Here is a 55825-nt window from a genome sequence, read left to right as displayed (position 1 = left end):
CCTGAAGTCGCTGAAACAGGCCCTCCCTGAGGTCGGGAAAAACCCTGAGGAGGTCCTGACGGTCACCGGGATCGGTTGTTCCGGCAAGCTGAACAGCTATCTGGACACGTACGGTTTCCACACGATCCACGGTCGTTCGCTGCCCGTGGCCCGTGCCGCCAAACTCGCCAACCCCGAACTCGAGGTCATCGCCGCTGGCGGAGACGGTGACGGCTACGGGATCGGTGGCAACCACTTCATCCACACGGCCCGGGAGAACCACGACATGACCTACATCGTGTTCAACAACGAGATCTTCGGGCTGACGAAGGGTCAGACCTCCCCGACGAGCCCGAAGGGTCACAAGTCCAAGACCCAGCCATCCGGCAGCGCGAAGACGCCGCTGCGACCGCTGTCGACGTCGCTGAACGCCGGTGCGAGCTACATCGCCCGTACCGCTGCGGTCAACCCCAACCAGGCCAAGGAGATCATCAAGGAAGCCATCGAACACGACGGCTTCGCCCACGTCGACTTCCTGACCCAGTGTCCGACCTGGAACAAGGACGCACGCCAGTACGTCCCCTACATCGACGTCCAGGAGTCCGACGATTACGACTTCGACCACACGGACCGGGGCGAGGCCGCCGAGATGATGCGCGAGACCGAGGACGTCCTCAACGAGGGCACCGTCCTGACGGGACGGTACTACGTCGACGAGGACCGACCGTCTTACACCGAAGAGAAGGCAGCCGTCGGCGAGATGCCCGACGAACCGCTCGCCGAGCGGTACTTCGACGACGACGCCGAGTGGGAGCGTAGCTACGACCTGCTCGACCGACACAAGTAACCGAACCGACAGTCCAACCACCGTTTTTTCGACCAGTCCAGGTCACCTCCCTCGAGTGGTGCGTAGACGTTTCGAGTCCAGATACGTGAGCCCCTCGAGTCCGGACACGCGAGTGCCAGCGCCTGGTGATTCGAGATCGGTAGTCGAAGCGGTTACTCCATGAATCAGTCGTCCGCCCCGCTGTACCCCCACCCCTGTGCGAACCGTTTCGTCAGTTGGCTCAGCACGACCAGTGCGACGATGAGGCCACCAAACGCCGTCGGGGAGAAGCCGTACAACAGCTGGTGGACACCGTAACCGACGACCAAGATGCCCATGAGGAGTGCCGTCGCGCCGGCCCGGCGCGAGACGTACTCGGGATCTACGTCGTCGTCGTAGTGGACGTGGAGATCCGCTCGGCCGCGAAACGCGATCAGGACAGCCGGGGCAAGGATGATGAGCCCACAGAAGATCCAGAACAGACCCAGAAACACGTTGGCGTCGACCATCGGCGGGTGTCGGCGGGGCGCATGAATAAATCCGACGATCATTTGCGGGAACGGTCTCGGGCGTTTCCGCAAATATTGCTTTCACGTAGTCGAACAATGATTCAGGTAATCCGACGTTTTCGTATACAAAAGATATTTTCCTGTCGGAGCAAAACCTACTACTATGAGTACACAGGCGACGGAAGATCGCATCCTCGAGGTGCTCGAAGAGGATGCCCAGGCGTCCTACGCCGAAATCGCCGACAGGGCGAACGTCTCGAAACCGACCGTGCGAAAGTATATCAACCAACTCGAGGACGAGGGGGTCATCGTCGGCTACTCGGCCGACATCGATCCGAAGAAGCTCTCGAGTCAGACCATCGCGATGGTTGGGATCGACGTGGCCAGCGAACGCTACGTCGAGGCGACGAAGGCATTGAAAGATCTCGCGGAGATCGAGGCGCTGTATAGCTCGAGTGGAGACCACATGCTGATGGCCGAGGTCCGCGCCGAGGACGGCGACGCGCTGGGTGATATCATCTCCGAGAAACTACTCGAGATCGAGGGTGTCACTGCTGCCCACCCGTCGTTTCTGCAGGAACGCCTGAAGTAATCCGTCGCGCAGTTTTGGTGTCGTTTGGCCGTCTCGTTTTCACGGTCGACGGTGTATGACCGTTCGATGTCCGTCTACGAGCGTCGGACGACGATCGACGCACCGCTTGCCGACGTCTGGCAGTTCTATTCGCAAATCGAGGGACTGGAAGCCGTTACCCCCGGCTGGATGGGGTTGCGCGTCGAGTCGGTGATCGGACCCGCCGGCGAGACGGATCCGGACCGGCTCGTGGCCGGTAGTGAGGTCGCGCTGTCGATCCGCCCGTTCGGGATCGGCCCGCCACAGTACACGACGTCGCGGATCACCGCACGAGAACGAACCGATGGAGCCGCGTTCTTTCGCGACGAGATGCTCCACGGGCCGTTCGAGCGGTGGGTCCACACCCACGCGTTCTACGCCAACGGCGACCGGACGGTCCTCCGAGATCACGTCGACTATGACCTCCCCGGCAGCGACGTCGCCGGCATCGGGCGGCTCGTCGGCGCGGCGACACCGCTTTCGACGGTCGGCCTCGAGGCGATGTTTCGGGCCCGCCACCGGCGGACGAAGGCCAGACTCGAGTGACTGTGTCGTCGATCGCCGACTCGCGAACGCTTCGTACGGACCACCGTCCGTATCAACGATCGAACCAGGGTCGTTTTGCCGGTTGGATCGGTACTAGCGCGTATGTGTGGACACGACGTCCGAGCGCTCGACCGCCGGGAGCTGTTGGGGCTGCTCGGGACGGGTGCGGTGGTCGCCGTCGCCGGCTGCGCCAGTGACGACGACGGTGGCGATAACGGGGCACAGGCGTACGACCCGAACGTCGAGGACCACCCCGGCGACGAACCGATCGAGTTTACGGACGACCAGAGCTGTCCGGTCTGTGCGATGACGCCGTCTAACTACTCGCAGTGGTACGCACAGCTCGCCCACGAGAACGGGGAGGGTGCTGTCTTCGATACCACGGGCTGTCTGTTCGCCTACCTCGTCGCGAACACGGCCGACTCGGACGTCGCCGGCGCCTGGGCGGTCGACTCCGGAACGGGGGATCTCGTCGACGCCACCGACGCACACTTCGTCCTCATCACTGACTCGACGACGATCGACGACCCGATGACGATCAACCCGCGGACGTTCGCCGACGAGGACGACGCCCTCGAGTTCGTCGAGGGGTGGGAGCCAGAAGAACTGACCGAGGACGATATCATCGAGTTCGACGAGATCGATTACGATGCCGCGTCGATCTATCGGGAGAACCGTATCTGACTGATTCTCGTCTCTGATCGGCGCTACGAGTCGGTCGGCGACTCACCGACCGTGTTCCGGAAGCCGTTTGGAACCGGCCACGGATGGGCGACGTTGCTCGCGCTCGTGTTGCTCGCGGAGGTCCCCGACGCCATCACGGTGATCGGCGGACTGGTCGTTCTCGTCGGAATCTACGTCACGACGGTCGAGCGGGAGCGACGCCGCGGGCCGTCGTCCGACTCGTCGTAACTCTCCGTCACTCCGAGAGCGTTCGAAGGTACTCCTCGCCCTCGTCGGTGATGTTGTAGACGCCGCCCGAGATCTGGCGAATGTGGCCGTCGGACTGGAGGTCGTAACACTCCTTGGTCACCGTCACCGGGTGGACCTCGAGGCACTCCGCGAGCGCCGTCACCTCCGCTGGCCCCCGCTCGTCGAGAACGCACAGTAGTCCCCGGGTCGAGCAGTTTGTCATCGTGTGTGTGACATCCACGGCAAAACCTGCCATAGTTGTTCCCCCAGCTATCGACTCGAAAGACAGTCGCCGGCGTTGACGGAAGAGACTATCAGACAGCAGTCGCTGAAGCGAATTCGTCGGATGGAAACGGCGACTCCACACACTCGTTCTGTCCGACAGTATTTCGGCGAGCGACCGAGCGGTTCGACAGCGGAGACCGTTTCGAGACGCCCACTTCGCGCCGTCACCTGCTCATACTGTTGGACAGCACGAGTCGACGATCGGTCGCGCGACTGCGGCCGTCCTGACGGTGACGGCCGCGCGTTCGCGATCGACGGCTCACTGACTGCTGTCCGACAGTATCAGTTTCGGATACGACTGGGTGCCGCCACTCGAGTTGCGGGCCACGAGCGTCGCGACCGCGGCGGTGCCGCCGGCGACCGGTCGCCGTCGCTCCTCGTAAGCGAGGATCGTCAGGTCGAGACACGCCCGCAAGAGATCGTTCGACCGGTATCGGTAGCGTTCGCTCGAGGGGCCGACCTCGACGGGATCGCTCGAGCGCAGGTGGTGTTCGTAGACGAGGACGCCATCTGGCGCCAGAGCCTCCTTGATCGCCGGGAGATGCTCGAGTGCCGCGAAAAAACCGACGGTGATCACGTCGTACTCGCCGGCTGCGAGGTCGACGTCGGCCAGATCCGCCCGGTGCCAGTTCACGTCGACGCCGCGTTCCGCGGCCCGCTCTCGCGCCGTCTCGATCGCGACGTCTGAGACGTCGATCGCGTCGACGTCGTACCCGTTCGCGGCGAGGAAGAGTGCGTTCCGCCCGGTGCCGGTTGCGATGTCCAACGCCTTGCCATCCGGCAGCGTCGAGAGCCGCCGCTCGAGTTCGGGGATCGGATCGTCTGGAACGTCGAAGTCGACGCCGCTGTACCGCTCGTTCCATCGCTCGCGCTCCTCGGCCATGGCCGGGTAGACGGAGACGATGTACTTGGAGGTGGTGTTCACCGTTTCCGACTGATCCCTGAATCCTTCCCGGATGAGACCGTACGATCTCGTATGCGAGGGGCCTCGAGGCGACGGAACCGCCACCGATACGGGACCGAAACCGGATCGAGCGCTCCGGGAGGGAAAGCGTCGTGAACCGGCGCGAGATCGTCGCGGGCGTCGGTAGTGTCGGTGTTCCCGCCGGTGCCGGTGGGCTCTTCCGGTACGGACCGCCGTCGGTTGGCACCGACGAGCCGAGTCCGGACGACGGAACCGAAGACGACGAGAGCGGTCCGATCACCGTCGAGACGATCAACGCGCGGGGAAGCGAAGCCGGCTCGGTCACCGTCCCGGACGGCGAGACGGTCACGGTGGCCACGTTCTTCGTCACCGGCTGTGGCAACTGCCAGGCCCAGATTCCGCGGCTCGCGACCGCCCGCGAGCAACTCCGCGACGAGTGCGGCGACGCGGTCCGCTTTCTCGCGGTCACCTACCAGGAGCGCCACCAGCTTCCCGAGTCCGACCTTCGAGACTGGTGGGCGACCCACGACGGGAACGGCCTCGTCGGCTACGACTCGGGACTCGCCGGGGCCTACGGCGTCGTCGGTTATCCGGTCACGGTCGCTCTCTTCCCTGACGGCGAGAAGCGATGGCGCGACCTCGGCGTCCTCGAGGCCGAGACGATCGTCGACGAAGTGGGTGCCGTTCTCGAGGCCGACACCGACTGCAACGACGACCGCAGATCGTAGCGATGGGCGAACCGACGGTTTCGTGCTCGAACCGTCGCCCGACTCGCCGGGCACCTACGGGTCTCCGCCGAGTCGCGAGACCAGACCCGAAAGCGACGCCGACAGCGAGAGGCCACCGGCGCCAAAGGCCGCGAGCCGGCCCGCTTCGTCGACGGTACAGAGGCCGACGTCGGTGATGGTCAGCGCTGTCTGGGTCGACTCCCGGCGCAGTTTCCAGCGCTGCAGGCCGTCTCTCGTTCCCAGCGAGAGCAGCCCGCCGTCGGCGGTCCCCAGATAGCACGCCCTGTTGACGAGGGCGAGCCCCGTCGTCGGCGACCCGACGTCGGCGCGCCAGCGCTCGGTCAACGTCCCCGTCTCGAGGGCGTAGACGCTGCCGTCGTCACTGCCGACGTAGACCGAGTCGTCTCCGATCGCGGGCGCCGTTTCGATTGGGCCGCCCGTATCGAACCGCAACCGGCTCGAGCCGTCGCTCGAGGCCGCAAGCAACGTCGCACCGTCTGGGACGTACACCGTGTCGTCGGCGACTGCCGGCGGCACACCCGTCGGCGCCTCGAGATCGTGACGCCAGCGCTGGCTCCCGTCTGCCGCCGACAGCGCGAGCAGTCGCTCGTCGGTGACGACGTAGATCGTACCGTCCGCGGCCGCCAGCTCGAGGGGATCGGTCTCGAGGGCGGCCGTCCAGTCGCAGTCGCCGGTTTCGGCGTCGATCGCGTAGAGCGCGTCGGCCCCGACGTAGACGGTCCCGTCGGCGACGACCGGCGCGGTCTCGACGTGGGCGCTGGTCCGGTAGCGCCACGCCCGGTCGCCGGTTTCGGCGTCGATCGCGTAGAGCGCGTCACCGCCGACGTAGACGGTTCCGTCGACGACCGCCGGCGTTGTCGGGTCGACGTTGCCGGTCTCGAACTGCCATCGTTCGTGGCCGTCAGGGGTCGTCAGTGCGACGACGGTGCCGTCGTCGCGACCGGCGTAGACGACCCCGTCGACGACCGCCGGCTCGTCCGCGAACGCGTCCTCGGTGCGCCAGCGCTCGGTTGGCCGGCGGCCGAGGGCCTCGCCTGCGACGAGATGGCCCGTCCGTGCCGGGCCGACCCGTGTCATCGACCAGTCGTTGGCTTCGGAGTCGCTATCGTCTCGGTCGCGCTCTCTGGCGGCTTCGAGTCGCGTCGTCGCGTCGTCGGCTGCCTCCGAGACGGCCGAAACGGGATCGTCGGTGAGCGTTTCGACGGTCGGCAACGCGTCGGTCGCCTCGAGTGCCGCCAGGATTCGGACCGCTCGCGCACGGACGCGGCCGTCTGGGTCGGCGAGTCGGTCACGGAGCATCGAGACGCGATCAGGGTCGGCGTCCGTAAGCGACGGCCCATGCCTGGAGTCCACACAGGACACCAGCGCAGCCGCAGCTGCCGCCCGAATGTCGGCATCCGGATCCTCGAGCGCCGCGAACAGTTCCGGGACGGCCTTTTCGAACCCGTCCGGATCGGCGTCGGCCATCCGCTCGAGGACGTGGCTGGCGAGGAGCCGAACGACCGGCTGCTCGGCGGTGAGTCCGGGAGAGAGTTTCGCGATCCCCGTCGGCCGGAGAGCGTCCGATTCGTCGGCCAGGGCCGAAAGCGCGAGGACGGCGAGCCCGGCCGCCCACGGATCGTCCTCGAGACGGTTCCCCATCGCCGTGAGCTGGCCGTTGATCTCGTCGACGTGAGACGGCGTCTCGACGCCGGCCGCCAGCGACGCCGCGTCGAACAGCCGATCGTCGATCCGCTCGAGTTCGTCGCCAAGTGTCGAGACCGTGTCGTGGTCCGTAACCGAGAGCGTCCCCAGTGCGAGCGCAGCGTACCCTCGAACGCCCGCGTCGGCGCCGTCGTCGTCGAGGAGTCCTCGCAGGCGTTCGCGCTCGGCTGCGACGTCGGCCGGGGACGTCACTGCTACCCGCACGAGGTCGGCGGCGACGGCGCGTCGATCGCTCGCCCCGTCGAGTCGCTCGAGCAGCGTGGCCGTGACGGGATCGCGATCGGTCGCCGCAACGACCGTCGTCAGCGTCCGGAGGAGGGCGCGTCGCTCGGCCCCAGTCGCCGCCGACAGGCGCTCGCACAACACGTCGGTGACGGCGTCGACGAGTTCCGGCTCGTCACGGGCGACGTCGGAGAGTGCCATCACGAGGGCGACGGCGCCGTCATCACCCGCAGCGAGGCTCTCGGCGATCGCTTCGGCCGGCGACGGTTCGGTATCGGCGTTCTCGAGGAACGTTTCGAGCGCGTTCAGTGCGGCGTTTCGTTCTCTCGGAGTGGGATCGACCAACCGATCGCGGATAGCTGTGATACCGGCGTCGACCTCGGCGTCGGTCTCCAGGCCGAGCGTCTCGAGGGCCGAACAGGCGGCGACCCGGAGTCGTCGCTCGTCCGCCGTCGTCTCGTCGACGGCCACCGCGAACGGCGGCCGGCAGTCGCCGCCGGATGCGGGTGCGATTGCCGCGAGGCCGTCCCGGACGTTCGATCGAACCGTTTCGTCGGGGTCGCCGACCGACTCGAGCACTGCGACCAGCACGTCGACGGTCCGGATCTCGTCCGGGGCTGCAGTCGCGACTCGCTCGAGGGCGATCGCCGCGTTGTTTCGGACCGTCTCGTCCTCGTCGTCGAGTCGGTCGGCGAGTGCTGGGACGGCCTCGCGAGCCGAAAGCGGTCGCTCGGCTGCGACGGTCACGAGGTCCCGCGTCGCTGCCCGGCGGACGGTGGTCTCGTCGTCGTCCAGCCGTCGATAGAGCGATCGGACCGCTGGATGAGCGCCGGCGACTTCCGAGCGTGCGACCTCGGCGAGTTCGCGAGCGGCGTATCCCCGGTGCCACTCGTCGCTGCTATCGTCGCCCGCTCGATCGCTTGCCGAGCGTTGCTCCGGGCCGGTCTCGAGTCGCTCGACGAGCGCGTCGACGTCCGTTCCGACGGCGGGTGCCTCGAGAGCAACTGCAGCCAGGGCGTCGACGGCGCAGTACCGGACCGGCTCGTGGGGATCCTCGAGGCGATCGGTCAGGGTCGGGACGACCGAACGCACCGCGGTCGGTGACTCCGCGGCGACGGCGGCGATCGCTCGAACGGCGTCGAAACGGTCCGACTCGTCGTCGACGTCGGCGACCGCGGCGAGATCGGCGACGACGGGTTCGACGGCCGCCGGACGCGAATCGGCGACGGCAGCGATTGCCGTGACGGCGTGACTTCGAACGCTCGTCTCGTCGCCGGCCAGCCGCCGGGCCATCGGCCGGACACCGTCGGTTACTGTGGGCGGGCGTTCCATCGCGATGGCGGCGAGCGTCGCAGCCGCGTCCACGCGGACGGCCTCGAGTTCGTCCTCGAGGCGCTCGACTAACGCCGACACTGCTGGAACGACGGCGGCCGGGACGACGTCTGCGACGGCGCGCAACGCGTCGACACATTCGCGGCGAACGTCGGCGACATCGTCGAGACCATTGGCGAGCGCCTCGACGGCGCCGCTTGCCGACTCCGGGTGTGTCCTCGCGACCGTCGCGAGAGCATTGGCCACGTCGGTTCTGATCTCCTGGCGTTCGTCGGCGAGTCCAGCCGTGATCGATTCGACGTCGTCGGTGAGTCGAGACGGTGTATCGCGGGCGATTTCCCGGAGCGCTCGTGCGGCGTGACTCCGGATCGTATCGTCGTCTCCGAGACGATCGACCAGCGGCGTGACGACGTCGAGGACGTCGCTCGGCGACGTCGTCGCGATCGCCGCGAGAATCGCCGTCGCGTTCTCTCTGACGGCCACGGACTCGTCGGCGGTCGCCACGGCTACCTCGTCGACGACCGCGGTCGCCCGCACGGGGTCGGCTTCGGCGACGGCCGCGAGCGCATCCGTCGTCCGGGTCCGGACGCGGTCGCTCTCGTCGGTCACGTACCGTCCGAGCACGACGGTCGAATCGGCGACGGCGTCGGGATCGGCTGCCGCGATCGCGGCGAGCGCATCGGCTGCATCCGCCCGAACCGACGCGTCTTCGGCGTTCTCGAGACGATCGGTCAGTGCAGGTACCGACTCGCGTACCGCCATCGGAGCGGCGGCAGCGACGGCCGACAGCGCCGCGGTCGCGTGAGCGCTGATCCGTGGCTCGTCCTCGAGGCGGACGGTCAGTTCGCCGACCGCCGAGCGGACGTCGTCCGGCCGTTTTGCCGCCTCGATCGCGAGCGTTCGGGCCGCGTACTCCCTGACGTCCGGATCGTCGGCCGAGAGGAACGCCTCGAGGCGGTCGATTCCGACGGTGACTTCGATCCCGTTGCCCTGTTCGTCGAACGCCGAGTCGGTCGAGAGCGCGTTTCGTTCGTTCATAGCGAGCCGTTCACGACGCGCATGCGTCCCCGCACGTCGTATCAGTGCTCGCACGGACGACGCCCACGGTTAATTCTATCCTCGGCTTACAGCGTCGTAACGCGTGCCTACACCGGCCGCTCTCGTCTCGAGTCGTCCACCGGCCGGTCGGTGGCCGTGGTGAATCGTGGCTCGGACGTCGAGAGAAACGCCGACGCGATCAGGCCTTGGCCTGCCAGGTTCGGATCCGGTCGGCACTGACCCCGTCGACGTCCTCGGCGACGGCGTCGGGATCGGCCTCGGTCAGGTCGTCGATGCTCTCGATACCGGCGTCGGCGAGCTTCTCGACTGTCTTGGCACCGACTCCGTCGAGTGCCTCGAGGTCGGAGCCACTGTCCGACTCGCGGGCCTGAAACTCCTGATAGTTACAGATCGGACAGCCCAGTTCCCAGGGCTCGTCGCCGCTGTGGATCACGAGTTCCGGCAGGTCGTGTTCCTCGCAGTACTCGTCGGTGACTTCGATCTCGCCGCGGCGGGGAAGCGGCAGCGAGTACTCACAGTCTGGGTAGCGCGTACAGCCGACCAGTCGCGAGCCGCTCTGGAGGGTCTTGACTGCCAGTTCGCCGCCGTGTTCCGCACTACATTCGGGACAGTCGCCCAGAATCGGCCCCTCGCCGGCGTCTTCGGCCTTACAGAGCGGACAGCCGTGGACGAACGTCTGCCGCCCGGCGAGCATCTTGACCTCGTTCAAGCCGTGTTCCTCACACTCGCGTTCCATGATCAGCGGTTTGCCAGTCGAGGGCAACGGGAGCGTAAACTCACAGTCGGGGTAGCCATCACAGCCGACGAAGTAGGAGCCGTGGCGGCTGCGCCGGACGAGCAGATCTTCGCCACACTCCGGACAGGGACCGAGGCGTTTGTCCTCTTTGAGCGACTTCCGGAGGTGCTCGCCGATCTCCTCGCGCGAGTCGGCGAGGTTGGCGAAGATCTCCTCGAGCATCTCCCGGGATTCGTCGGTGACGTCCTCGAGGCCGGCCTCGCCGCTGGCGATGGCGTCCATGTCCTGTTCCAGTTGGGCGGTCATCTCCTCGCTGACGACGCGGTCGGCGTAGTCTTCGGCGGCGTCGACGACGGCCATCGCGAGCTTCGTCGGGCGTGGCGGATCACCCTCGATGTAGCCCCGGTCGTATAATTTTTCGAGTGTATTATGTCTCGTACTTTTCGTTCCGAGCCCCTGATCCTCCATGGTCTCGATGAGCCGCGACTGGCCGTATCTGCGCGGCGGCTGGGTCTCTTTCTCTTCGAGGTCGACGTCCGTGAGCGCGAGTTCCTCGCCCTCGTCGACGTCGGGAACGTAGTTCTCGCTGGTGCTGAAATAGGGATAGACGTCGTGGTAGCCGGGTTCGACGAGCCGCTTGCCGTTTGCCTTCAGGCGGTAGTCGTCGACTTCGGCGACGACCTTGAGGTGTTCCCAGACGGCTGCTTCGGCGACCGTCGCGTAGAATCGGCGAACGACGAGTTCGAAGACCTCCCACTCGTCGTCGCTGACGTCGCCCCGCGAAGGGATCTCGCCCGTCGGGTGGATCGGCGGGTGGTCGGTCGTCTCCTCGTCGCCTTCCGTCGGGGTGATCTCGTCGGCCTCGAGCAGGCTCTCGGCGTCGTCGCCGAGCGTCGAGTGACTGACGAACTCGTCGAGTAACTCCTCTGGATCGAGGTCGTCGGGGTAGACGGTGTTGTCGGTCCGCGGATAGGTGATGTAGCCGGCGGTGTAGAGGTCCTCGGCGATCGACATCGCCCGTTTGGCGGAGTAGCCGATAGCGCCGGCCGCACGGATAAACTGGGTCGTGTTGAACGGCGTCGGCGGTGTGTCAGTTCGCGTCCGGCGGTTGACGTCGACCACGGTGGCCGTGTCACGGTTGGCGAGCGTCTCGTAGACCTCGTCGGCGACGGGCTCCTCCCAGACGCGCTCGGCCTCGTTGTCGTCCTCGTCGCGGTAGAAGTACTGGGCTTCGAAGCTTGTGCCGTCGTCTTGCGGTTCGGCATCGCTTGCCCCGTCGCTTTTCTGGAGATCCGCAAAGAGCTCCCAGTAGGTCTCGGGATCGAACGCCTGGATCTCCCGTTCGCGATCCACGATCAGCTTCAGCGTCGGCGACTGCACGCGGCCGACGGAGATGAAATCGTCGCCGAGCTGGCCAGCCGACAGCGAGAGAAACCGGGTGAGCGCGGCACCCCAAATGAGGTCGATGATCTGGCGAGCCTCACCCGCGGCGGCGAGATCGAAATCGAGGTCGTCCGGGTTCTCGAACGCCTCCTGGACCTCGTTTTCCGTGATCGAGGAGAACCGAACGCGGCGGATGGGAACGTCCTCGTTGACATCTCGGACGATCTCGTAGGCCTCCTTTCCGATGAGTTCGCCCTCGCGGTCGTAGTCGGTCGCGATCGTCACGCGTTCGGCCTTGCGTGCGAGGATCCGCAGCGTCGCGACGATGTTTTCCTTCGTCGCCGTCTTCTCGACGTCTGCGTCGATGAGTTCGACGGGTTCGACGTCCCGCCAGTCGGAGTACTCCGAGGGGAAGTCGACGCCGACGACGTGTCCCGACAGCCCCACACAACGCTTCCCTCCCCACTCGTAGACGTTGACGCCGTTCTCACGACTCGAGTCGTACGTGCCGCCGCTCAGGATGTCGGCGATCCGGCGCGCGGCGTTGTCCTTTTCGGTGATTATCAGTTCCACGCCGGATCACCTCCGTGAGCGGTCGATCCCGGAATCCGGGAGCGAGTTGTCTGCATCGTCGCTCGCTACGACTGAGGATTTGATAACGCTTTCGCCAAAAACCGGAAGACAGCGCGGGTATGCGTGCGTTCGCGGGCGATTGCGCTTGCGCGTGCGAGAGGTGTGAGTTGAGGAAGGGCAGCGAGACGGTCCTCGAGATGTAAAACGTAGGCGGATTCGATCGTGTTACCAGACAACAGTCAACACGTCCGATCGCGTCTCGACGCCTGTCGCGCAACACGACAGCGTCTCGAGTGCGCTCGGTGTGTGCATCGTGTTGCCCGGCAGTATCAGTCGTCTGCTCGGACTGAACACGTACCGTGGAGAGTTCGACGGAGAACCAGGGGAGGACGTTCCGACGAAACGAGCGAACTGATCGGTTCGGTTTTTCGTCTTGGGACTGTAATAGACGTTAACATATCACATAGGAGCAGAAAACATCATTATTATTCGTGTTGTACAGTGCACGATTAGTGCATGCAAGTACCAAAAACGCGGGAAGTTACGTGTCCGAGATGTGGAGAAGCCAGTAGTATATCGGTTCCAGGCGCGGACGTGGAACTGAAAGTTAGCCCGTACAGAGCTGCGTTCGGTGAGCACACGAAAGTCGAATGTTCGGCCGGACACAGCTTCTGGGTCTACTACTGTTAACAGTAGATAGTAGTACGGTTTCTTTATGTAGACACTGCGAGCGAAGCGAGCAGTTTGCTGTCAGTCGTTCCTGTCGGTTCGGTCTTGTACTCCCGACTCCTCGAGTTCCGACCCGTCCATAAACTCCTGATACGCCTCGAACCCGTCCGGCGTCGGAACGAGGACGTCGTCGCGGATCCCGCCCTCGAGTGCGTCGTAGAGGTCCTGCATGTCCTTGAAGTGGACCGCGACGACCGGAAAGTCGGCCGTCATCTGACCGCGTCGTTCCGCCTTCTCGACCGCCGCTTCCTTCGCCGCTTTCCGGGTGAGGTAGGTCCCGACGATCCGGTTGTCATCAACGGCGTCGATGAGACACCAGAGGATCTCCGGAACGGGATCGTCCCGTTTCACTCGTCGATGTGGCGTGTCGTCGGTCATCGTCGCGTGTCGCCTCTCTCCTCGGGACGAAGTCGTTCGAAACCGTCGGTTCCGGTCATTCGTTCGTACCCGTGACGACATCGTCCGGCGACAAAGTCCTGTCCCTCGGATCGTACAGATACGACTGATACGGATTGCTGTACCGATTTACCGGTGCAACCGCGACCCGGGCTGCGGTTGCGCCGGCAACGACGTACAGCAGTCCGTATGAGGTCGAGGTTGAGACATCGTCGGTCGCTGCTCACGTAGTGGGTTACACGACGATGCTGCCACCGACAGTATAACGGAGCGCAAAAAGTAGCGATCTACCGGTGCATTCGCGACCGGGTTGCGGTGTGGCGAAACTGCGGACGGCAGTCCGTACTAGTCGTCCGCCGGCGCCGCTCGAGAGGTGATGTCGACGGGTTCGGCGTCGACCTCGAGTTCGTCGAGCGCTTCCTGGGCGGCGCGCTTGCCGGAGACGAGCATGGCGCCGAAGGTCGGACCCATGCGCGGCAGACCGTAGGTCGTCGCGGTAGCCATCCCCGTCGCGATCAGGCCGTCGTGGACGAGCCCGGTGTGTTCGACGACGGCGTCCTCGGACTTGCCGACCCACATCGAGTCGTGACCGGGCGAGTCGTGGCCGGGCGCGCCGTAGCTGTCGTCGTCGGTCTGGTCCATCCCCGTCGCGGAGGCCTCGGCGTCGCCGATCCCGGGGGCGTCGAGGACGCCACGCTCGTCGAGTTTCTTGACGGCCATTGCGTCGTGGCCCGTCGCGTCGATGACGAGGTCGGCCTCGACGGCGATCGGGTCGACACACGTGATCTCCCGGGGCAGTGCGTGGACCGGCGTCCAGTTCATGACGATACCGGACACCTTGTGATCTTCACGGATGACGATGTCCGTGAACTCGGTCATGTTCTGCATCTTCGCGCCCGCGTCACAGGCGGCCTTGATGAGCCCCGAACAGGCCTCGGGACCGTTTGCGACGTACAGTCCCTCGCTGTTTTCGGACTGCTTGTAAGAGACCTCGAGTTCCTCGAGGATGTTCTGGGCGGGGTCGCGGACCGTTACCTTGTTCATCAGGAAGCCGCCGAGCCAGAAGCCGCCGCCGAGGTAGTTGTTCTTCTCGACGACCATCGTCTTGACGCCGCGCTCGGAGAGTTCCTTGGCGGCGGTCAGGCCGGAGGGCCCACCGCCGACGATGATCACGTCCGAGTCCGAGAAGTCCATGAACTCCTCGGTCCATTCCTGTCCGATTGCGCGTGTGACGTCGGCTTCACCGACCTGACTGAACTGCTCGAATTCGCTCATACAACTAGGTGGTAGGAGTTAGTGGTGAAAAGTCTGTCGTGACGGACGTCGTCAAATATTTAGCTTTCGGACGGTTCACGCACTGGTTTTGGAGTATTAATCGTTGAAGTTGTATCACCTGTTCCGGGCCGCCGCAACCATTCGTCGCTACGCCGGATAGCGACCGCGACGGCTACGGGACCCGAACGCTGAAGGCTCGCGCCGGTCTACATCGTCCAGATGTACCGTCGCGCCTTTCTCGCGGTCGCCGTCCTCGCGCCGCTTGCGGGCTGTCTCGAGTTTCTCGACGACGACGGCGAGGAGATCACCGAACCCGGCGACGTCGAGGTCACCTGGAGCGACCTCGTCCGGGAGAACCCCGGCACTGAGGACGAACGCGTCGTCGTCTGGGGCGTCGTCAGAAACGTCGGCGATCGCACCCTCTCGTATCTCGAGATTCGGGCGACGTTCTTCGACGACGAGGGGGAGGAACTCGAGAGCGTCATCGAGAACGTCGACGCCGACCTAAGCACCGGCGACGAGTGGCCGTTCGACGTCGAGTACCCACGGTTCGGCGAGGACGCCGCCGCAGTCGCGACGTACGAACTCGAGCCCGCGACCGGGGTCTGATGGCCGCGAACGGATCGAGAGGACCGCCATGACGGAATCGAACTCCGACCACGATGCCGACTCGAGTCCGGCCGTCGGGGACGGTTCCGGCCGCGACGAGGGTATCTCGACGCTCGCAAAGCAGGGCTCGATCACGTTCGTCGGCAACGTCGTCAACGGTGTCTTCGGCTTCGCGATCGTCATGCTGATGACGCGGTTCGTCAGCCCGTCCGTGTACGGACTGTTCGTGCTGGCGACGTCCGTGATCCTCTTCATGCAGGTGTTTGCGAACCTGGGGCTGCCCCTGGCGATCGATTACTTCGTACCCCAGTACTTAGACGAGGGCGAGCGGGGGAAAGCCAACGGCGTCATCGTCCAGGTGACTGCGACGGTGCTCGTCACGTCGTCGCTGGTCGCGTTCGCACTCGCGATCAGTGCCGGGTACGTCGGCGCGTTCTTCGAGGAGCCCGCGATGCGGGTCGCGTTGCTGTTTCTGTCGGTGACGATCCCGATGCTGGCGATCTACAACGTGTTGTTGACCTCCTACTACAGCATCAAGAAGCTCCAGTACCGGGTTATCATGCGTGATCTGGTCCGGCCGACCGTTCGCTTCGGGGTCACCGCCGGCTTGCTGCTGGTCGGCTACGGGCTGCTCGGCCTCATCGCCGGCTACGTCGTCGGGTTGTTCGTCGCGATCACCGTCGGCGCGGCCGTCTTCACGTACAAGGCCTGGGACCTCCTGACGACCGAGATCGAACTCGTCGCGCCGGGGCCGATGGTCAGGTACTCGATGCCGCTGGCGATGACCAGCGTCGTCTTCGTCCTGATGGGCCACGTCGACTACTTCGTCCTTGGATTCTTCCTCGAGTCGGACAACGTCGGCATCTACCGCGTCGGCTACATGCTCGGCTCGGGGCTGATGATCATCTTCAACTCCTTGTCGCCGGTGTTCAAACCGCTGATCGCCGAGACCAGAGACGACATCGACCTCGTCGAACAGCGGTTCCGGATCATGGCCCGCTGGATCGCTGGAATCACGCTCCCGGTCGCGATTTTCCTCTCGCTGGGCGCGAGTTCGTATCTCGCAGTGCTGTATACGCCCCAGTACTCGGCAGCCAGCACCGTCGTCGCGCTGCTGGCCGCGGCGTTTCTGTTCAACGTCACGTTCGGCGGCCCCGACGGCTCGCTCCTACAGGGACTCGGTTACTCGCGGTTCGTCTTCCTCAACACACTCGTCCTCTTCGGCGTGAACCTGGTGGTCTCGTTCGCGCTCGTCCCGCTGGTCGGTATCGAAGGGGCGGCGATCGGCTCGGCGACGGCGCTCGTTCTCGTCGGTGGGCTCACCCTCGCCGAAGTCTACTACCTCGACGGCATCCACCCGTTTACGCGTGACTTCGCGAAGATCGTCGCCGCCGGTGTTCCCGCAGCGATCGCCGGCGCACCCGTGGTCGTCCTCCTCGAGTCGGATCTCCTCGTCGCCGCCGTGTTACCGATCGTGGTCGTCGGCGTCTACCTGTGGACGCTGCTCGCGACCGACGCCTTCACCGACGCCGACGCCCAGATGGTCGCGGAGTTCAGCCCGACGCTTCGCAAGTGGCTGCCGATCGGCCCCCAGTGAAGTACCCCGCACGCGGTGGCGCGGGGCTTCGGTGTCTACCCCGAAGTGGGGGCAACCGAATTTAATTCCTCTCGCGCTCCCCTACTGGGGTCGCGGCGTCGTGGCTGCCGGGCTTCACCCCCGCCCGCGGTGGGGCGGGCCACTCGCCCTTCCTAACTATTGTAGACGACCCACGGGCGCCCGGGACGGTTGCGTGTCCGTTCCCGAGTCGCGCTCCGACGATCGCAAGTGTTTCACCAAGTGGTACGACTAGGTTATACATGGTCGATACCGTTGTCCTCTACCGTGCGCCATCGACCGTGGCCGACGCCGACGCGATCGGGGACTGGCTCGAGCCTCGAATCGACGCCTCGGTCACGGTTCGCGATCGATTCCTCGACAGCTACCGGACCGACGACCTCGCAGAGCGGTTCGCCGAGGCGCGGGTTCCCTCGCCCTACGACCGCGAGACCGGCAACACGATGCTCGGAACGATCCGCTACGAGGAACGCGCCCTCGAGAACCCCGAGCGCGAAGGGGGTGTCCTCTACGACGGCGTCCAGGTACAACGCGCGCTAAACAGTGCTCTGCCGGGCGAAGAACGCGACCTCGAGACGCTGCACGTGCCGATCCTCGACCGGGCGATCGGCACCTGGGGCGACCACGACGGGCGCTGGCACAAGCGTGTGAACGTCCTCGGCCAGCCCGGGCTGGTGTCGGTACCGGGACTCTACGAAGCGCCCGCCAAGCCGGAGGCCTACTACAAGGAAAAACAGCGCCACGCCCTGCTCTCGGGTGACGCGCCACCGCGTGAGGTCCTCGAGAACCAGGTCGAGGGCGACTTTCTGGTCGACGACGATCCCCGAACGACCGACGCGCTGTGTGGCTACGTCCTGCAGGCCTACCACTATCTCGAGACCGGCGAGGCCTTCTGTGACCGGGCGGTGTGTCGGCTCTACAACGCCCACTACCACGAAGACCTGATCGACGCCCAGCTTCGCGAGCCCGCGTTCTGTAGCGAGCATGCGTGGCTGTACGAACCGGCCGATTGAAGCGACTAGCCACGAGCTACGCGGACGGCTCGAGATTGCCCGTACCGGTGCGTTCTTCTGTCACAATCGAGTTCGCTATCGTACGATGACTGACGCGTTTACCGTCGACGTTCCCGTCCGCTATCGTGACCTCGATCCGTTCGATCACGTCAACAACGCCGTCTACGCGACCTATCTCGAGGTCGCCCGCGTCGACTACTTCGAGGCCGTCGTCGATCTCTCCGTCGAGGAGTTCCCGTTCGTCATCGCGAACCTCGAGATCGATTACAAGCAGCCGATCAAACAGGGCGACGAGCCGGAAGTCGCCCTCTGGATCAGCAGCCTGCGTGAGACGAGCTGTACGATGGAGTACGAGATCCGCGTCGACGACGACATCGCCGCGACGGCCGAGACGACGATGGTCCACGTCGATTCCGACTCGAAGCGGCCATCGCCGATTCCCGATGCGGTCCGCGAGCCGATCGTCGAGTACGAGGGTCTCGAGGCGTCGGCGTAACAGTTGTTATGAATACGATTTATCATTAAATTTACATATATTTAATTGGAGTAAAATAAGGGTATCATAGAACACTTCTCGTGGATTCGATCGGTGGTTGGTACAGGTAGGTGATGTATCGCAATGGAGTTTGACCCATATGTCAACTGGCGAAAATAGCGTGCAACATCCAGAGCGTAAGTACAGCACGACGACCTCGTTTGTTTCACGCAGAAACCGTTGAACCATCCGCCCACTGCACATGCGAACAGACCGGTAACACCGTTGTCAACAGACTAACTGAGATTACAATCCGACCGGTGGTTCGAGTTCGGGATCAGCTTCGACGATAGCCGACAGATAGGGCTGCAATTCGTCAAACCGCTCTGTTGGTTCCACAAGGTCCCGTTCCGAATCGTAGTCGATAACCGACGCCGTTTCCAGCATCGGAATATGTTCGTGATACAATGAGAGAGCAATCTGCGATAATTCGTCTCCAGAAACCGCTGTAACATCGCGGTGATGATTGTGTTTACTAATTGCTTTCACGAGGTCGTTCAACGTTAACGATCGTTGCTGGTCGGCAAGGACCGCAAGAACGATTCGACGTTGTCGATCTCGACACAGGTCAAGTACCGTGTCGAATTCGATGCTTCGTTTACTCATGATGCCGTTCATATCGAAAGCCGTTTGCTGTTCGTATTTGGCACACTTTCCCGACTGGACGCGGCCTTGATGGGGGGACTGGGGCGGGATGTTGACACTGAAACGGAGTAGTGGCCTACTTTAAGAAAAGGTGTTCATAGTCCCAACAACTCTTTTAAGTCGGCTCGGAAGATCACTCGAAGTCTGTCGCGCTCGACAGCAACGCCTCGCTAAGGACCTGTTTCGTTCCTCGACGAATCCGATTCGACATGGCCTGTTGAGAGATACCGAGTTCGTCGGCGAGTTCGTCCATGCTCGCTTGACTCGGCGTATCGAAGTACCCCTTCCGAAGCCCGACGATGAGGGCCTCGCGCTGTTCCTGAGAGAGGCCGAACTGTTTGACGCTCTCAGTTCGGTCGGTTTCCGTATACGTTCGAACGATGTGAATCTGTATTCCCAGGTCGGTACAAAAGTTGTGAAACCGCGAGAGTGCGTCGTGGTCGGGAAATCGGAGTTGGAAATACCACTTGTCATCGGCATGCCCTTCTAAAATCGTCCCATCGGCCTCCGTGATTCCCTGAATGAGGTCGTTGTGCTGCCCGTACCATCTCACGCGATAGAGCGTGCTATCCTCCACTTTATCGAGCGCGAGAATCTCATCTACGAACTCGTGCGCGATCACGTTTCGCTCGAAGGCCTCGAAATCGTCTCCCGATACCCAGAGGAAGGGTACGACGGAGTTTCCGGTGGGTACGATCCGTTCGAGTTCGATGTACATGTGAGGCGGCCCAGACAGTACTTCCCCGAGCGTGAACTCTTCGTTCTCAACTGTGAACTCGAGGATAACGCTCATACAGTGAGTACAGGCTGGCCAGAAAGGTAGGAGTTGGCCCTGATTGTACCAATTTCTCTCAGAGAGCGCTCTGTACTGATCGCTCCGTAGCTCTGATAGGTGGATGAGCGGTTGTGCCGCATTCGTGCCTTGTGTCTCGCACACTTCGCTCAGCCTATCCTATAATTGGTAGATAGTACGTGTGAGATCCAAATAATAAAATCAGCATAACAAGTTTGATTGACGTAGGCTAATTCATCAATTTTTACCGCTCAGTAGATGACCGTAATGAGTTTTGGCTAACAAATTAGCAAATAGAAAGGATAATTCGAGGAATATTGCGTTTCTTCTATTAAGAAATGGCGAACAGGGACGACGTCGAAAGAAAACTCGCCAGATGTGTCGACTGCGGTGCTGTGTATGCAGCACGACAGTGGCCTACTGGCAAAGTCCAGCCAATCGGAAGTGATCGCTGCGAGTGCGGCTCCTCTGACTTTGTTATCATCAGTGACATTGACGACGAATCGCCACCGGACGGTGCAAGCGCGGAGTGAATATCACCGACCACACAATGAGCGGTCACAATCAATGTTGGTTGGCGATTGAACCATACCACATTCGTGCTATGTATTCATCACGACCTTTCGAAGACGCTCTTGTGAAGGACATTGTATAGTAGTTCTACAACCAGTCATAAATAAAGAAATTATATTCATAACTGGTAACGGCGACGGCCGTGTCAGACGATCGACTAGAAGTTAGTGCCGGCGCGACCGCAGGACGAGTCGCGCCACGACATCGAGCAGTCCGTATCAGGCGTCGATCGACTCGAGAACGTCGTTATCGAGCTGTTTTGCCTCGGTGAACACGTACCGACTGACCAGCAGCGTACTCACCATACTCGTCACCGCGGCGGCCGAAAAGAGCATGAGCATGATGACGAACTGGTACTGGGCGGCGTAGATCGGGTTCGCGCCGGCGATGATCATCCCGGCCATCAGCCCCGGAATCGAGACGACCCCCAGGCTCTTGAGCCGATCGAGGATCGGGATCAGTGACGCGTAGACACTCGTCGAGACGTGTTCGCTGACGACGCGTTCGGGCGGCACGCCGACGCTCAACACGGCCTCGATCTCCGCCCGGTTACTCGAGAGTTCGTCCGTGAACCGCTCGAGGGCGAGCGAGTTGGTCTTCATCGCCATCGCGATCACCATGCTTCCGATGACGATCAGATCCCGCATCGTCCGCTCGATCGCACCGGCGACCGCCATCGAGGCGATGACGATGGCGGAGCCGACTCCGATCGCAAGCAGCGACGCGCGAAAGGAGCCCGGCAGATCGGCGCCTCGTTCGTGGGAGATCCAGGCCGCGGCGGCGATCATGAACGCGAGGACGACACTCGCCCACGCGATGTGGGCCGCCAGCAACAGCCCGATCACCGCGCCGGTCGCGACGATCTGGACGAGGCCGCGGCTGCTCGTCGTGATCAGTTCGCGCCCGAAGCCGAGATCGCGCAGATACGTGAGCACGAGCACGGCCGCTGCGAGGACGACCGCGATGGCGATCTGGACGAAACCCGTGATGACGGCCGGATCGCTGGCGTGTTCGACCAGCGTCGCCAGCGCGTCTTCGCTCACGGAATCACCTCCTGGGGCGTCCCGACCTGTGTCACGCGACCGTCCTCGAGGCGGACGATGCGGTCGGACAACCGGCGCGCCTGGTCGGTGTCGTGGGTGACGACGACGCAGGTCAACGCCTCCTCGCGGATCAGGTCCTCGAGTAACGCCTCGAGTCGCGCTTCCGTGTTCTCGTCGAGATGGGCGGTCGGTTCGTCGAGTAAGACGACCTCGGGTTCGACGTACAGCGTGCGGACGATTGCCACGCGCTGTTGCTCGCCACCCGAGAGATCGTCGACGGACGCGTCACGATAGCCCGCCAGTCCAACGCGCTCGAGGAGGCGATCGACGCGTTCGTCGTCGACTGGGTTGTCACACAGCCGATCGCCGACGGTGACGGCGTCGGCGACGGTGCCAGACCCCAGCGCGGGTGCCTGTGGAACGAAGCCGACGCGCCGCCGCAGCGCCAGCGGATCGAGTTCGCGGTAGTCGCGGCCGTCCAGATAGACCGTCCCCGCGGTCGGTTCGTCGAGCCGGTTGAGCAGACGGAGAAACGACGATTTCCCGGCACCGGAGGGGCCGATGACGGCCACGACCTCGGCGGTCGGGATCCGAACGGAGACCGAATCGACGATCCGCTCGCCGTCGACGACCCGCGTCAGCTCTTCTGTCTCGAGTTTCGACGCCATTCGGCCGATATACGGCGACCGGACACAAGTCACTGTCCGCGCCGCTTTGGGTTCCACGAGCGGCAGACGTCGACTCCGGCGACGCGTTACTCGAGGCGGCCGCCAGTCAGTCGCACGATGCCGAAGACGTGGGTCTCGTCGGCGACGGCACGCGAGCGCTCACGGAGGCGTCGATGGGCGGCGTCGATCTTCCGGTCGAGACGCAGGTGTGGCTCGTTCTCGTATCGCAGTTTCGTCGTCGGCGGCGTCGAGAGGACGACGATCGCCCGGAAAACGGCGTTTACCGGCAGCGAGTACCACTCGTCGCTGCGCGCGGCGTTCGCGAGGACGACGTTGCCGTCGGGCCCGACGAGGTTACACCAGTCGTCGACCGCGCCCGCGGGATCGTCGAGCATCCCGACGACGAACGTCGCGAGGAGGGCGTCGACGTCCGTCTCCTCGTCGAGTGGTCTATCCCCGCCAGCGGCTCCTCGGCGAAACGGCGGCTGGGTCGCATCGCCCCGAACGACGTGGACGTTGTCGTACTCGGCGGTCAGTTCGCGTGCTCGCTCGAGGACCGGGGCCGTGAAGTCGATTCCGACGACGGTCCCGTCGGGGCCGACCTGCTCGCGGAGATACGGCAGGTTCGCTCCCGTCCCACAGCCCATCTCGACGACGGTGTCGCCGGGCTCGAGTTCGCAGGCGGCGGCCACTCGGCGGCGAAGCGCCGGGATACCGGGCGTTCGACGCGAGATGACGTCGTACAGCCGCGCCCAGCGACCGTAGAACTCCTGTGCGGTCTCCGTGTCTGTCGTCGGGAGTTTCGAGCGCAGCGCAGCCATTCAGAGCACCGAGCGAACCGAGTCCGCGACCGACTCCGCGTCCGGTCCCAGGACGTAGATCAGCGGCTCGATTCCCATCCCGCCGGTCTGGTACAACACCGTCGCCTCGGGTTCGTCTTCGATGACGGCCCCGACGCTTGAGGCGACGTCGTCTTCCTCGTCGAACTCGGCGGTGACGTGGCCCTGCTCGCTCAGTGCGGCCAGCAGGTCCGGATCGTACGTAATGTTGATCGCCGCCGAGGCGTCGGCGCCGTGGTCGCGTGCGGCCAGCAACACCGTCGCGACGTGTTCCGAGACGCCGAATTCGGGATCCGACGGCACTTTCGCCTGTCCCTTGACGTCGAAGATCCGTCCCGGAACGCCGGCGACGTCGTCGACGTCGGTCGCGTCGGGGGTGCAGGCGACGAGGTTCGAGCCAACTGCCGGGATCAGGCTCGCGAAGCCGCTTGCGTTCTCGAGGATGCGCAGCCCGCGGCGAAGCGACGAGAGGACCCGTTCGCTCGTCCGCAGGTCGCTCTCGGGGTCGTGAACGCGGAAGCTCTCGCCGTGGTCGGCGAGCTCCGGGACGGCCTCCTCGTGGAGCTGTGCCAGCAGATCGCCGCCGGTCTCGAGTTCGCGGATCAGCACCTCGATCTCGATCAGGGCCTGGACGGGCGTGATGTCGCCGGTTTCGAGGCCGTCGGCGAGTTCGACGACGAGCGCCTCGACACGCTCGTCGGTGGCGATACGATCGTTGGTGGTGACGTCGCCGTGGGCGTACTTCGAGACGGCGCTTTGACTGATACCGAGGACGTCCGCGACCTCGCTCTGTGTCAACCCGCGCTCGCGGAGTTCCCCGGCCAGCAGCGACCGAACCGTCGGGAGGAACTCGTCGACGACGATCTCTTCGACGAATTGCATGCTACTGGTCCTAAGAGCGCGCTGGCAATAACTATGGGGTCTGTACCGGTGATCAACCGTCACGGGGACGGCTCGAGACGATGGGATTACTCGTTTCGTTCGAGTTGATCGCCGCCGAACTCGTCGTCGCTTTGGATCCGTGAGGCCTGTGGGCCGGATTGACCCTGGTACTTCGAGCCGCGCTCGCTGCCGTAGGGGCGGTCGGCTTCGGTTTTCAGTTCCGTAAAGGTCAGCTGCGAGATCCGCATCCCGGGCGTTAGTGCGACAGGTGCGGTTCCGAGATTCGACAGTTCGAGGGTGATCTGCCCTTTGTAACCGGGGTCGCACAGTCCGGCTGTAGCGTGAACGACCACGGCGAGCCGACCCAGCGACGACCGCCCCTCGACGTGGGCGATCAGGTCCGCCGGGATCTCGACGCGCTCGTGGGTCGTCCCGAGGACGAAGTCACCGGGATGAAGAATGAAGTCGTCACCCTCCTCGACGTACGTCTCGGTGACGTAGTCGTCGACCTCCTGTTCGGAGTTTGGGTGGATACAGGGGATGTTCGTCCGCTGGAACTCGAGGAACTCCCGGCCCAGTCGGAGGTCGACGCTCGCCGGCTGGATCTGCAGTTCGGGATCGTCTAAGGGCTCGACGACGAGGTCGCCGTCTTCGAGCCGTTTCAGGATGTCCGCGTCCGAGAGGATCATACCCGACGAGTCGAACGGTGGGGGTGTAAACCGTTCGATCCGGTCGATCGATGAGTGTCCATCACGGTCGCCGCGAGACGGCGCCGATTCCGGTATCGGACCGAGACAGCGATCGGGCGCGAGGGCGATCGAGACTACTCGAGTGCGTCCTCGATCGCAGCGCTCGTCCGCTCGAGTGCCATCTCCGCGAACTCGCCGTCGTCGACGAACTCGACCTGATCGCCGTCGACGAGGACAGTCGGGGTGCCGCGGACGCCGTTCGAGTCGCCGTAATCGTGGTCGGCCTCGATCGTCGACCGATGGGCGTCGTCTTCGGCGGCGTCGCGGACTGCCGCGGCGTCGACGTCCAGCCCGTCGGCGACGCTCTCGATCGCGTCGTAGGAGTACGAGCCCAGGTAGTCGTAGATCTCGCTCGAGAACGACCAGAACGGCTCGTTTCCACCCTCCTCGAAGACCTCCCGTGCGGCGCTGGCGACGGCCCACGACCAGATGCTGTCGACCGGGAGCGGAAAGTCACGATGCTCGTATCGGACCTGTCCCGGCTCGAGGTAGTCCTCCTCGAGTACTGGAACGACGTTCTGTTTGAAGGCCCCACAGGCCGGACAGGCGAAGTCCTCGTAAACGGTTACCGTCACGTCGGCGTCCGGGTCGCCGGCGACCGGCGGCTCCGGCGGATCCTCGCTACCCAGACAGCCGGCGACGGAACCGAGACCGGTGGCTGCCGTCGCTCCCAAAACCGCACGTCGCGTGAGTCGCATGCCGGCGACTAGTGACGCGGCTCCCAAATACGTATCGTCCGTAACACGGTACGCGCCGCTGGCTCGTGTCACGGTCTCGATCGCCGGCGCTTTATCGATCGCCCTCGAGTGTCGGCGTATGAAACAGGCCATCGTCGCCCGCACCGACATCGGCATGGGACAGGGAAAACTCGCTGCGCAGGTCGCTCACGCCTCGCTGTCGGCCTACGAGAAGGCCGACGCGCAGCTGCGTGATCAGTGGAAACAGGGCGGGCAGAAGAAGGTCGTCCTCAAAGGCGAGAGCGAACGCCAACTCCACGAACTCTCCGAGATCGCCGACAGCAAGGGGATCCCCAACGCCTTGGTTCGGGACGCCGGTCACACCCAACTCGAGCCCGGTACCGTCACGGCGCTTGCCGTCGGCCCCGCAGCCGACGACCGCGTCGACAGCGTCACGGGCGACCTCTCGCTGTTCTGATCGCGAATCGCAGCGGACGTGTTACCAGGGTGGAAAGATAGCAGCACCTATATATTTGTGGCAAGCGTTCGTTCGGATACGATGACAGTTCTTTCGGAGGAAGACGAAGGGAAGTTCCTGATGGACGTCCGTGGCGAACAGATCGGCATCGTCACCGAGGTCGACCCCATCGAACAGATTGCGTACGTCGATCCGGAGCCGACGCTGACGAACGCGTGGATCCAGAGTCTCGGCCGCGGAAGCGCCGGCGAGGACGACCTCGAGATCCCCGCCGAAAACGTCGCGACGGTCACCGATTCGGAGCTGCGTGTCGACGCCGATCTCAGCAGCGAGGCCGACGAGTCAGACGAGTAACAGCGCCGCCCCGACGAAGATCGTCGAGCAGACGATCGCGGCGATACGCGCCGTGCGTTTCTCGAGGGGGCCGTCGAGACACGACAGCGCCAGCACGACGACCGAGGCGAACCCGACGCCGAGCACGACACCTGCATTTGGGCGGTCGCCCGTCGCAAGCGAGACGAGACCGATGCCGACCAGCAAGCCGAGTGCCACCTCGAGTGTCCGCCGTACTGCGTCCTGTCGCGTTCCCATCGTTCCGACGTCCACCGGCTATCGAATACCCGTTTTGGTATCAGGTATCGCTCAGTTCGGCGAGTGTTACCTGACCCTCGTTGTCGACGGTGACGCTGTAGCCAGCGTACTCGAAAATCACGCGTCCCGCCGTGCCGTCCGAGGTAGTGAATAGTTCGTCCAGCGCCGTCGGATCGATACTCTCGTAGAGCGGTTCGCAGTCGACCGGATCGATCCCTAACTCGCTTGCGACGGCACCGACGACGCGAAGACTCGAGTCGGCGTGGTTCTCGAGCGCCTGTCCTCCCGGTCCGTCGTCTCTTCTCCGTTCGTGTGTTCCCATTATCGGCCTCCTAGATGTGCGTTCTCACACTGTTTCCACAGCGACGCTACGTGTCGATACCACATAGGAACACACCCGAACAGAGCCGTATCTATATCTATTGTCACTATTCACCACTCGAGTGGCTGCAGCTCTCGACGTTACGACGGTCTCGGGACGTCGGTACAGCAGTCCGTACCGATGGGCGCCGCGAGAACGAACCGATTTATCCCCGGCGATCCAAGCGCCAGCAACCACATGCGTCCGGCACATCCTACGGAGCAGGCCGTCGGTATGGAGTACTACGTCAGCGACGCCGACGGCGTCGGCGGTCACCTGCGCGAAGACGACGAACACTTCCGGGTGCGCGAACTCGAGCGTTTCGAGACCGAACCCGTCGATTCGAACGTCGACGCCTACCCCCACCTCGTCTTCCGGGCGACGCTGTCGGGCTGGGACACCAACGACTTCGCCTCCCGGCTTTCGGACGCGCTGGGGATCTCCCGAGAACGCGTCAACTGGGCCGGCACGAAGGACAAGTACGCCGTCACTACGCAGCTGTTCTCGGTCTACGGCGCCGACCTCGAGGATCTGCCGGACATCGACGGCGCCGAGATCGAAGTCCTGGGTCGGGCCGGACGATCGCTCGAGTTCGGCGATCTGGCGGGCAACGAGTTCGAACTCGTCGTCAGCGAGCCCGACGAGCCGGATCTGGCGGCGGAGATCACCGACGAACTGCACGATTTCGGCGGTCTCGAGACCGACGGCGACGACGCGACGTCGATCGGTGTCCCCAACTTCTTCGGGCAGCAACGCTTCGGGAGCCGGCGGCCGGTAACCCACGAGGTCGGCCTCGAGATCGTCCGCGGCGACTGGGAGGGGGCCGTGATGGCCTACCTCGGGAATCCGACGGACGCCGAGCCCGAGGACACGCAGGCGGCCCGTTCGTTCGTTGAAGAGACCCGCGACTGGGACGATGCCCTCGAGCGGTTTCCGAACCGCCTCCGATACGAGCGCTCGCTCTGTCACGGCCTCGCGGAAGTCGACGGCGAACCCGAGCCCGCCGAGTACCGCGCCGCCCTCGAGCGTCTCCCATCGAACCTCCAGCGGCTGTTCGTCCACGCCGCCCAATCCTACGCCTTCAACCTGATGTTGAGCGAACGCCTCGAGCGTGGACTGGCGTTCGACGAACCCATAGCTGGCGACGTGGTCTGCTTCGCCGATACGGACGCCCCCGAAGGCCTCGAGCTTCCGGATACCGACCGCCTCCAGCGGGTCGACGAACGCCGCGTCCGCTCGGTCTCCCGGCACTGCGAGCGCGGACGAGCGTTCGTCACCGCGCCACTCGTCGGCACCGAAACCGAACTCGCCGACGGCGAACAAGGAGCGATAGAACGGGCCGTCCTCGACGAACTGGACCTCGAGCCCGCGGACTTCGATCTCCCCGGCGAGTTCTACTCGAGTGGCACTCGACGGGCCATTCTGGTGCGGACGGATCTGGCCCTCGAGCAGGATCCACTGACCCTCGAGTTCGCGCTCCCGAAAGGATCGTACGCGACGGTCGTCCTGCGGGAGTTCCTGAAGGTCGATCCGGTCCAGTTAGGATAGACACTCGTATCCAGCCCGAACCCCAACATCGACCGTATGGACGTCGACGACCAGCCGGAGATCCTCCTGACGAACGATGACGGGATCGATGCACCAGGTATTCGCGCGCTGTACGACGCGCTCACCGAGGTCGGATCGGTCACCGTCGTCGCTCCCGACCGAAATCAGAGTGCGGTCGGCCGCTCGCTGTCCTACGGCCGGACGGCCTCGGACGACGACGACCCCGACCTGGCGACGAGCATGGCCGACGGGATGTTCACCTCGCCGGTTCCCCACACCGATCACGAACTCGGCTACGCCGTCAACGGGACGCCCTGTGACTGCGCCATCGTCGGCGTCAACGCCATCGAGCCCGACCCCGACCTCGTCGTCTCGGGCTGTAACGACGGCGCGAACCTCGGTTCCTACGTCTTCTCGCGGTCGGGAACCGTCAGCGCCGCCATGGAAGCCGCTTTCCTCGGGACGCCGTCGATCGCGATTTCGATGGACACGCTGGGCCTCGAGGGCGATCTCGAGCCCGCAGACTTCGAACGCGCCGGGGAGATCGCCGCGACGCTCGCCGGCGGCGTGCCGGGGACGGGACTGTTCGACCGCGTCGACTACCTGAACGTCAACGTTCCGCGACCGGACGTCGAGTCGGTCGGCTACGAACTCACGCGCCCGACCGAGGTCTACGAGATGGACGCCGCCAAAGAAAACGGTGAGTTCCAGCTTACGAACCGACTCTGGCAGCAGATGGCCAACCGGGACATCCCCGATCCCGCAGACACCGATCGACACGCCCTCCTCGAGGGAGACGTCTCGATCTCCCCGATGCGGGTGCCGTACGACGTCGTCGACACCGAAGCGGTTCGGAACGTTCTCGGTCGGATCCTCTAGCATTTCGTTCCGCGCTGTCGGTCCGAACGAAAACGCGGCGGTTTTACATCCGAACCGCCAACGTGTGCCTAGCTCATGGAGTGTCGCCACTGTGCCTCGCCGCTCGAGAAACCCGGGGACTTCTGTCTCGTCTGCCGGGAGACCAACACCGAAGCGATCGTCCTCGAGGTGGGGCGTGACCGGGCGACGCTGACGATGCTTGCAGCCGACGGCGACGAAGATACGGCCGTGGCCGGAAATGACGATCCAATACTGGGTGAAACGACGATCACTACGACACCAGAAGACGGTGAGAACGAGGTCGTCGAACTCCGGAACTTCGCGGGGCTGATCGGCGACGAGATCCGCCGCAAACGGCCCGAGGAGGTCTACGCCGGCGGCGAACGGGTGGTGATTCAGGCGATCCGTGAGGACATCCACCATCCCTTCTACCGCGTCGAAGACGACGACCCCGTCGAGGCCGTCCTCGAGCGACGAGGCGACCGCGCCTTGGACGTGGTCGACACCCCGCCGGCGGAGAAGATCGGCGGCAGCCACTCGACGCTCATCGGCGGCCGTACGGGCATGCGAGCCATCCAGACTGTCGCCGAACACCCCCACGTCAAGAAGGTCATCCCAGGGCCGATCGACGCCGGCGGCAAGGGCTCCCAGTCGGGACTTCGAGCGAAGGTGACTCGTGCCGACGACGGCGGCAACGTTCGCATGCTCCTCCGAGACGGCTCGAGCGTCCAGGAGAACCGCGTCGTGACGACCGCTCGCGACCGGGAGATGGGCGAACACATCCGAGAGGACTTAAACGACGTGTTGACCGACGCGGAGTTTCAGTGAGGACCGGCGATCGGACCCTGCGTGTCTGACCGCTATCGGGCGAATATTGTCACGGTCCGATGGAAGTGACACTGCCTGCTGGTTGTCAGCCCCTTATCCGGACGGCTGTAATTAGATATAATTAGCCATGCTCGAGCGACCCGACGCCGTCCTGGCTGCGATTCCGCTGCTCGCGTTGAGTGGACTCGCCCTTCGAACGGTCATCGCGGCGACGGGGATCGGGACGGGGTTGCTCGCCGCACCGCTTGCCCCCGCCGGATACCTCGCTGCGCTCGTGTTCGTCTTCCGGGAACTGCTTACCGGGCCGATCGCCGAGCGAGCGGACGAGGAATCGGCCTAACTCAACAGGTTTAAGAATCCGCTGACGATAGCTAGCCTTACTATGGCCGAGAAAGGAAAAGTCGGTAGCGCGGGCCGCTTTGGCGCACGCTACGGTCGCGTTGCCCGACGTCGCGTCAGTGAGATCGAAGACGACATGCAAAACGCCCAGGTCGACGGTGACGACGTCACCCGCGTTGGCACCGGCATCTGGAAGAACGAAGAGACCGGTGAGGTCTTCACCGGCGGTGCCTACCGTCCGGAGACCCCCGCCGGCCGAACCGTCAAGCGGTCGATTCGTGCCGCACTCGCCGAGGACGACGAATAACACTTCCTCGATCCAGTATGAGTTACAAGTGCTCTCGCTGTAAACGCGACGTCCAGATCGACGAGTACGGTGGCGTCCGCTGTCCGTACTGTGGTCACCGCGTCCTTCTGAAAGAGCGCAGCCGCGACGTCAAGGAAGTCGGCGTCGAGTAGCGCGTGTCTTCTCACGACGCGACCCTCGAGTTCGACTACGAGACGCCGTCTCGCGCACGTCTCGTCGCCGACAGCGTCGCCCGCGAGATCGGCGAAATCGACGACGAACGCTCCCAGACGACTATCGACTGTGAGGGTTCGACCGTTCGCGTCGAGATCGACGCCGCCGACGTGATCGCACTGCGAGCGGCACTGAACACCTGGTTTACGCTGGTCGACGTCGCCGAACAGGCAGCCGATATCGGCGACCGAACGCTCGAGTCGTCCTGATACGGACTGCCGTCCCGATCTCCCGCCGATCGCCAGGGTGGGGTCGGCGATCGGCGAGACGTGACGACAGGAGACCGTCCGAGTAGGCCCATTCGACGCGAGTTGGCGCAAGTCGTCTCGACTCGAGACGTACAAAGCACCGCGACTGTCGATCACGACTACGAGTACCGTTCCACCCGTCGACTGATCGGTCGAATCGGACGACACCGCAGGATTCGCCCCAGCAGTGCAGGCGTGGACCGCCACTAGCCGGGTAGCAGTCGCCGGTTTTCGATTTTTGGATCTCGGCGTGAATCGGGTCGTATGGCAACGGGAACCGGAACGCGACGTCGGCTACTGCTGTCGGGTGGGACGATCGGGTTCGGCTTCGGCGCCGTCATCGACGTCGTGCTCTTCCATCAGATCTTCCAGACGCATCACCTCCTCTCCGGGTTCTACGATCCCTACAGTCTCGATGGGCTGCGAACGAACGTCATGTTCGACGGGCTGTTCACGCTCGGAATGCTGTCGATTATGGCCGTCGGGCTCGGGCTCCTCTGGCGACTCGCCAACGGTACCGATCGCCGGTTCTCGACGACATATCTCGTCGGCGCGATCGTCGTCGGAATGGGGACGTTCAACGTCATCGACGGTGTCGTCAGCCACTACGTCCTCGATCTGCACAACGTGGTCCACGGGACCGAGGCGTGGAACCCCCACTGGCTCGCCGTAAGCGTTCTCATGCTCGCTGTCGGCCTGTGGCTTCTGCGGAGGGCCGACGGTCACACGTCGCTGTGACTGAGTGACTCGAGTCCGATTCCCACGGATTCCGTCTCGAGAAACGCGTTCTCGTATCCCTCGTGGCGCGACAGCTGTGGGGGACTCTCGACACTGATCGTCAGTTCGTCGCCACGCTCGAGAACGGACGGGTCGACGGCCGTTCGGTAGTGATGACCGAGTTCCGGACCGATAGTTTCCCGGAGCGCTCCGCCGGCGATCCGCTCGCCAGCCCGGGAGACCGCCGCGGAGAGAGACGCGAACGGAAGCGGATACGCGTTGTACGCCGTCCGCGCCGTCATCGCGAGTTCCGACTCGGCCGCGTCGGACCGATCGTCCCTGCCGACGAGCGTCGCCGTGTACTCGACGTCGTCGGCCGTCGCAGTGCCGATTCGAGTCGACGCGGCGCGCTCGTGGTCGAATTCGTCGTGATCGTCAGTATCGTGTGCCATGGGCTCGAGTGCGCCGGGTTCGCCACGACCCTCGTCTTCGTCGATCAGCCGGCGTTCGAGTTCCTCGATCTCGTCGCTTTCGTACTCGAACTCGAGTTCGGCGGTCGCTGGGTCCACGAGATCGGCGGCGCCCTCGCCGAGTACGTCCGCACCCGTCGTGCCGACTTCGACCGTTGCCACGTACGCGCCGTCGCCGTCGAGCGGAACGTTGTCGCCGTAGTGGGCACCCATCTGCTGTGAGAGCATCGGCCAGAGGGATCGATCGTCCGACCAGTCGCCGGCTCGCGTCTCGAGTGTCGTCGTCACCGGTGCCGGCAGGAACTGCCCTGTTTCGGCGTCGCGGACGTCGACCATCAGGTGGACCGCGTGTCGCGAGCGGACGTCGGCCCGATTTCGCTCGCCGTCGGCGACGACCCAAAACGAGTGGGGACGGGTCGCCGCGAGCGTGATCTCGCGGCCGGCTTCGGTCGCCATCCCGTATGTCACCATCTCGTCTGCGTGGGACGGGACGTAGGCGCCGTCGGGTGGATCGACGACGAGTTCGCGCCAGGCGTCTTCGCGACGGAGACGCTCGAGATCGAGACAGCCGGCCGACAGTCCCACGAGCAGCGATCCCCCGGCAGCCAGCGCTGCGCGCCGTCGCATACCCGTCGTAACGCCGACGATCCCGAAAGCCGACCGGGCTGCCGTCGCCGGCCCGTCATCGACGACAAAGCTTGGCTTTATCAGTCCGGAGGGCGAGGGTCGAGATATGCAGGGTAATCTGCCGCCGGAAGCGCAGGAAAAGATCGAACAGCTACAGGACCTTCAGGAGACGGCACAGCAGGTCGCCGTCCAGAAACAGGAGGCCGAATCGAACCTCACCGAAGCCCAGAACGCCCTCGAAGAGCTCGAGGAAATCGACGAGGACACCCAGATGTACCGCAAGGTCGGCGAACTCCTCGTCGAGACCGAGTACGACGACGCCGAAGACGACCTCGACGACAAGGTCGACTCGCTCGAGATTCGCCTCGAGACCCTCGAAAAGCAGGAAGAACGCGTCCAGGATCAGTTCGAGGATCTGCAGGACGAACTCGAAGAACTGCTCGGCGGCGCTGGCGGCGGCATGGGCGGTCCGGCCGGCCCGGGCGGTCCGGGCGCCGGCGGCGCATAAATGCCAGCCGACGAACCGACCGATGACGAGGTCGTGCAGACGGCCTCGGACGCCGCGGAGGGCCTGATCTTCTCGCGGTACAAGCAATCGAGCGTCCGTGACTGTGACGTCACCGTCACCTTCGAGGACGGCGTCCTCGAGGTCGACGTCTATCTGAACGTCCCGGAAGCCGAGGACGACCCCGGCCCCGATCCGGAACAGGTCGCCGACGCTGCCGCGCGTACCGCACGCGAGGCCGTCGACGAACTGTTCGAGGAGTCGACCTAAGACTGCCGGCCAACGCTTCGGGCCGGTCGACGGCCGACGGGCTTCTCACGTTTCGAGTTCTCTCGTGAGCGTCTCGCTTCCCGAACGCGATTCGCTCGAGACGACCGCCCCGACGGCCGTTCCGTGGTGGTTTCGGACAGCCCTCAAAACGGACAGTTGAACGACAGAAAGCCGTCGCTGCGCGACTCGAGACCGTTACTGTCTGCAGATCTCGAGGAAGTTCTCGAAGATGACGTCGCCCTCTTCGGTGTGGGCGACCTCGGGATGCCACTGGACGCCGTAGAGGTCGCGGTCGGTATCGCTCATCGCCTCGACGTCACAGACGTCACTGCGGGCCGTCAACTCGAATCCCTCGGGGAGCTCTTTGACTTCGTCGGCGTGGCTCGCCCAGACGCGGGTCTCGGGGGCGAGGGTGCCGGTCAGTGGGTCGTCGTCGTCGACGATGTCGACGTTCACGTCGGCGTACCCGCCGTAGTCGCCGCTTCCGACGCGACCGCCCAGCTCCGCGGCGATCAGTTGCATACCGAGACAGATACCGAGGACGGGGACGTCGGCCTCGAGATACTCGGCCGAGCGGCCGGTTCGGTCCATCTCGGGACCGCCGGAGAGGACGACGCCGTCGGCGTCGATGTCTTCGGGTGGGGTCTCGTTGTCGATCAGCTCCGTTTCGACCCCGAGGTCGCGAAGCGCTCGTTGCTCCAGGTGGGTGAACTGTCCGTGGTTGTCCACCACGACGATCTTCGTCATTGCAGGGGCCTAGCGAGTCACCCGGTAAAAACGGTCCGAAAACCGATCTCGCCCCGTCGTGACGGACTGCTGTAACGAGTTACCGTCAATCGTCAGCACGGGGTCGATGATCGGCGGGAATTGACGACAGTAGACCGTAGTGACATCCTGGTAGGCCGTCATCGTCGTCTCCCACGTACTGGCTACGTTTGCCGATACCTCGGTTTAACTTGTTGGTATGATCATCGATTAGATTCAGTTTGTGATCAATATGGGTCAATATTACCAGATGTTCAACCACCGATCGAGACAATACCAGAACGTTCATACATGAGTGGTAACTATCGGCAGGTATGACACTCGAGGCCCACACGGCCGGGAGTCAGCCCGCAGACGACAGCGACGTCGTCGCTGCGGTCGATGAGATCGACGGACGCCCTCATCTCGTCATCGCCGACATCGGGCGGGACGACGTCTGGCTCTCGATGGCCGAGCGAAACGCCGTCTCGCTCGAGGAGTGGCGATAGCCGCCACCGAGACGACGGCTGAGCAGTCGGGCTCGACGATCCCGAGTGCGGACCCGCTTTTCTTTCCGGTACGTTTATACTCGTCTCACTGGAGCTATCTGTATGGCAGTCGATCTCAGTGAGTTCGATCATCCGTCGTGGATCGCCGCGGCCGGTACAGGTATCGGCTATCTGCTGATCCTCGCCGTGTTGACGGTCGCGCTGTTTATCATCCCGTGGCTCGTCTTCGCGACGCTGTAGCGCTCGAGGGCGACGCCGGGCGATCGGAATCCCGGGTTCGGTCTCTACTTTTTCAGTAGCAAGTGCTCGAGACGCCTCCGTTCCTGATACGTACTGCTGTAGGCAGTTCTGTTATCCCGCGACCCGGCTGGGCTGGGCCAGAACGTCGGGACACCAGCCCGTCCGAGAACACGGGACGCTGCCGATCCGATCGGAAGTCGAACGCGTCGCTTCCGAGTCGCGAAAAACGGAGAGAAAGCCCGTCTAGGCGAAGGTCTTCGAGACGTCCTCGGTGTCGCTCGAGTCGGCCTGGACCTTGTCCCAGGCGTTGCGGAAGTCCTCCATCTGGATCTCGGTTCGGTCGTCACGGATAGCGAACATCCCGGCTTCGGTACAGATCGCCTTGATATCGGCGCCGGAGGCTTCCTCGGCCTCCTCGGCCAGTTCCGCGAAGTCGACCTCGTCGGCGACGTTCATGTTGCGGGTGTGGATCTGGAAGATGATCTCGCGACCGTCGGCGCTTGGCTTTGGCACTTCGATGAGGCGGTCGAACCGGCCCGGGCGCAGGATCGCGCGGTCGAGCATGTCGAAGCGGTTCGTGGCGGCGATGATGCGGATCTCGCCACGTTCCTCGAAGCCGTCCATCTCCGAGAGCAGTTGCATCATCGTTCGCTGGACCTCGGCGTCGCCGGAGGTCTTCGACTCCGTGCGCTTGGCCGCGATGGCGTCGATCTCGTCGATGAAGATGACCGCGGGCTCGTGCTCGCGGGCGACGTCGAAGAGGTCGCGGACGAGTTTCGCGCCTTCACCGATGAACTTGTGGACCAGCTCGGAGCCGGCCATCTTGATGAAGGTCGCGTCGGTCTCGTTGGCGACGGCCTTGGCGAGCATCGTCTTGCCCGTCCCCGGCGGCCCGTACAGCAAGACGCCACTTGGTGGATCGATCCCGACGTCGTCGAACATGTCGGGTTTTTCCAGTGGCATCTCGACGGTCTCGCGGACCTCCTGCATCTGTTCTTCGAGTCCACCGATATCCTCGTAACTGACGTCGGGGCTCTCGGTGACTTCCATCACGCGAGCGCGGACGTCCGTCTCGTTCGAGAGGGGCTTGACGATCGAGAGGGAGTTGTTGACCGCGACGCGGTCGTCGGGCTCGAGCTCCGATCGCATCTCGTCGGTGACCTCGGTCAGCGCTTCCTGATTGTTCCCGTGCTGTTTGATGATGACGCCTTCGTCCGTGATCTCCTGGACTGTGGCGACGAACAGCGGGGACTGCTTGAGTTTCTTGTTCTCGTGGGTCAGCCGCTCGAGTTTCTGCTGGTACTTGTTGTTCTCGGCGTTCGCATCGAGGAGTTTGTCACGCATCTCCTCGTTTTGCGCCTCGAGGACCTCCAGCCGTTCCTCGAGCGCCTGGATCTTCTCCTGTTGGGACGCCTCGTCCTCGTCGTAGGGGAGGTCGACGTCGTCCACAGTGTCGCTCATCACCCGTCCCTTGGGTGTTGCTTCATAAGAGGCTTCGGGTCGGTACACCCTCACGAGAAAATAACTAGTGCGTATTTTTCGAAACAGAAAATATTATCACCCTGTATTCGAAATGGGCGGGTAATGAGTGCTTCAGAGACGGTCCACGGTGACGCCGACCAGCGAGGAACCTGGGACGACGTCCGCGAGCTTCCACCGAGTGCCAAACTCGTCGCAAAGGTTCTCGAGTACAACGACACGATGACCCAACAGCAGATCGCCGACGAGACGCTGCTGCCCTCGCGAACGGTTCGATACGCGTTAAACCGCCTCGACGAGGAAAACGTCATCGACTCGCGGTTCTCGTTCTCGGACGCCCGCAAGCGACTGTACAGTCTGGATATCGAATCGTAGCTGCGGATGCTCGCCGAACGTGGCACCACCGTTCGGAGCTTCGTTCAGATATGTCGCTGCAACGAAATGTATATAGGAGTGCCGACGAAAGGGACTCGTATGACCGATTGGACGCTTCGCGATACGATCGGGGTGCTCGTCGTTCTCGGCGTAACGGTGTCCGCAGCAGGCGCCCTCGAGGGCATCGCACAGGCGCTCGTCGTCCTCGTCGGCGTCGTCGTCGCACTCCTCTGGATCGGCAAATTCGTCCTCGAGGGGTACAACGATGCGGTCGGATCGACGTCGCTCGATCGCTGATACGAGTGACGTTCCGGTTTTACTTTCACTCCGGTCGCGGAACCCCTTTAGGGCGGGCTCGCCAACGACGTGCCAATGACGCGGGTTATCCATACGGGCGATACCCACATCGGGTACCAGCAGTACAACTCGCCCGAGCGACGACAGGACTTCCTCGAGGCCTTTCGCTCGGTCGTCGAGGACGCGGTCGCCGACGACGTCGACGCCGTGATCCACGCCGGCGACCTCTTTCACGATCGGCGGCCGGGACTGATCGATCTCCAGGGGACCATCGACGTGTTACGGACCCTCGAGGAGGCCGACATCCCGTTTCTGGCCGTCGTCGGCAACCACGAGTCGAAACGTGACGCCCAGTGGCTCGATCTCTTCTCCGACCTCGGACTGGCGACGCGACTCGGCGCCGAACCCGTACTGGTCGACGACGTCGCGGTGTACGGGCTCGACTTCGTTCCGCGCTCGCGTCGCGACGCCCTCGAGTACGACTTCGAACCCCTTCCAGCGGAGGCTGAGCACGCGACGCTCGTGAGCCACGGTCTGTTCGAACCCTTCGCCCACGCCGACTGGGACACTGAACGGCTGCTCTCCGAGTCGACGGTCGACTTCGACGCCGTCTTGCTCGGCGACAACCACAAACCCGACACCGCGGAGGTACGTGACACCTGGGTCACCTACTGTGGGTCGACCGAACGTGCAAGCGCGAGCGAACGCGAGGAGCGGGGCTACAACCTCGTCGACTTCGAGGAGCGCGTCGCGATCAGCCGTCGCGGACTGACCGACACCCGCGAGTTCGTCTTCGTCGACGTCGAACTCGAGGACGGCGAGGGCGTCGACCGCGTCCAGGAACGCGTCCGTCAACACGACCTCGAGGACGCGGTCGTCGTCGTCACGATCGAAGGCGACGGACGGCCGATTACGCCCGCGACGATCGAGGAGGCTGCCATCGATCGCGGGGCGCTCGTCGCTCGCGTCAACGACCGGCGGGAACTGCCCGACGAAGCCGACGATGTCTCCGTGAGCTTCGCTGACCCCGACGCCGCCGTCCGGGAACGCGTTCGCGAACTGGGGCTTAGCGACGCAGCTCGCAGCATCGACGAGACTGTCCGCAACGGCGACCTCCCCGACTCGAACGTCCGTGAGACCGTCGAGAATCGCGTTCGGGACCTCCTCGAGGACGACGCGTCGGCGTTCGAACCCGCACCCGAACGGAGTCCCGACGACGAGGACGTAACGACGGTCGCCGACCAGCTCGAGAGTGAAACCGAAAGCGAATCCGAAGCCACCACGTCGGCGGCCGACGACGGACCCGAACCGGCTGCCGACGAGACGACGGCGGCCGACGGCGAATCCACGTCACAGGAAGCAGGCGAGTCCGAGGACCCCGCCGATCCTGACACCGCCTCGCTGGGTGATTTCGCATGAAGGTCGACCGCATTCGCCTGCTGAACTTCAAGTGCTATGGCGAGGCCGACCTCGGACTCGAGCGTGGCGTCACCGTCGTCCACGGCGTTAACGGCAGCGGGAAGTCGACGCTGCTCGAAGCGGTCTTCTTCGCGCTGTACGGCTCGAAAGCGCTCGACGACCGCACGTTAGACGACGTGATCACGACCGGCGAGGAGGAGGCCGAAGTCGAACTCCACTTTACCCACGACGGCCGCGACTACAGCGTCGAGCGCCACCTCAAACTCCGGGGCGATCGGGCGTCGACGACCAAATGCGTCCTCGAGACGCCGACCGAAACGATCGAGGGGGCCCGTGACGTCCGCCGCGAGGTGACCGAACTCCTGCGAATGGACGCCGAGGCGTTCGTCAACTGCGCCTACGTCCGTCAAGGCGAGGTCAACAAGCTCATCCACGCCTCGCCGAGTGACCGCCAGGACATGATCGACGACCTCCTACAACTCGGCGCGCTCGAGGAGTACCGCGAACGTGCAAGCGATGCCCGTCTCGGCGTCAAGACGGTCCTCGACGGCCAGCGAGAGGTCCTCGAGAACGTTCGCCAGCAGGTCGAAAAGAAGGAGACGAAGGACCTCCACGAGCGGTTGAACGGCCTCGAGTCCCGTCGAGCCGACGTCGACGAGGAGATCGAGCACTTCGAGACACAACGCGAGCAGGCCCGCAACACGCTCGAGACCGCCGAAGACGTCCTCGAGCGCCACGAGGAGACCCGCGAGGAGATCGACCGGCTCGGAGCGGAGATCGACGACCTCCGCGAGAAGATCTCCGAGACCGAAGACAAACGCGAGGACGCGAAAACCGAGATCCGCGACCTCGAGGAGCGACGCACGGAGCTCGCGGCCGAACGCGAAGACCTACTCGCCAAGGTCGATCTCAGGAGTACCGAAGGCGGCGACGCGGACGCGGATGCGGACGCAGACGCAGTCGGGACGCGGATCGACGAACTCGAGACACGCGACGAGGAACTCCGTGACGAGTTAGAGGCGGTTCGCGTCGCGATCACCGAAACCAACGGTGAGATCGAACGGCTGCGCGAGGAGGCCGACGACCTCGAGGCCAAAGCCGAGCAGGCCCGCGAGGAGGCCGGCGACCTCGAGACGAAACTCGAGGCCGACGAAGCGGCGATCGAAGACCGGGAGGCAAAACTCGACGATCTCGAGGCGGAGATCGACGCCGCGCGTGAACAGTTCGAGGACGCACCGATCGACTTCGGCGACACGGAGAGCCATCTCGAGGCGCTCGAGGCCGAGCGCGAGGCGTTGACCGACGAGATCGGCGACGTCACCGCCGACATCCGAACCGTCGAGAACGCGATCGAGGAGGGCGAGCAGTTGCTCGAGGAAGGGAAGTGTCCCGAGTGCGGTCAGTCCGTCGAGGACTCGCCCCACGTCAACGTCTTAGACGAGAAACGTGAGGAACTGGCCGCCCTCGAGGAACGACTCGACGCCCTCGAGGCCGAGCGCGACGACGTCGACGATCGGATCGACCGCGCCGAGGAGCTACGCGAGGCCGAACGACGGGTCGACCGGCTCGAGGAGAACCGCGACAACGTCGAGCAGCTGCTCGCGGAGAAACGCGAGACGCTCGCTGATCGACGGGAACAGCGCGATCGACTGCTCGAGGACGCCACGGAGTACGAGAACGACGCCGAAGCGAAACGGACCGAAGCCGCCGACCTCGAGGAGTCGGTCGCGACGAAGCGAGCCGAACTCGGTGAGATCAACGGCGAACGCGGCGATATCAGGGACACACTGGAGTCGCTCCGCCGGATCGCCGAGATCGACGACGAACGCGAGGCCCTCGCCGCCGAGATCGAGACCCGGCGCGAACGCCGCCGGGACTGGCAGACGATGAACGACGAACGCCGCGAAACCCTCTCGAACAAGCGCGAGCGCAAGCGCGACCTCGAGTCGGAGTTCGACGAGGACCGCGTCGAGACCGCCCGCGAAGACAAACAAAACGCCGAGCAGTACCTCGAGAAGGTCGACGACAAACTCGCCGACCTCGAGGAGAAACGGACGAATCTCCAGAACGCGATCGGTGCCGCCGAGCGGGAACTCGAGGAACTCGAGGAGCTTCGCGACCGTCTCGACGCCGTCGAGAAGCGGTGTGAGCGACTCGAATCACTGTACGACGAGGCCGAGACGTTACAGGCGACGTACGCCGACCTTCGGTCGGAGCTGCGCCAGCGTAACGTCGAGACCCTAGAGCGGTTGCTCAACGAGACGTTCGAGTTGGTCTACCAGAACGATTCCTACGCCGGAATCGACCTCGACGGCGAGTACCGGCTGACGGTCTATCAGAAGGACGGTGAACCCCTCGAGCCAGAACAGCTCTCCGGCGGCGAGCGGGCGCTGTTCAACCTCAGCCTGCGGTGTGCGATCTACCGGCTGCTCGCGGAGGGCGTCGAAGGCGCGGCGCCGATGCCGCCGCTGATCCTGGACGAACCGACCGTCTTCCTGGACTCAGGTCACGTCACCCAACTCGTCTCGCTGGTCGAATCCATGCGCGACTTGGGCGTCGAACAGATCGTCGTCGTCAGCCACGACGAAGAGCTCGTCGGGGCGGCCGATTCGCTCGTCCGTGTCGAAAAAGACGCCACCTCGAACCGGTCGCGCCTCGAGCGGGGGCGTCCGCCCGAGTCCGAGCTGCTCGCGTCCGACTGATACGGCCCACTGTCGGTCAGTCCCGGCTTACCGCAGCTGGGTCCGGGTGCCGAGACATCGGTACGAGCGGCCGCGTGGCTGTCCGACGTGGCGCACCTCCAGAATCGACTCGTTCGGCTCGTTTCAGGAGTGTTTCTCGGCCGGTGTGCTCGTCTCGTTGTCGGCGCTGACGTCGGTTTCGATAGCGTCGGCGTCGACTCGGACCACCTCGAGTGCGCGATCACAGTCGGCCGTGGTTCGATAGCCGCGTTCGCCGGCGACGTCGGGCTCCTCGAGCAGCCCAGCGGCTGACAGGACCGTAAGTCGACCATGCAGGTCGCTCTCACAGATGTCGTAGCTGTCGAGCAGCGTTCTGACGCCGAGCGGACCGCGGTCGGCGAGTTCGATCAACAGGCCGAGCGTTGTCTCGTCGTGTACGTTCGTCAGCAGCGCTCGGACCGGGTCGTCGACGGTCTGAGCCGCGAGCTCGAGGGCCGATTCGTCGACGTCCTCGAGGCGGTCGTTTTGAACGTAACACTCGTTTCCGCTCTGTGGATCGCGGACGAGACTCGCGTGCTCGGATCGTTTGAGAAGGAGATATCGTCTGCCGGTGTCGTCTTGGACGGTTTTCATAGTCGGGTTGGAACGTCCGGTACCAGGTGTTGGCCGAGCGTGCCTGAAGTAGTTTCGGCTATCCGACGGTCAGTCCGGTGACCGATTCGGGTCGGTTTCGTCGGCGTTGTCGTCCGCGTCGTCTTCGCCGGCAGCGGGCGTGTTGCCTTCGTCGCCCTCGTCGCTTGCGTCATCTTCGTCACTCTCGTCGTCCACCGAGAAATCCTGTCGCTTGACGCTTCGGTAGCGACGAACGGCGAACCCGGTAAGTACGAGCCCGGCAGCGAAGAGGAAACTGGCGTACGTCGTCTCGCCTTCGAAGACCAGAAACAGCCCGGCAAGCGCGTATGCCAAAATTGCGCCGTTGAGGACGAGCACCAGCGCCCAGAACGCCTCCAGGAGATCGCTTGGCACGTCGGATTCGCTGAGCGACGTCTCAGTGGTCGTCGCCAGTTCCGCTTCCGCCTCCGATTCCATATCGGAGCGGAGATCCGAGAACAGATCCGACCCCGCGTTCTCGGTCGGTACCTCCGGAATCGTAATGGAGTCGCTCTCGGGATCCCGAAACTCCGCCTCGGGATCGTACTCGTCGGGTTCGTCCTCGGACCGGTCGGAGTCCACACACCAACGGAGGACGAGCCATCAAAAAAGCGTTCGCGTTCGGCGTAGCCGGAAGTCGATTTCGGCTGACGGAACGCCGGCTGTCGGTCAGTTCCGACGAGCCGTATCAGGCGAGCTCCGCAAGCGTAAGTGTTCGAGAGGTCTCGACCCACGCCAGCGGATTCTCGGCGTCGTAGAAGACGACACCGTCTTCCGTCTCGTAAGATTCGACCGTCGCGGTGCCCTCGGGGATACTACGCGGCTCGCTGCTATCCGTCGTATCGTCGGCATCGATGGACACTTCGATCACCTGATAGTGTGTTATGTGTTACCGCATTATATGTCTTTGTGCTCTCCCAATATTCTCACGGTGGCAGGTCGGTCGAAGTGTGTGGGTTTTTATCCGGTGGCTCCCAAGCCCGACACCATGACTGAGGCGGGCCAAACCGGACTCGCGGAGTTTTCAGCCGACGAGTCCACGGAGCGACCACCCGAAGAGGCGGCCCACGTCGCGGGCAACGGCGGCTCGAGTGCCGCCGAAGTGATCGACGTCGTCGAAGAGACCCTCCCGGAACCCGACGGCAAACTCGACCTCGCAGTGATGCAGGTCGACTACACGATCGCCGGCTACGGCGACGAGGAACGACCGATCATGCACGTCTTCGGGCGGACACCCGATGGCGAACTCGAGCACGTCCAGGTCGTCGGCTTTCGTCCCTACTTCTACGCGCCGACCGACAGCCTCGAGCGACCGCCCGAAGAGGAGTACGATCGGCTGACCGACAGCCGTGAGTTCGACCGGAACGGCGAGCCCTACGAGAGCATCCGCGGCGAGAAGCTGACGAAGATCTTCGGCCAGACGCCCCGGGACGTCGGACAGGTGCGCGACGACTTCGACCACTACGAGGCCGACATCCTCTTTCCGAACCGGTTTCTGATCGACAAGGACGTCCGCAGCGGGATTCGAGTGCCCGAACGCCGCGCCGAGGACGACTCGCTGGTCGTCCCCCACGAGGAGGTCGAGGCCGCAGACGTCGACGCCGATCCACGCGTCTGTACCTTCGACATCGAGGTCGACGATCGCTCGGGCTTTCCCGAAGACGGCGAGGAACCGATCGTCTGTCTCACGAGCCACGACTCCTACCGCGACGAGTATCTCATGTGGCTCTACGAGGCACCGATCGGCGACGGGCCGATCCCCGACGAGATCACCGAGTACGAGCCGATCGAAGGCGAGATCGACCACGAGGTTCGGGCCTTCAAGGAGGAGGAAGCGATGCTCGAGGCCTTCGTCGACTACATCCGGGAGACCGATCCAGACGTCCTCACCGGGTGGAACTTCGAGGACTTCGACGCGCCGTACTTCCTCGACCGCCTCGAGGAACTCCAGGGCCCCCACCACGAGTACGACCTCGAGATCGATCGCCTCTCGCGGGTCGACGAGGTCTGGCGCAGTAACTGGGGCGGACCCGACATCAAAGGCCGGGTCGTCTTCGACCTGCTGTATGGCTACCAGCGGATGGTGTTCTCCGAACTCGACTCGTATCGGCTCGACGCCGTCGGCGAGGCCGAACTCGGCGTCGGCAAGGAACGCTACGCCGGCGACATCGGCGACCTCTGGGAAGACGACCCCACGCAACTGCTCGCGTACAACCTCCGGGACGTCGAACTCTGTGTCGAACTCGACCGCCAGCAGGAGATCATCGCGTTCTGGGACGAGGTGCGCTCGTTCGTCGGCTGTAAACTCGAGGACGCGCCGACGCCCGGCGACGCGGTCGACATGTACGTCCTCCACCAGGCCCACGGCGAGTTCGCGCTTCCGTCGAAGGGCCAGCAGGAGGCCGGCGAGGAGTACGAGGGCGGCGCCGTCTTCGAACCGATCACGGGCGTCAAGGAGAACGTCACCGTGCTGGACCTGAAAAGTTTGTATCCTATGTGCATGGTGACTGTTAACGCGTCACCGGAGACGAAGGTCGATCCCGAGACCTACGACGGCGAGACGTACGAGGCGCCGACGGGGACTCACTTCCGGAAGGAGCCCGACGGCGTGAACCGCCAGATGATCGAGGAACTGCTCGCCGAGCGCGAGGAGAAGAAGGAACTCCGGAATCAACACGAGCCCGGTACGCCCGAGTACGAGCAGTACGACCGCCAGCAGGGCGCAGTGAAGGTCATCATGAACTGCTTCACGCCGGACACGGAGGTTTTAACTCCGGATGGTGTGCGCAACATTACAGATCTCGAAGTCGGCGACGACGTATATTCGCTCGATCCGGAGACTGAAGAGTTAGAAGTCAAACCCGTCGTCGAAACCCACGCATATCCGGACTACGACGGCGAGCTGATCGATATCGAGACGAGTAAGATAGACTTCCGTGTCACGCCGAACCACCGAATGCTCGTCCGCAAAAACGAGACGAACGGAATCACGGAAGACGAGTACAGTTTCGTCGAGGCCGGGAAACTCGATCGAGCGACGAACTACGAACTACCCCACGACTGGGACGGCCCTGACGGAGACGAACTCGAGGAAGTCGATCTCACGGAACTCATCGACGGCGAGTATGAGGTTTGGGTTAGACCGTCCGTCCACGGTCACACGTTCACGGCAGAACTGGGCTGGACGCCACGTCGCGTGCCGAAAGCCGACGTCGAACAAACGGGCTACGTTTTCACGGCCGAAGAGTTCGAGGAACACCGCGAGTACATCGAGGAGGTTTGTGAGACGAGCTTCGTTCACCGTGAATCCGGACGAAAGTGGATTCCGCGAACCTACGACGGCGACGATTTCCTCGATCTACTCGCGTGGTTCATAACGGAAGGGAACGTTTACACGTCCGACAACAAGCAGTTCGGCGAAAACTTCCGTGGCTCTGCTACGACCGTTAAACTGGCTCAGGACAAACTCCCGATCGCTGACGGCGGCGTCGATCACCACGCAACGATCGGTGAATTGCTCGATGACATGGAGTTCGACTACTACGTTGACGATCGCTCCTACACGATCACGTCGAAACTCCTCGGCAATCTTCTGACGTCGCTCTGTGGGGAAGATAGCTTCGAGAAACGAATTCCCGAGTTCGTTTTCGAGTGTAGCCGCCGACAGAAGCGACGGTTCCTCGATGTTCTCGTCGATGGCGACGGAGACCGACAGGTGAACTCGTGGCGGTACTCGACCGCTAGTGACCTGCTGCGAGACGACGTTCTTCGACTCTGTGCACATCTCGGTTTGACGGCGAACTACAGTCGAGACAGCGGAACGTGGCGTATCTACGTTACGGAGAACGCGAAGAACACGCTTCGGATGCATCGGAGTGCGTCCGAAAGTACGGCCGAGAATGGCGTCTACTGTGTCACTGTCGAGGATAACCATACGTTGCTTGCCGGACGGAACGGAACGTTCCAGTTCGTCGGCCAATCTCTATACGGCGTCTCCGGTTGGGAACAGTTCCGTCTGTACGACAAGGAAGCCGCATCGGCGATCACAGCTACAGGCCGTGAAGTCATCGAATTCACCGAAACTGCTGCGAACGAAGAGGGATACGAGGTTACGTACGGAGACACCGACAGCGTAATGCTCGAGCTCGGACCCGACGTCTCGAAGGAGGAGGCGCTCGAGACGTCCTTCGAGATCGAGGAGCACATCAACGACCGGTACGACGACTTCGCACGGGACGAACTAAACGCAGAGTTCCATCGCTTCCAGATCGAGTTCGAGAAACTCTACCGGCGGTTCTTCCAGGCTGGAAAGAAGAAACGTTACGCCGGCCACATCACCTGGAAGGAGGGCAAGGAGGTCGACGACGTCGACATCGTCGGCTTCGAGTACCAGCGATCGGACATCGCCCCGATCACCAAGGAGGTCCAGCACCGGGTCATCGAGATGATCGTCAAGGAGGGCGACGTCGAAGGGGCCAAGGAGTACGTCAACGAACTCATCGAGGACGTCCGGACGGGCGAGGTCTCGCTCGAGGAGATCGCCATCCCCGGCGGCATCGGCAAGCGCCTGGACAACTACGACACCGACACCGCACAGGTCCGGGGCGCGAAGTACGCGAACCTGCTGCTCGGTACCAACTTCCAGCGCGGGAGCAAGCCCAAACGGCTCTACCTCGAGCGGGTCGACCCCGCCTTCTTCCGCCGAATGGAGGACGAAGAAGGGTTCGATCCCCAGCACGATCCGCTCTACGGCGCGTTCAAGCGCGATCCCGACGTCATCTGCTTCGAGTACGAAGACCAGATCCCCGAGGAGTTCGAGGTCGACTACGACACCATGCTCGAGAAGACCCTGAAGGGGCCGATATCCCGGATCCTCGAGGCACTGGACGTTTCCTGGCAAGAGGTCAAAAGCGGCCAGGAGCAGAAGGGTCTCGACAGCTTCATGTGACTGTCCTCTACTCGAGTGTCACACTACGCCTCGTCGCATCGTACGGGTTGCTGTAAGGGTTACAGCGTTTCGAGGTGAAAGCTCCCGGCTCCATACGATGGATCGTACCGAGAGACAGTTCCGACCAGCCGCCCTACTTCGGTTCTCGACTCATACGGACTGCTGTAACTATGTCCCGCCGATCGCCAGTACGGGGTCGGCGATCGGCGGTCAGTGACGACAGGAGACCGTATCATACTGTCAGACAGTATTAGCCAGGTGATTGCTCGGCAGATGGACCGCCGTCCGTCGGTGCCGGCGACCCACAACCGCCTGTGAGGGCGCCGGGGTAGCGGACCGTACCCGTCGTCCCAACGGGACCGTTCGTTCGATCGTCGACACGTTGACTCACTCGAACCGTCGAACGGTGGGGGTTTAAGTCATACTGGAATACGGTTTTCAAATCAGGGTCGTTAGATAGAGACCGAAAAACTGAGCTTCTATATTTGGGAAATTATTTTCCCAGAGGGAAACCGTATCCAGTGGGATACGAAACCGTTATCAGTCACACGACCCACGGTTTACACGACAGAGTACTATGGCACGTCTCGAACTAAACAACCTGCACGCGGAGGTAGCGGAGGGCGACGAGAAGATTCTCGAGGGCGTCGACCTCGAAGTCGAGTCGGGCGAGATCCACGCACTGATGGGTCCCAACGGCTCCGGGAAGTCGACGACCGCGAAGGTCATCGCCGGCCATCCAGCCTACGAGCTCACGGAGGGGGAAGTGCTGCTTCACCTCGAGGAAGACGAGTTCGGTGAGGAGATCGAGATCGACGAGGACCAGCGCACCTGGGATCTCCTCGAGCTCGAACCCAACGAGCGCGCCGCGCTCGGGATCTTCCTCGCGTTCCAGTACCCCGCCGAGATCGAAGGCGTGACGATGACGAACTTCCTGCGGACGGCACTCAACGCCAAGATCGAGGAGCGCGAGGAACTCTTCGAGGAGGACGACGGCGAAGATGAAGAAGAAGAGGACGAAGGCTTCGAGTCCTCGCCGATGGAAGGCCCCGCAGACGATGGCGAAGTCGGCGTCGCCGAGTTCCAGCAGATCCTCCAGGAGAAGATGGAGCAACTGGACATGGACGAGAAGTTCGCACAGCGCTATCTCAACGCCGGCTTCTCCGGCGGTGAGAAGAAACAGAACGAAGTCCTGCAGGCTGCCATCCTCGAGCCGTCGATCGCCGTGCTCGACGAGATCGACTCCGGGCTCGACATCGACCGCCTCCAGGACGTTTCGGACGGTATCAACGCCCTGCGCGACGAGCAGGGTACGGGCGTTCTCCAGATCACCCACTACCAGCGTATCCTCGACTACGTCGAACCCGACCGCGTCCACGTGATGCTCGACGGTCAGATCGCCAAAAGCGGCGGTCCCGAACTCGCCGAGGAACTCGAGGACAAGGGGTACGACTGGGTCCGCGAAGAGGTCTACGGCACCGCGTAACCACTTTCGGCTAGAACAACGGTAATAACCCTACAGCCGTAACCATATACACAATCAAATCATGAGTTCCGAACAAGATCACCTCAAAGAAACTGACACTGAAGCGCGGTTCGAGTTCAAGAAAGAACAGAACGCCGCGGTCAAATCCGACAAGGGCCTGACCGAGGAGGTCATCCGCATGATCTCCGAGGACAAGGACGAGCCCGACTGGATGCTCGAGCGACGGCTCCGTGCGCTCAAGCAGTACCAGAACATGCCGATGCCGACGGACTGGCCCGGCCAGCCGGACCTCTCGGGCCTGGAGATCGAAGAGATCGTCCCCTACATCCGCCCTGACGTCGACAAGCGCGAAGGCGTCGACGACTGGACGGAGCTGCCCGACGAGATCAAAGACACCTTCGACAAGCTGGGCATTCCGGAAGCCGAGAAAAACGCCCTCTCCGGCGTCGGCGCCCAGTACGAGTCCGAGGTCGTCTACCAGAACATGCAAGAGCAGTGGGAGGAGAAGGGTGTCATCTTCATGAACATGGACCGTGCGGTCCAGGAACACCCCGAACTCGTCAAAGAGCACTTCATGACGACCTGCGTGCCGCCAAGCGACAACAAGTTCGCGGCGCTGCACGGCGCCGTCTGGTCGGGCGGCTCGTTCGTCTACGTCCCCGAGGGCGTCACCGTCGAGATGCCCGTCCAGGCGTACTTCCGGATGAACTCGGAAGGGATGGGCCAGTTCGAGCACACGCTCATCATCGCCGAGGAGGGTTCGGAAGTCCACTACATCGAGGGCTGTTCCGCACCGAAGTACGGTGCTCACAACCTCCACAGCGGCGGCGTGGAAGTCTTCGTCAAGGAAGACGCCCACGTCCAGTACTCGACAGTCCAGAACTGGTCGAAAAACACCTACAACCTTAACACGAAACGCGCCATCGTCGAGGAGAACGGGACGATGGAGTGGATTTCGGGCAGCATGGGCTCGAAGGCCACCATGCTCTACCCGTGTTCGATCCTCAAAGGGCGAGGGGCGACCGACACCCACATCACCATCGCCTTCGCCGGCGAGGGTCAGGACATCGACACCGGCGCGAAGGTCTACCACAACGCGCCCGAGACGAGTTCGACCATCGAGTCCAAGTCGATCTCCAAAGACGGCGGCCGCACCAACTACCGCGGTCTCGTCCACATCGCCGACGGCGCCGAGGACTCCTCGACGGCAGTCGAGTGTGACGCCCTGATGTTCGACAACGAGTCGACGTCGGACACCATGCCGTACATGGAGATCGAGGAGTCGAAAGTCGACGTCGCCCACGAGGCGACCGTCGGCAAGATCGGTGACGAGGACATCTTCTATCTCCAGAGCCGCGGTCTGGACGACGACGACGCCAAGAAGATGATCGTCGCCGGCTTCATCGAGCCGATCACGGAGGAACTGCCCATCGAGTACGCGGTCGAACTCAACCGCCTCATCGAACTCGAGATGGAGGGAAGCCTCGGATAACCCCGAGACCAGACATGAGCACGCAGGTACACGCCAATCTCACGGAGGAACAGGTACGCCAGATTTCGGGCGACTTAGACGAGCCCGACTGGCTCTTAGAGACGCGTCTCGAGGCCCTCGAGGCGCTCGAAGAACTGGAGATGCCCGACGTCATCCGGACGCCGGGTCGGGACTGGACGAATCTCCACGAACTCGACTACGAGTCGCTCGTGGATCCGCTGAACGCCGCCGAGGACAAAGACCAGCTCGGTCCCGACGAGGTCGACGTGCTCTCGTGGGCCGACGCGGTCGACGAACACGAAGCACTCCTCGAGGACCACTTCGGTTCCGTCGTCGATCCCCAGGAGAACTATCTGACGGCGCTGTCGACGGCGCTGTTTAGCACCGGAACGGTCGTCTACGTCCCTGAGGGCGTCGACGCTGAGGACGTCACCATCCGGACCGAGCAAAACTCCCGCTCGCTGTTTAACTACACGCTCGTCGTCACCGAGGAATCGTCCTCGGTCACGATCTTAGAGCGCCAGTCGACCGGCACCGAGCAGGACGAGCAGTACTACAGCGGGGTCGTCGAGATCGTCGCCGGCGAGAACAGTTCAGTCCAGTACGGTAGCCTCCAGAACCTCTCGGAGGACGCCTACAACTTCACCGTCAAGCGCGGCGAGACCGACACGTACGCCACGATCGACTGGATCGAGGCCAACCTCGGCACCCAGCTGACGAAGACGGAGGTCTCGACGGAGCTCAACGGCGACTCCTCCGAGACGCAGATCGTCGGCGCGTTCTACGGCCACAACGACCAGCACTTCGATCTCGACGCGAAGGTCTGGCACCGCGCCGAACACACCACCGCCGACCTCGTGACCCGCGGCGTCACCGACGACGTCGCCCGTTCGGTCTACGAGGGCGTCCAGGACGTCGGTCGCGACGCCTGGGACACCAGCTCCTACCAGCGTGAGAACACGCTGATGCTGTCCGACGACAGCGAGGCCGACGCCTCGCCGAAGCTGATCATCAACAACCACGACACCGAAGCGAGCCACTCCGCGACGGTCGGCCAGATCGACCAGGAGGATCTGCTGTATATGACCTCCCGCGGTGTCGACCCGCGCACCGCGCGTAACATGCTCGTCGAGGGCTTCTTCGTGCCCGTCTTAGAAGAGATCGCCGTCGACGAACTGCGCGAGGATCTCGAGGAACAGATCGCTGCACGTCTTCGCAAGCGAGAATAGACGCTCGAATCGAGCTCCTCTTTCCGTTCGCGTTTCGGCGTTCGTTCTGTCGACCCGTCATCGTCGCGTCTGACAACGACTTTTATAGGATGATCGGCTATCCGGAGACGATGCGGGCCCTCACCATCGAACTCGAGGACGAAACCGTCGACGCACTCGAGGCCGAGCGGGAACTGTTCGGCTTCGAGAGCCGGGGGGCGTACGTCCGGTGGATCATCGCGAACCGTGGCTCGATCGAAGCCGAGCGCGAGCCCGATCACGACGTAAAGCAGGATCGGGTGCTTACCGACCACGGCGAGCGCATCGCACGACTCGAAAAACGAGTCGCGGTCCTCGAAGAGACGGTCGAGGTCGCCGGCGACGGGAGGGCTGAGACACGGGCGTCCGACGAGCCTGCCGAATCCGACGAGCGGACGGTACGCGGCGAGTCGACCGGAACGGATTCCAACTCGAGTCGAGCACGGAGCGGCGACGACCAGCCACTGTCGCGGGAGAGACGACCGCGACGGGACGGCACGGCCGAGGCGACGGCGGACCGCGAGCCGGAACTCGAGGTCCGTGGCGCACCGAGAACGGTTCGACAGGGGCCGGACTCACGAATCCGACCGGACGAGAACGAACGGACGGCGTCGGTAGACGGGACGGAGACAGGTGACGGTGACCGTTCGAACGAAGACGACGCGAAACGAACCGCGGTGGATTCGGGTCCGGAGTCGGTGGACCGGTCCCCGTCGGCGTCGGGCAGACCGGCCCCGATCTCCCCGGAACGCGTCGCGCGGATCCCGGAGGACCCGGTCCACGAGGACGCCGGCGTCCTCGGGAGCGTCGAAGCCGAGCGACTCGACGAACTCTCCCGGCGTGCGGTCGCCACGACACGAAAGCGACTCGACAGGGACGTCCAGACCGGCCTCGAGTACGCGTCCTCGACCCGACTGACCGGCGGCGGCGTCCGTCCTGGCGAGGATATCGCCGACCTCGACGAGCTGTCGATTCCGGGCCGATCGGCCGAGACACTCGAGAAGCGACGCCACGCCGTCGGCCGTGCGCTGGCGTACCTCCGGGACGAGGGACGTGCACGCCGGTCCGATTTCGTCGACGCGCTCTATGGCGAGTGTCCCGCCGGCTACGAGACAGCCGATAGCTGGTGGGAATGCGTCAAAACGGGGCTCAAACAGGTCGAGGCGGTCGAGGGCGGTGAAGGGGCACGCGTCTGGCGATTTCGTGACTGATACTGTCGGACAGCAGTCAGTGCGCGGTCGGTCGCGAACGCGCGGCCGTCACCGTCGGGACGGCCGCAGTCGCGCGACCGATCGTCGAATCGTGCTGTCCAACAGTATGACCTCCGACCGGTCGCCGTGGCGTTACCGGACCACGCGAGTAGGGAGCGTTAAGTATCAGCGGCCCGGACGAACTGGTATGAGTCTGGGACAGCGCGTCTCGAGCGACCACCAGTTGACCCGACTACTCCAGATCGGGGTCGTACTGGAGGAGGTCGTCGAGTCACGCGCCGCCCACCACCTCGACTCGCTCCCGCCGGCCGAACGGGACGCGCTCGACGAGGAGGTACGCGAGTTGCTCGAGGAGGCCGCCGCGGAGTCGGCCGACCACCGCGAGCGACTCGAGGCGCTGATCGACGAGCTCGACGCCGATACCGTTTCCTACGAAGAGATCAACGCACTGGTCGACGCCCGTTACGGGCCGCCGGAGGACACCGACGGCGTCCTCTACGACCAGTTGGCAAACGAGGAGACGGCCTACAAGTTCTACGACGATCTGATCGAGGCGATAGAGGCCTCCGAAGGGGAGTTCGCTATCGATCGCGATCGGCTGCTCGAGACGCTGTACGACATCCGCGAAGAAGAAAAAGAGGGCGTCGAAGAAGTGACCGAGATAATGGAACGGAGAGCATGATCGGGGCAGTGGCGACTGTACCAGCAAAACGAACGCGAACGCGAGCGCGTTCGGGCACACACTCTCACGATTCGTCACGACCCCTCGTGACACCACTAAACGTGAACCGGGCCGTTCAGGGAACACACACGGCGGCAGATAGCTACGGAGGAACGCGATGAACACGGCAGACCAATATCTCAAGGCAATCTATCTCGCACAGCGGATCGAGGACGGCCCCGCGTCGACCGGCACGCTCGCGGACATCCTCGAGGTCAGTCCAGCCAGCGTCAACGAGATGGTCGGCAAACTCGAGGACCGCGGACTCGTCGACCACGAGAAGTACAAGGGTGCGAGCCTCACCGAGGAGGGACTCGAGCGGGCCCACGACGCCCTCCAGACGTACTGTATCATCGAACGGTTCCTCGCGAACGTCCTCGAGGTCGAGGAGTTTCGGGAGGAAGCCCGCGCCCTAGAGAGTGTCATCGACGACACCGTCGCCGAGCGCCTCGATACGATCATCGACCGGCCCGGGGAGTGTCCGGACTGTTTCGACCCCGAGCGGGACTACTGTGAGCGACTCGAGGCCGGTACCGACGGCGGTGCCGACTGATCCGGTGTGACGAGTTCCTGACACGAGCGCTGCCTATCCTGTGAGCACGCCGGAACTCATGTACTGATCACTCATCTCTGGAACCGGATTCGCCGAACCGAACGTATCGTCGGCCCACGAGTGCGGCGAGCGCGAGTACAACGATGACCGTAACGCTGACGCCGAATGGGAGCGTCCATCGGCCGTCGCCCGTCCAGTCGTCCTCGAAGACGGTCGCGTAGTAGTTCGCGACCGCCTCCCCGTGGAGCGCAAGGAGCACTTCCCGATTGTTCTCGAAGGCGTTTGCGTTCCAGTTTGCGCTGCCGACGACGGCGACCTCGCGGTCGACGACGACGCCCTTGGCGTGGATCTTCTCGAAGCGGTCGGTTTCCTCGACGAGGGCGACCTCGAGTGAGAGTGACTCGGCGGCAGCGAGTTCCTCGAGGTCGCTGGCCAGCGCGGCGTTTTCGTCCTCGTGGTACCACGTCGAGTCGAGGAGGATCGTAACGTCGACACCGCGGCGGGCCGCCTCGATCGTCTCCTCGAGGACGGCGGCGTCGGCATCGATACTGGCTTGCTTGACGAGGATCTCCTCGTCGGCCCCGGCGAGAAGCTCCGTCAGCTGCGTCTCGGCGTTGTCGGGCGCGACGAGCAGTTCGGCGGTCTCGACGGGGACCGTCTCCGGTTCGTGTTCGGTTGGGTACGACCGGGACGGCGCCACGTCGCCGTCGTCCTCGACGAACGTGGCGTCGGACAGAAAGGCAGTTCCGGAGTCGGTGTCCCAGCCGCCGTAGTCGGCCGCAAACACCGCTGCGAGGTCGCCCGCGAGCGTCTCGTCCTCGAGGACGACCCCCCAGCCGCGGCTCCCCTCGCCGCCGACGCCTGCTGGCTTCCAGTTCTCGGTGGTGACGATGACGCGGTCGTCGGCGACGGCGTACTTCGGGTGGTGGTATCGATAGCGAGCCCCTTCACCGCCGATCGCGCGAACCTCGACGTCGCCAGCCGTGAGCGTCTCGAGGACGTCCTCGGTCGCCGCCGGCGTCCCGCCGACGGGGCCGGACTCGACGAGGACCCTGACGTCGACGCCACGGTCGGCGGCTGCGACGAGGTCGTCGGCGATCGTCTCGGACGTGATCGTGTAGCCGGCGACCAGAAGGCGCTCGTCGGCCTCGTGGATCGCCTCCCGTGGTGTCTCTGGTCCGTCAGGAAGGACGAACGCCGTCGCCGCGTCGACGTCGGCCGTCGAGACCGGGAGACAGGTCCCACCGCGTGGATGCCACGTTCCCTCGGCGGGCGTCTCGACGGCCGCGTCGCCGTCGCTATCGCTTCGGTACCACCGTTCGGCCAGCGGTGCGCGGTCGTAGGCGACCGTATCGACCGTCGTCGTCTCGTTTCGCAGTTCGAGTTCGTCACCGTCTGCGGCCAGCCGGACGTGGCCCTCGAGTTCGTAGACGGGGTCGTCGGTCAGCTCCGCAGTGACGGTTGGTTCGAGACTCAACGCGACGCGACCGGAGACAGTCTCGTTTGGGAAGGTCGCGGTCGTGTGACCGTCAGTGAGCGTCCAGTTCCCGAGAGTCGTCTCGGCGGGCACCTCGAGGACGAGATACTCGCCGACGTTGTCACGGATCGTCGGGTTCGGGTAGAGTTCGACGATGCGTGGCTCCGTTGGAGTGGTATTCGAGCCCGTATCGTTCCCCTCGATCGGCTCGGTTACAGCACGGGGACAGGTGGGCTCGGTCTCGAGCGGGGTGGGAGAAACTGTAGACGCGCTCACTTCGTCGCCACTGAACGTGGGAGGAGACGTCGCCTGGAGCATCGCTCCGCCGGTACAGAGCGTGAGGCCGACGAGCGCGACGAGGACGACCGGCCGTGGATCCATCGCCCGCTCTGGGCGCCTGATAGTACGTAAACTCTCGGACCGAAAATCGAATCGTCGCTACGTCGCCGGCTCGAGTGTCGCCTTCTCGGCCTCTGCCTGGACGAGATACGCCCGGTCGTCGCGATACTCGGCGACGATCTCG

The 55825-nt window shown here is 63.7% G+C and carries 59 protein-coding genes and 1 pseudogene (2 of these 60 cut by a window edge); 35 read left to right on the top strand and 25 right to left on the bottom strand.

Features of this window, described 5'->3' with window-relative positions; genetic code table 11:
* Positions 1-826, top strand: partial view of a thiamine pyrophosphate-dependent enzyme gene (locus RBH26_RS01680; protein ID WP_306756130.1) — the 3' portion only. It extends 110 nt beyond the left edge of the window; the window shows 826 of its 936 coding nt (coding positions 111-936); its start codon lies beyond the left edge, outside the window; its stop codon occupies positions 824-826.
* Positions 827-990: 164 nt separating this feature from the next.
* Here the strand turns inward: RBH26_RS01680 and RBH26_RS01675 are convergent, their stop codons facing one another.
* A complete protein-coding gene (locus RBH26_RS01675; RefSeq protein WP_306756129.1) occupies positions 991-1314 on the bottom strand; it encodes a hypothetical protein in 324 nt (107 codons plus the stop codon).
* Positions 1315-1477: 163 nt separating this feature from the next.
* Here RBH26_RS01675 and lrpA1 point away from each other — a divergent pair, with 163 nt between their 5' ends.
* The 4 genes and pseudogenes from lrpA1 to RBH26_RS01655 all read left to right on the top strand — a co-directional run.
* The gene (gene lrpA1 / locus RBH26_RS01670; protein ID WP_306756128.1) at positions 1478-1906 is read left to right on the top strand and encodes an HTH-type transcriptional regulator LrpA1; all 429 of its coding nucleotides are present in this window, start codon (positions 1478-1480) and stop codon (positions 1904-1906) included.
* 66 nt (positions 1907-1972) lie between these two features.
* On the top strand, positions 1973-2470 hold the full coding sequence (locus tag RBH26_RS01665; protein WP_306756127.1) for an SRPBCC family protein: 498 nt from the start codon (positions 1973-1975) through the stop codon (positions 2468-2470).
* Positions 2471-2572: 102 nt separating this feature from the next.
* Entirely contained in the window at positions 2573-3154 is a 582-nt protein-coding gene (locus RBH26_RS01660; RefSeq protein WP_306756126.1) for a nitrous oxide reductase accessory protein NosL, read from the top strand.
* An 87-nt stretch (positions 3155-3241) separates the two neighbouring features.
* Positions 3242-3382 (top strand): annotated as a pseudogene (locus tag RBH26_RS01655) (EamA/RhaT family transporter); the annotation flags it as partial.
* Between the two features lie 7 nt (positions 3383-3389).
* Here RBH26_RS01655 and RBH26_RS01650 read toward each other — a convergent pair.
* Complete coding sequence (locus tag RBH26_RS01650) at positions 3390-3605, bottom strand: MarR family transcriptional regulator (RefSeq protein ID WP_306756125.1); 216 nt, start codon at positions 3603-3605, stop codon at positions 3390-3392.
* Between the two features lie 321 nt (positions 3606-3926).
* Positions 3927-4550, bottom strand: a complete 624-nt coding sequence (locus RBH26_RS01645; protein WP_306756314.1) for a class I SAM-dependent methyltransferase — start codon at positions 4548-4550, stop codon at positions 3927-3929.
* 173 nt (positions 4551-4723) lie between these two features.
* Between RBH26_RS01645 and RBH26_RS01640 the strand changes: the two genes are divergently transcribed.
* On the top strand, positions 4724-5320 hold the full coding sequence (locus RBH26_RS01640) for a TlpA disulfide reductase family protein (RefSeq protein WP_306756124.1): 597 nt from the start codon (positions 4724-4726) through the stop codon (positions 5318-5320).
* A gap of 54 nt (positions 5321-5374) precedes the next feature.
* Here RBH26_RS01640 and RBH26_RS01635 read toward each other — a convergent pair whose 3' ends face one another.
* From RBH26_RS01635 to RBH26_RS01620, 4 genes are all read right to left on the bottom strand, one after another.
* The gene (locus tag RBH26_RS01635) at positions 5375-9637 is read right to left on the bottom strand and encodes a sister chromatid cohesion protein PDS5 (protein WP_306756123.1); all 4263 of its coding nucleotides are present in this window, start codon (positions 9635-9637) and stop codon (positions 5375-5377) included.
* A gap of 199 nt (positions 9638-9836) precedes the next feature.
* Complete coding sequence (locus RBH26_RS01630) at positions 9837-12350, bottom strand: DNA topoisomerase I (RefSeq protein WP_306756122.1); 2514 nt, start codon at positions 12348-12350, stop codon at positions 9837-9839.
* A gap of 750 nt (positions 12351-13100) precedes the next feature.
* The gene (locus RBH26_RS01625; protein WP_306756121.1) at positions 13101-13457 is read right to left on the bottom strand and encodes a hypothetical protein; all 357 of its coding nucleotides are present in this window, start codon (positions 13455-13457) and stop codon (positions 13101-13103) included.
* A 363-nt stretch (positions 13458-13820) separates the two neighbouring features.
* The gene (locus RBH26_RS01620; protein ID WP_306756120.1) at positions 13821-14750 is read right to left on the bottom strand and encodes a sulfide-dependent adenosine diphosphate thiazole synthase; all 930 of its coding nucleotides are present in this window, start codon (positions 14748-14750) and stop codon (positions 13821-13823) included.
* A gap of 219 nt (positions 14751-14969) precedes the next feature.
* On the opposite strand from RBH26_RS01620, the gene RBH26_RS01615 reads away from it, so the two are divergent.
* From RBH26_RS01615 to RBH26_RS01600, 4 genes are all read left to right on the top strand, one after another.
* A complete protein-coding gene (locus RBH26_RS01615; RefSeq protein ID WP_306756119.1) occupies positions 14970-15359 on the top strand; it encodes an FxLYD domain-containing protein in 390 nt (129 codons plus the stop codon).
* 28 nt (positions 15360-15387) lie between these two features.
* Positions 15388-16956: a flippase gene (locus tag RBH26_RS01610; RefSeq protein ID WP_306756118.1), complete on the top strand. Its 1569-nt coding sequence runs from the start codon at positions 15388-15390 to the stop codon at positions 16954-16956.
* Between the two features lie 260 nt (positions 16957-17216).
* Complete coding sequence (locus tag RBH26_RS01605; protein ID WP_306756117.1) at positions 17217-17987, top strand: DUF6775 family putative metallopeptidase; 771 nt, start codon at positions 17217-17219, stop codon at positions 17985-17987.
* Positions 17988-18072: 85 nt separating this feature from the next.
* Positions 18073-18483, top strand: a complete 411-nt coding sequence (locus tag RBH26_RS01600; RefSeq protein ID WP_306756116.1) for a thioesterase family protein — start codon at positions 18073-18075, stop codon at positions 18481-18483.
* A 285-nt stretch (positions 18484-18768) separates the two neighbouring features.
* Here the strand turns inward: RBH26_RS01600 and RBH26_RS01595 are convergent, their stop codons facing one another.
* The 8 genes from RBH26_RS01595 to RBH26_RS01560 all read right to left on the bottom strand — a co-directional run bounded on the left by RBH26_RS01595 (position 18769) and on the right by RBH26_RS01560 (position 25412).
* A complete protein-coding gene (locus RBH26_RS01595; protein ID WP_306756114.1) occupies positions 18769-19140 on the bottom strand; it encodes a hypothetical protein in 372 nt (123 codons plus the stop codon).
* A 160-nt stretch (positions 19141-19300) separates the two neighbouring features.
* On the bottom strand, positions 19301-19960 hold the full coding sequence (locus RBH26_RS01590; RefSeq protein WP_306756113.1) for a helix-turn-helix domain-containing protein: 660 nt from the start codon (positions 19958-19960) through the stop codon (positions 19301-19303).
* A gap of 791 nt (positions 19961-20751) precedes the next feature.
* Positions 20752-21576, bottom strand: a complete 825-nt coding sequence (locus RBH26_RS01585; protein WP_306756112.1) for an ABC transporter permease — start codon at positions 21574-21576, stop codon at positions 20752-20754.
* The gene (locus RBH26_RS01580; RefSeq protein WP_306756110.1) at positions 21573-22244 is read right to left on the bottom strand and encodes an ABC transporter ATP-binding protein; all 672 of its coding nucleotides are present in this window, start codon (positions 22242-22244) and stop codon (positions 21573-21575) included. Before RBH26_RS01580 ends, RBH26_RS01585 begins: the two co-directional genes overlap by 4 nt.
* An 86-nt stretch (positions 22245-22330) precedes the next feature.
* The gene (locus tag RBH26_RS01575; RefSeq protein ID WP_306756109.1) at positions 22331-23065 is read right to left on the bottom strand and encodes a methyltransferase; all 735 of its coding nucleotides are present in this window, start codon (positions 23063-23065) and stop codon (positions 22331-22333) included.
* Positions 23066-23965, bottom strand: coding sequence for a thiamine-phosphate synthase family protein (locus RBH26_RS01570; RefSeq protein ID WP_306756108.1), 900 nt, complete (start codon positions 23963-23965; stop codon positions 23066-23068).
* 86 nt (positions 23966-24051) lie between these two features.
* Complete coding sequence (gene dcd / locus RBH26_RS01565) at positions 24052-24654, bottom strand: dCTP deaminase (RefSeq protein WP_306756107.1); 603 nt, start codon at positions 24652-24654, stop codon at positions 24052-24054.
* 134 nt (positions 24655-24788) lie between these two features.
* Positions 24789-25412 (bottom strand): thioredoxin domain-containing protein, encoded by a 624-nt coding sequence (locus RBH26_RS01560; protein WP_306756105.1) that lies wholly within the window; start codon positions 25410-25412, stop codon positions 24789-24791.
* Positions 25413-25530: 118 nt separating this feature from the next.
* Between RBH26_RS01560 and pth2 the strand changes: the two genes are divergently transcribed.
* A complete protein-coding gene (gene pth2 / locus RBH26_RS01555) occupies positions 25531-25869 on the top strand; it encodes a peptidyl-tRNA hydrolase Pth2 (RefSeq protein WP_306756103.1) in 339 nt (112 codons plus the stop codon).
* 81 nt (positions 25870-25950) lie between these two features.
* Complete coding sequence (locus RBH26_RS01550) at positions 25951-26223, top strand: hypothetical protein (protein ID WP_306756102.1); 273 nt, start codon at positions 25951-25953, stop codon at positions 26221-26223.
* Here the strand turns inward: RBH26_RS01550 and RBH26_RS01545 are convergent.
* Both RBH26_RS01545 and RBH26_RS01540 read right to left on the bottom strand, forming a co-directional pair.
* Positions 26212-26460, bottom strand: a complete 249-nt coding sequence (locus tag RBH26_RS01545; RefSeq protein ID WP_306756101.1) for a hypothetical protein — start codon at positions 26458-26460, stop codon at positions 26212-26214. The two genes, RBH26_RS01550 and RBH26_RS01545, sit on opposite strands and share 12 nt — an antisense overlap.
* 40 nt (positions 26461-26500) lie before the next feature.
* Entirely contained in the window at positions 26501-26782 is a 282-nt protein-coding gene (locus RBH26_RS01540; RefSeq protein ID WP_306756100.1) for a HalOD1 output domain-containing protein, read from the bottom strand.
* 237 nt (positions 26783-27019) lie between these two features.
* Here RBH26_RS01540 and truD point away from each other — a divergent pair, with 237 nt between their 5' ends.
* From truD to RBH26_RS01500, 8 genes are all read left to right on the top strand, one after another.
* Positions 27020-28369, top strand: coding sequence for a tRNA pseudouridine(13) synthase TruD (truD, locus tag RBH26_RS01535; protein WP_306756312.1), 1350 nt, complete (start codon positions 27020-27022; stop codon positions 28367-28369).
* A gap of 36 nt (positions 28370-28405) precedes the next feature.
* A complete protein-coding gene (gene surE / locus RBH26_RS01530; protein WP_306756098.1) occupies positions 28406-29248 on the top strand; it encodes a 5'/3'-nucleotidase SurE in 843 nt (280 codons plus the stop codon).
* A gap of 75 nt (positions 29249-29323) precedes the next feature.
* Positions 29324-30076, top strand: a complete 753-nt coding sequence (locus tag RBH26_RS01525; protein ID WP_306756097.1) for a DUF2103 domain-containing protein — start codon at positions 29324-29326, stop codon at positions 30074-30076.
* Positions 30077-30203: 127 nt separating this feature from the next.
* Positions 30204-30416 (top strand): hypothetical protein, encoded by a 213-nt coding sequence (locus tag RBH26_RS01520; protein WP_306756096.1) that lies wholly within the window; start codon positions 30204-30206, stop codon positions 30414-30416.
* Between the two features lie 42 nt (positions 30417-30458).
* Positions 30459-30722, top strand: coding sequence for a 50S ribosomal protein L37ae (locus RBH26_RS01515; protein ID WP_306756094.1), 264 nt, complete (start codon positions 30459-30461; stop codon positions 30720-30722).
* A gap of 17 nt (positions 30723-30739) precedes the next feature.
* A complete protein-coding gene (locus tag RBH26_RS01510; protein WP_306756092.1) occupies positions 30740-30874 on the top strand; it encodes a DNA-directed RNA polymerase subunit P in 135 nt (44 codons plus the stop codon).
* Between the two features lie 3 nt (positions 30875-30877).
* Positions 30878-31144: a KEOPS complex subunit Pcc1 gene (locus RBH26_RS01505; protein WP_306756091.1), complete on the top strand. Its 267-nt coding sequence runs from the start codon at positions 30878-30880 to the stop codon at positions 31142-31144.
* A gap of 303 nt (positions 31145-31447) precedes the next feature.
* On the top strand, positions 31448-31921 hold the full coding sequence (locus RBH26_RS01500) for a DUF2243 domain-containing protein (RefSeq protein ID WP_306756090.1): 474 nt from the start codon (positions 31448-31450) through the stop codon (positions 31919-31921).
* Here RBH26_RS01500 and RBH26_RS01495 read toward each other — a convergent pair.
* Entirely contained in the window at positions 31906-32997 is a 1092-nt protein-coding gene (locus RBH26_RS01495) for an iron transporter (RefSeq protein WP_306756089.1), read from the bottom strand. The genes RBH26_RS01500 and RBH26_RS01495 overlap by 16 nt on opposite strands.
* 106 nt (positions 32998-33103) lie before the next feature.
* Between RBH26_RS01495 and RBH26_RS01490 the strand changes: the two genes are divergently transcribed.
* Both RBH26_RS01490 and RBH26_RS01485 read left to right on the top strand, forming a co-directional pair.
* Complete coding sequence (locus RBH26_RS01490) at positions 33104-33505, top strand: prefoldin subunit beta (RefSeq protein ID WP_306756088.1); 402 nt, start codon at positions 33104-33106, stop codon at positions 33503-33505.
* A complete protein-coding gene (locus RBH26_RS01485) occupies positions 33506-33772 on the top strand; it encodes a DUF3194 domain-containing protein (protein WP_306756087.1) in 267 nt (88 codons plus the stop codon).
* 195 nt (positions 33773-33967) lie between these two features.
* Here the strand turns inward: RBH26_RS01485 and RBH26_RS01480 are convergent, their stop codons facing one another.
* Positions 33968-34519, bottom strand: coding sequence for a GMP synthase subunit A (locus RBH26_RS01480; RefSeq protein WP_306756086.1), 552 nt, complete (start codon positions 34517-34519; stop codon positions 33968-33970).
* 332 nt (positions 34520-34851) lie between these two features.
* Between RBH26_RS01480 and RBH26_RS01475 the strand changes: the two genes are divergently transcribed.
* Positions 34852-35025, top strand: coding sequence for a hypothetical protein (locus tag RBH26_RS01475; RefSeq protein ID WP_306756085.1), 174 nt, complete (start codon positions 34852-34854; stop codon positions 35023-35025).
* A gap of 102 nt (positions 35026-35127) precedes the next feature.
* Positions 35128-35265: a hypothetical protein gene (locus RBH26_RS01470; RefSeq protein WP_306756084.1), complete on the top strand. Its 138-nt coding sequence runs from the start codon at positions 35128-35130 to the stop codon at positions 35263-35265.
* 243 nt (positions 35266-35508) lie between these two features.
* Here the strand turns inward: RBH26_RS01470 and RBH26_RS01465 are convergent, their stop codons facing one another.
* Positions 35509-36726 (bottom strand): proteasome-activating nucleotidase, encoded by a 1218-nt coding sequence (locus RBH26_RS01465; protein WP_306756083.1) that lies wholly within the window; start codon positions 36724-36726, stop codon positions 35509-35511.
* 123 nt (positions 36727-36849) lie between these two features.
* Between RBH26_RS01465 and RBH26_RS01460 the strand changes: the two genes are divergently transcribed.
* The 4 genes from RBH26_RS01460 (at position 36850) to rad50 (ending at position 41537) form a co-directional block, all read left to right on the top strand.
* Positions 36850-37119, top strand: a complete 270-nt coding sequence (locus tag RBH26_RS01460) for a helix-turn-helix domain-containing protein (RefSeq protein WP_306756082.1) — start codon at positions 36850-36852, stop codon at positions 37117-37119.
* Between the two features lie 99 nt (positions 37120-37218).
* Positions 37219-37416 (top strand): hypothetical protein, encoded by a 198-nt coding sequence (locus RBH26_RS01455; RefSeq protein ID WP_306756081.1) that lies wholly within the window; start codon positions 37219-37221, stop codon positions 37414-37416.
* A 75-nt stretch (positions 37417-37491) separates the two neighbouring features.
* Positions 37492-38835: a DNA double-strand break repair protein Mre11 gene (gene mre11, locus RBH26_RS01450; protein WP_306756080.1), complete on the top strand. Its 1344-nt coding sequence runs from the start codon at positions 37492-37494 to the stop codon at positions 38833-38835.
* Positions 38832-41537: a DNA double-strand break repair ATPase Rad50 gene (rad50, locus tag RBH26_RS01445; protein WP_306756079.1), complete on the top strand. Its 2706-nt coding sequence runs from the start codon at positions 38832-38834 to the stop codon at positions 41535-41537. The genes mre11 and rad50 overlap by 4 nt, the downstream gene beginning before the upstream one ends.
* A 123-nt stretch (positions 41538-41660) precedes the next feature.
* On the opposite strand, the gene RBH26_RS01440 is transcribed toward rad50, so the two are convergent.
* The 3 genes from RBH26_RS01440 to RBH26_RS01430 form a co-directional block, all read right to left on the bottom strand.
* On the bottom strand, positions 41661-42149 hold the full coding sequence (locus RBH26_RS01440; RefSeq protein ID WP_306756078.1) for a hypothetical protein: 489 nt from the start codon (positions 42147-42149) through the stop codon (positions 41661-41663).
* Positions 42150-42218: 69 nt separating this feature from the next.
* A complete protein-coding gene (locus tag RBH26_RS01435) occupies positions 42219-42749 on the bottom strand; it encodes a hypothetical protein (protein WP_306756077.1) in 531 nt (176 codons plus the stop codon).
* 106 nt (positions 42750-42855) lie between these two features.
* On the bottom strand, positions 42856-43038 hold the full coding sequence (locus RBH26_RS01430; protein WP_306756076.1) for a hypothetical protein: 183 nt from the start codon (positions 43036-43038) through the stop codon (positions 42856-42858).
* 117 nt (positions 43039-43155) lie between these two features.
* Between RBH26_RS01430 and RBH26_RS01425 the strand changes: the two genes are divergently transcribed.
* The 7 genes from RBH26_RS01425 to RBH26_RS01395 all read left to right on the top strand — a co-directional run bounded on the left by RBH26_RS01425 (position 43156) and on the right by RBH26_RS01395 (position 53825).
* Positions 43156-47115, top strand: coding sequence for a DNA polymerase domain-containing protein (locus tag RBH26_RS01425; RefSeq protein ID WP_306756075.1), 3960 nt, complete (start codon positions 43156-43158; stop codon positions 47113-47115).
* 577 nt (positions 47116-47692) lie between these two features.
* On the top strand, positions 47693-48601 hold the full coding sequence (locus RBH26_RS01420) for an ABC transporter ATP-binding protein (RefSeq protein WP_306756073.1): 909 nt from the start codon (positions 47693-47695) through the stop codon (positions 48599-48601).
* Between the two features lie 61 nt (positions 48602-48662).
* Positions 48663-50093, top strand: coding sequence for a Fe-S cluster assembly protein SufB (sufB, locus tag RBH26_RS01415; protein WP_306756072.1), 1431 nt, complete (start codon positions 48663-48665; stop codon positions 50091-50093).
* A 14-nt stretch (positions 50094-50107) separates the two neighbouring features.
* The gene (gene sufD, locus RBH26_RS01410; RefSeq protein WP_306756071.1) at positions 50108-51322 is read left to right on the top strand and encodes a Fe-S cluster assembly protein SufD; all 1215 of its coding nucleotides are present in this window, start codon (positions 50108-50110) and stop codon (positions 51320-51322) included.
* Positions 51323-51432: 110 nt separating this feature from the next.
* On the top strand, positions 51433-52551 hold the full coding sequence (locus RBH26_RS01405; protein WP_306756070.1) for a hypothetical protein: 1119 nt from the start codon (positions 51433-51435) through the stop codon (positions 52549-52551).
* Positions 52552-52738: 187 nt separating this feature from the next.
* Positions 52739-53233: a ferritin-like domain-containing protein gene (locus RBH26_RS01400; RefSeq protein WP_306756069.1), complete on the top strand. Its 495-nt coding sequence runs from the start codon at positions 52739-52741 to the stop codon at positions 53231-53233.
* 157 nt (positions 53234-53390) lie between these two features.
* Complete coding sequence (locus RBH26_RS01395) at positions 53391-53825, top strand: metal-dependent transcriptional regulator (RefSeq protein WP_306756068.1); 435 nt, start codon at positions 53391-53393, stop codon at positions 53823-53825.
* Positions 53826-53892: 67 nt separating this feature from the next.
* Here the strand turns inward: RBH26_RS01395 and RBH26_RS01390 are convergent, their stop codons facing one another.
* Both RBH26_RS01390 and RBH26_RS01385 read right to left on the bottom strand, forming a co-directional pair.
* Positions 53893-55683 (bottom strand): phospholipase D-like domain-containing protein, encoded by a 1791-nt coding sequence (locus RBH26_RS01390; protein WP_306756067.1) that lies wholly within the window; start codon positions 55681-55683, stop codon positions 53893-53895.
* A 57-nt stretch (positions 55684-55740) separates the two neighbouring features.
* Positions 55741-55825, bottom strand: the 3' end of a protein-coding gene (locus tag RBH26_RS01385; protein ID WP_306756065.1) for a HEAT repeat domain-containing protein. 1238 nt of this gene lie beyond the right edge of the window; only the last 85 of its 1323 coding nucleotides appear in the window; its start codon lies off the right edge, out of view; the stop codon is at positions 55741-55743.

This window comes from Natronolimnohabitans sp. A-GB9 (genome assembly GCF_030848565.1).
In the GTDB taxonomy this organism is placed as follows: Archaea; Halobacteriota; Halobacteria; order Halobacteriales; family Natrialbaceae; genus Natronolimnohabitans.
The sequence above is the reverse complement of the archived record's forward strand: the minus strand, read 5'-3'. Positions and strand labels throughout refer to the sequence as shown.

Bases quoted from the DNA above. Each gene is read 5' to 3' on its own strand.
- RBH26_RS01440 (WP_306756078.1), bottom strand. From the start codon at position 42,149: ATGAAAACCGTCCAAGACGACACCGGCAGACGATATCTCCTTCTCAAA.
- RBH26_RS01525 (WP_306756097.1), top strand. From the start codon at position 29,324: ATGGAGTGTCGCCACTGTGCCTCGCCGCTCGAGAAACCCGGGGACTTC.
- RBH26_RS01485 (WP_306756087.1), top strand. From the start codon at position 33,506: ATGCCAGCCGACGAACCGACCGATGACGAGGTCGTGCAGACGGCCTCG.
- surE (WP_306756098.1), top strand. From the start codon at position 28,406: ATGGACGTCGACGACCAGCCGGAGATCCTCCTGACGAACGATGACGGG.
- RBH26_RS01675 (WP_306756129.1), bottom strand. From the start codon at position 1,314: ATGGTCGACGCCAACGTGTTTCTGGGTCTGTTCTGGATCTTCTGTGGG.
- RBH26_RS01620 (WP_306756120.1), bottom strand. From the start codon at position 14,750: ATGAGCGAATTCGAGCAGTTCAGTCAGGTCGGTGAAGCCGACGTCACA.
- RBH26_RS01595 (WP_306756114.1), bottom strand. From the start codon at position 19,140: ATGAACGGCATCATGAGTAAACGAAGCATCGAATTCGACACGGTACTT.
- RBH26_RS01570 (WP_306756108.1), bottom strand. From the start codon at position 23,965: ATGCAATTCGTCGAAGAGATCGTCGTCGACGAGTTCCTCCCGACGGTT.
- RBH26_RS01390 (WP_306756067.1), bottom strand. From the start codon at position 55,683: ATGGATCCACGGCCGGTCGTCCTCGTCGCGCTCGTCGGCCTCACGCTC.
- RBH26_RS01510 (WP_306756092.1), top strand. From the start codon at position 30,740: ATGAGTTACAAGTGCTCTCGCTGTAAACGCGACGTCCAGATCGACGAG.
- rad50 (WP_306756079.1), top strand. From the start codon at position 38,832: ATGAAGGTCGACCGCATTCGCCTGCTGAACTTCAAGTGCTATGGCGAG.
- RBH26_RS01470 (WP_306756084.1), top strand. From the start codon at position 35,128: ATGGCAGTCGATCTCAGTGAGTTCGATCATCCGTCGTGGATCGCCGCG.
- RBH26_RS01665 (WP_306756127.1), top strand. From the start codon at position 1,973: ATGTCCGTCTACGAGCGTCGGACGACGATCGACGCACCGCTTGCCGAC.
- RBH26_RS01465 (WP_306756083.1), bottom strand. From the start codon at position 36,726: ATGAGCGACACTGTGGACGACGTCGACCTCCCCTACGACGAGGACGAG.
- mre11 (WP_306756080.1), top strand. From the start codon at position 37,492: ATGACGCGGGTTATCCATACGGGCGATACCCACATCGGGTACCAGCAG.
- RBH26_RS01610 (WP_306756118.1), top strand. From the start codon at position 15,388: ATGACGGAATCGAACTCCGACCACGATGCCGACTCGAGTCCGGCCGTC.
- RBH26_RS01600 (WP_306756116.1), top strand. From the start codon at position 18,073: ATGACTGACGCGTTTACCGTCGACGTTCCCGTCCGCTATCGTGACCTC.
- RBH26_RS01590 (WP_306756113.1), bottom strand. From the start codon at position 19,960: ATGAGCGTTATCCTCGAGTTCACAGTTGAGAACGAAGAGTTCACGCTC.
- RBH26_RS01645 (WP_306756314.1), bottom strand. From the start codon at position 4,550: ATGGCCGAGGAGCGCGAGCGATGGAACGAGCGGTACAGCGGCGTCGAC.
- lrpA1 (WP_306756128.1), top strand. From the start codon at position 1,478: ATGAGTACACAGGCGACGGAAGATCGCATCCTCGAGGTGCTCGAAGAG.
- RBH26_RS01400 (WP_306756069.1), top strand. From the start codon at position 52,739: ATGAGTCTGGGACAGCGCGTCTCGAGCGACCACCAGTTGACCCGACTA.
- RBH26_RS01660 (WP_306756126.1), top strand. From the start codon at position 2,573: ATGTGTGGACACGACGTCCGAGCGCTCGACCGCCGGGAGCTGTTGGGG.
- truD (WP_306756312.1), top strand. From the start codon at position 27,020: ATGCGTCCGGCACATCCTACGGAGCAGGCCGTCGGTATGGAGTACTAC.
- sufB (WP_306756072.1), top strand. From the start codon at position 48,663: ATGAGTTCCGAACAAGATCACCTCAAAGAAACTGACACTGAAGCGCGG.
- RBH26_RS01560 (WP_306756105.1), bottom strand. From the start codon at position 25,412: ATGCGACTCACGCGACGTGCGGTTTTGGGAGCGACGGCAGCCACCGGT.
- RBH26_RS01625 (WP_306756121.1), bottom strand. From the start codon at position 13,457: ATGACCGACGACACGCCACATCGACGAGTGAAACGGGACGATCCCGTT.
- RBH26_RS01460 (WP_306756082.1), top strand. From the start codon at position 36,850: ATGAGTGCTTCAGAGACGGTCCACGGTGACGCCGACCAGCGAGGAACC.
- RBH26_RS01500 (WP_306756090.1), top strand. From the start codon at position 31,448: ATGGCAACGGGAACCGGAACGCGACGTCGGCTACTGCTGTCGGGTGGG.
- RBH26_RS01480 (WP_306756086.1), bottom strand. From the start codon at position 34,519: ATGACGAAGATCGTCGTGGTGGACAACCACGGACAGTTCACCCACCTG.
- RBH26_RS01475 (WP_306756085.1), top strand. From the start codon at position 34,852: ATGACACTCGAGGCCCACACGGCCGGGAGTCAGCCCGCAGACGACAGC.
- RBH26_RS01395 (WP_306756068.1), top strand. From the start codon at position 53,391: ATGAACACGGCAGACCAATATCTCAAGGCAATCTATCTCGCACAGCGG.
- RBH26_RS01615 (WP_306756119.1), top strand. From the start codon at position 14,970: ATGTACCGTCGCGCCTTTCTCGCGGTCGCCGTCCTCGCGCCGCTTGCG.
- RBH26_RS01425 (WP_306756075.1), top strand. From the start codon at position 43,156: ATGACTGAGGCGGGCCAAACCGGACTCGCGGAGTTTTCAGCCGACGAG.
- pth2 (WP_306756103.1), top strand. From the start codon at position 25,531: ATGAAACAGGCCATCGTCGCCCGCACCGACATCGGCATGGGACAGGGA.
- RBH26_RS01455 (WP_306756081.1), top strand. From the start codon at position 37,219: ATGACCGATTGGACGCTTCGCGATACGATCGGGGTGCTCGTCGTTCTC.
- RBH26_RS01405 (WP_306756070.1), top strand. From the start codon at position 51,433: ATGCGGGCCCTCACCATCGAACTCGAGGACGAAACCGTCGACGCACTC.
- RBH26_RS01635 (WP_306756123.1), bottom strand. From the start codon at position 9,637: ATGAACGAACGAAACGCGCTCTCGACCGACTCGGCGTTCGACGAACAG.
- RBH26_RS01490 (WP_306756088.1), top strand. From the start codon at position 33,104: ATGCAGGGTAATCTGCCGCCGGAAGCGCAGGAAAAGATCGAACAGCTA.
- RBH26_RS01545 (WP_306756101.1), bottom strand. From the start codon at position 26,460: ATGGGAACGCGACAGGACGCAGTACGGCGGACACTCGAGGTGGCACTC.
- RBH26_RS01575 (WP_306756109.1), bottom strand. From the start codon at position 23,065: ATGGCTGCGCTGCGCTCGAAACTCCCGACGACAGACACGGAGACCGCA.
- RBH26_RS01650 (WP_306756125.1), bottom strand. From the start codon at position 3,605: ATGACAAACTGCTCGACCCGGGGACTACTGTGCGTTCTCGACGAGCGG.
- dcd (WP_306756107.1), bottom strand. From the start codon at position 24,654: ATGATCCTCTCGGACGCGGACATCCTGAAACGGCTCGAAGACGGCGAC.
- RBH26_RS01420 (WP_306756073.1), top strand. From the start codon at position 47,693: ATGGCACGTCTCGAACTAAACAACCTGCACGCGGAGGTAGCGGAGGGC.
- RBH26_RS01605 (WP_306756117.1), top strand. From the start codon at position 17,217: ATGGTCGATACCGTTGTCCTCTACCGTGCGCCATCGACCGTGGCCGAC.
- sufD (WP_306756071.1), top strand. From the start codon at position 50,108: ATGAGCACGCAGGTACACGCCAATCTCACGGAGGAACAGGTACGCCAG.
- RBH26_RS01550 (WP_306756102.1), top strand. From the start codon at position 25,951: ATGACAGTTCTTTCGGAGGAAGACGAAGGGAAGTTCCTGATGGACGTC.
- RBH26_RS01580 (WP_306756110.1), bottom strand. From the start codon at position 22,244: ATGGCGTCGAAACTCGAGACAGAAGAGCTGACGCGGGTCGTCGACGGC.
- RBH26_RS01540 (WP_306756100.1), bottom strand. From the start codon at position 26,782: ATGGGAACACACGAACGGAGAAGAGACGACGGACCGGGAGGACAGGCG.
- RBH26_RS01495 (WP_306756089.1), bottom strand. From the start codon at position 32,997: ATGCGACGGCGCGCAGCGCTGGCTGCCGGGGGATCGCTGCTCGTGGGA.
- RBH26_RS01515 (WP_306756094.1), top strand. From the start codon at position 30,459: ATGGCCGAGAAAGGAAAAGTCGGTAGCGCGGGCCGCTTTGGCGCACGC.
- RBH26_RS01520 (WP_306756096.1), top strand. From the start codon at position 30,204: ATGCTCGAGCGACCCGACGCCGTCCTGGCTGCGATTCCGCTGCTCGCG.